This window comes from Rhodococcus sp. BP-349 (assembly GCF_019835845.1).
GTDB lineage: Bacteria > Actinomycetota > Actinomycetes > Mycobacteriales > Mycobacteriaceae > Rhodococcoides.
This window is the reverse complement of record NZ_JABUDR010000003.1, coordinates 286,164-343,834: the sequence shown is the minus strand read 5'-3', so window position 1 is coordinate 343,834 and position 57,671 is coordinate 286,164. Positions and strand designations below refer to the sequence as shown.

General features: G+C 69.8%; 51 protein-coding genes and 1 pseudogene (2 of these 52 cut by a window edge). 12 read left to right on the top strand and 40 right to left on the bottom strand.

All coding sequences use genetic code 11. The features are described from left to right. The 3 genes in view from HQ325_RS18015 to HQ325_RS18005 are tightly spaced (at most 8 nt apart) and all read right to left on the bottom strand, a layout consistent with a single transcriptional unit that may run on beyond the window. Positions 1-447, bottom strand: the 5' portion of a protein-coding gene (locus HQ325_RS18015) for a transglutaminase family protein (protein WP_222631565.1). The gene continues 384 nt to the left of window position 1, outside the view; the window shows 447 of its 831 coding nt (coding positions 1-447); its start codon is at positions 445-447; its stop codon lies beyond the left edge, outside the window. An 8-nt stretch (positions 448-455) separates the two neighbouring features. Next, positions 456-1,427: an alpha-E domain-containing protein gene (locus HQ325_RS18010; RefSeq protein ID WP_222631563.1), complete on the bottom strand. Its 972-nt coding sequence runs from the start codon at positions 1,425-1,427 to the stop codon at positions 456-458. Beyond that, complete coding sequence (locus tag HQ325_RS18005) at positions 1,427-2,965, bottom strand: circularly permuted type 2 ATP-grasp protein (RefSeq protein ID WP_239533048.1); 1,539 nt, start codon at positions 2,963-2,965, stop codon at positions 1,427-1,429. The genes HQ325_RS18010 and HQ325_RS18005 overlap by 1 nt, the downstream gene beginning before the upstream one ends. A gap of 398 nt (positions 2,966-3,363) precedes the next feature. Between HQ325_RS18005 and rpsT the strand changes: the two genes are divergently transcribed. Then, positions 3,364-3,624, top strand: coding sequence for a 30S ribosomal protein S20 (gene rpsT, locus HQ325_RS18000; RefSeq protein ID WP_222631561.1), 261 nt, complete (start codon positions 3,364-3,366; stop codon positions 3,622-3,624). Positions 3,625-3,761: 137 nt separating this feature from the next. Here the strand turns inward: rpsT and holA are convergent, their stop codons facing one another. The 10 genes from holA to HQ325_RS17950 form a co-directional block, all read right to left on the bottom strand. Beyond that, positions 3,762-4,751, bottom strand: coding sequence for a DNA polymerase III subunit delta (gene holA / locus HQ325_RS17995; RefSeq protein WP_027505699.1), 990 nt, complete (start codon positions 4,749-4,751; stop codon positions 3,762-3,764). Then, positions 4,748-6,274, bottom strand: a complete 1,527-nt coding sequence (locus tag HQ325_RS22890; protein WP_222631558.1) for a ComEC/Rec2 family competence protein — start codon at positions 6,272-6,274, stop codon at positions 4,748-4,750. Before HQ325_RS22890 ends, holA begins: the two co-directional genes overlap by 4 nt. Next, positions 6,271-7,011, bottom strand: a complete 741-nt coding sequence (locus tag HQ325_RS17985; RefSeq protein ID WP_222631556.1) for a ComEA family DNA-binding protein — start codon at positions 7,009-7,011, stop codon at positions 6,271-6,273. Before HQ325_RS17985 ends, HQ325_RS22890 begins: the two co-directional genes overlap by 4 nt. A 77-nt stretch (positions 7,012-7,088) precedes the next feature. Continuing rightward, entirely contained in the window at positions 7,089-7,811 is a 723-nt protein-coding gene (gene octT, locus HQ325_RS17980) for a diglucosylglycerate octanoyltransferase (protein WP_222631554.1), read from the bottom strand. Then, positions 7,811-8,452 (bottom strand): histidine phosphatase family protein, encoded by a 642-nt coding sequence (locus HQ325_RS17975; RefSeq protein WP_222631552.1) that lies wholly within the window; start codon positions 8,450-8,452, stop codon positions 7,811-7,813. Before HQ325_RS17975 ends, octT begins: the two co-directional genes overlap by 1 nt. Next, entirely contained in the window at positions 8,449-8,904 is a 456-nt protein-coding gene (gene rsfS, locus HQ325_RS17970) for a ribosome silencing factor (RefSeq protein ID WP_051613344.1), read from the bottom strand. Before rsfS ends, HQ325_RS17975 begins: the two co-directional genes overlap by 4 nt. Further along, positions 8,901-9,647 carry a nicotinate-nucleotide adenylyltransferase gene (gene nadD / locus HQ325_RS17965; RefSeq protein WP_308014716.1) on the bottom strand — a complete coding sequence of 249 codons (747 nt, stop codon included), beginning with the start codon at positions 9,645-9,647 and terminating at the stop codon, positions 8,901-8,903. The genes rsfS and nadD overlap by 4 nt, the downstream gene beginning before the upstream one ends. A gap of 58 nt (positions 9,648-9,705) precedes the next feature. Beyond that, complete coding sequence (locus HQ325_RS17960) at positions 9,706-11,148, bottom strand: VWA domain-containing protein (protein ID WP_222631550.1); 1,443 nt, start codon at positions 11,146-11,148, stop codon at positions 9,706-9,708. Positions 11,149-11,151: 3 nt separating this feature from the next. Next, on the bottom strand, positions 11,152-12,033 hold the full coding sequence (locus tag HQ325_RS17955; RefSeq protein WP_056445834.1) for a MoxR family ATPase: 882 nt from the start codon (positions 12,031-12,033) through the stop codon (positions 11,152-11,154). A gap of 41 nt (positions 12,034-12,074) precedes the next feature. Further along, positions 12,075-13,352 (bottom strand): glutamate-5-semialdehyde dehydrogenase, encoded by a 1,278-nt coding sequence (locus tag HQ325_RS17950; RefSeq protein WP_222631548.1) that lies wholly within the window; start codon positions 13,350-13,352, stop codon positions 12,075-12,077. A 156-nt stretch (positions 13,353-13,508) separates the two neighbouring features. Between HQ325_RS17950 and HQ325_RS17945 the strand changes: the two genes are divergently transcribed. After that, complete coding sequence (locus HQ325_RS17945) at positions 13,509-14,612, top strand: NADH:flavin oxidoreductase/NADH oxidase (RefSeq protein WP_222631547.1); 1,104 nt, start codon at positions 13,509-13,511, stop codon at positions 14,610-14,612. 67 nt (positions 14,613-14,679) lie between these two features. Here HQ325_RS17945 and HQ325_RS17940 read toward each other — a convergent pair whose 3' ends face one another. Next, entirely contained in the window at positions 14,680-15,330 is a 651-nt protein-coding gene (locus HQ325_RS17940; RefSeq protein ID WP_222631545.1) for a TetR/AcrR family transcriptional regulator, read from the bottom strand. A gap of 74 nt (positions 15,331-15,404) precedes the next feature. Here HQ325_RS17940 and HQ325_RS17935 point away from each other — a divergent pair, with 74 nt between their 5' ends. After that, the gene (locus HQ325_RS17935; RefSeq protein WP_222631543.1) at positions 15,405-16,751 is read left to right on the top strand and encodes a DUF3533 domain-containing protein; all 1,347 of its coding nucleotides are present in this window, start codon (positions 15,405-15,407) and stop codon (positions 16,749-16,751) included. On the opposite strand, the gene HQ325_RS17930 is transcribed toward HQ325_RS17935, so the two are convergent. From HQ325_RS17930 to HQ325_RS17885, 10 genes are all read right to left on the bottom strand, one after another. Continuing rightward, positions 16,686-17,672, bottom strand: coding sequence for a D-2-hydroxyacid dehydrogenase (locus HQ325_RS17930; protein ID WP_222631541.1), 987 nt, complete (start codon positions 17,670-17,672; stop codon positions 16,686-16,688). The genes HQ325_RS17935 and HQ325_RS17930 overlap by 66 nt on opposite strands. After that, a complete protein-coding gene (locus tag HQ325_RS17925; RefSeq protein ID WP_222631539.1) occupies positions 17,669-18,931 on the bottom strand; it encodes a M20 family metallopeptidase in 1,263 nt (420 codons plus the stop codon). Before HQ325_RS17925 ends, HQ325_RS17930 begins: the two co-directional genes overlap by 4 nt. Beyond that, the gene (locus HQ325_RS17920; protein WP_261778669.1) at positions 18,928-20,154 is read right to left on the bottom strand and encodes a PLP-dependent aminotransferase family protein; all 1,227 of its coding nucleotides are present in this window, start codon (positions 20,152-20,154) and stop codon (positions 18,928-18,930) included. Before HQ325_RS17920 ends, HQ325_RS17925 begins: the two co-directional genes overlap by 4 nt. 5 nt (positions 20,155-20,159) lie before the next feature. Then, the gene (locus HQ325_RS17915; RefSeq protein ID WP_222631535.1) at positions 20,160-21,344 is read right to left on the bottom strand and encodes a Xaa-Pro peptidase family protein; all 1,185 of its coding nucleotides are present in this window, start codon (positions 21,342-21,344) and stop codon (positions 20,160-20,162) included. 82 nt (positions 21,345-21,426) lie between these two features. Beyond that, positions 21,427-22,113 (bottom strand): GntR family transcriptional regulator, encoded by a 687-nt coding sequence (locus HQ325_RS17910; RefSeq protein WP_308014717.1) that lies wholly within the window; start codon positions 22,111-22,113, stop codon positions 21,427-21,429. Next, positions 22,110-23,588 (bottom strand): NAD-dependent succinate-semialdehyde dehydrogenase, encoded by a 1,479-nt coding sequence (locus HQ325_RS17905; RefSeq protein ID WP_222631533.1) that lies wholly within the window; start codon positions 23,586-23,588, stop codon positions 22,110-22,112. The genes HQ325_RS17910 and HQ325_RS17905 overlap by 4 nt, the downstream gene beginning before the upstream one ends. Then, the gene (locus HQ325_RS17900; RefSeq protein ID WP_222631531.1) at positions 23,585-24,901 is read right to left on the bottom strand and encodes an aspartate aminotransferase family protein; all 1,317 of its coding nucleotides are present in this window, start codon (positions 24,899-24,901) and stop codon (positions 23,585-23,587) included. The genes HQ325_RS17905 and HQ325_RS17900 overlap by 4 nt, the downstream gene beginning before the upstream one ends. 45 nt (positions 24,902-24,946) lie before the next feature. Beyond that, a complete protein-coding gene (gene allB / locus HQ325_RS17895; protein ID WP_222631530.1) occupies positions 24,947-26,296 on the bottom strand; it encodes an allantoinase AllB in 1,350 nt (449 codons plus the stop codon). Further along, a complete protein-coding gene (gene alc, locus HQ325_RS17890; protein WP_222631528.1) occupies positions 26,293-27,354 on the bottom strand; it encodes an allantoicase in 1,062 nt (353 codons plus the stop codon). The genes allB and alc overlap by 4 nt, the downstream gene beginning before the upstream one ends. Positions 27,355-27,357: 3 nt before the next feature. After that, positions 27,358-27,771 (bottom strand): gamma-glutamylcyclotransferase, encoded by a 414-nt coding sequence (locus tag HQ325_RS17885; RefSeq protein WP_027505680.1) that lies wholly within the window; start codon positions 27,769-27,771, stop codon positions 27,358-27,360. A gap of 139 nt (positions 27,772-27,910) precedes the next feature. Between HQ325_RS17885 and HQ325_RS17880 the strand changes: the two genes are divergently transcribed. The 4 genes from HQ325_RS17880 to HQ325_RS17865 all read left to right on the top strand — a co-directional run bounded on the left by HQ325_RS17880 (position 27,911) and on the right by HQ325_RS17865 (position 33,560). Next, positions 27,911-28,663 carry an aspartate/glutamate racemase family protein gene (locus tag HQ325_RS17880; RefSeq protein ID WP_222631525.1) on the top strand — a complete coding sequence of 251 codons (753 nt, stop codon included), beginning with the start codon at positions 27,911-27,913 and terminating at the stop codon, positions 28,661-28,663. 11 nt (positions 28,664-28,674) lie between these two features. Next, positions 28,675-29,565 carry a ribokinase gene (locus HQ325_RS17875; protein ID WP_222631523.1) on the top strand — a complete coding sequence of 297 codons (891 nt, stop codon included), beginning with the start codon at positions 28,675-28,677 and terminating at the stop codon, positions 29,563-29,565. Beyond that, complete coding sequence (locus HQ325_RS17870) at positions 29,562-31,649, top strand: RecQ family ATP-dependent DNA helicase (protein ID WP_222631522.1); 2,088 nt, start codon at positions 29,562-29,564, stop codon at positions 31,647-31,649. Before HQ325_RS17875 ends, HQ325_RS17870 begins: the two co-directional genes overlap by 4 nt. 162 nt (positions 31,650-31,811) lie before the next feature. Beyond that, positions 31,812-33,560, top strand: a complete 1,749-nt coding sequence (locus HQ325_RS17865; RefSeq protein WP_222631520.1) for an ABC transporter ATP-binding protein — start codon at positions 31,812-31,814, stop codon at positions 33,558-33,560. On the opposite strand, the gene HQ325_RS17860 is transcribed toward HQ325_RS17865, so the two are convergent. Together HQ325_RS17860 and HQ325_RS17855 are read right to left on the bottom strand one after the other, a co-directional pair. Then, positions 33,543-34,187 (bottom strand): SDR family NAD(P)-dependent oxidoreductase, encoded by a 645-nt coding sequence (locus HQ325_RS17860; RefSeq protein WP_222631518.1) that lies wholly within the window; start codon positions 34,185-34,187, stop codon positions 33,543-33,545. The genes HQ325_RS17865 and HQ325_RS17860 overlap by 18 nt on opposite strands. Positions 34,188-34,269: 82 nt before the next feature. Then, positions 34,270-35,796, bottom strand: coding sequence for a hypothetical protein (locus HQ325_RS17855; RefSeq protein ID WP_222631516.1), 1,527 nt, complete (start codon positions 35,794-35,796; stop codon positions 34,270-34,272). 272 nt (positions 35,797-36,068) lie between these two features. On the opposite strand from HQ325_RS17855, the pseudogene ectA reads away from it, so the two are divergent. The 5 genes and pseudogenes from ectA to HQ325_RS17835 form a co-directional block, all read left to right on the top strand. Then, positions 36,069-36,572 (top strand): annotated as a pseudogene (gene ectA, locus HQ325_RS22635) (diaminobutyrate acetyltransferase); the annotation flags it as partial. A 60-nt stretch (positions 36,573-36,632) separates the two neighbouring features. After that, positions 36,633-37,910: a diaminobutyrate--2-oxoglutarate transaminase gene (gene ectB, locus HQ325_RS17850; RefSeq protein WP_261778664.1), complete on the top strand. Its 1,278-nt coding sequence runs from the start codon at positions 36,633-36,635 to the stop codon at positions 37,908-37,910. Between the two features lie 43 nt (positions 37,911-37,953). Further along, the gene (locus HQ325_RS17845; RefSeq protein ID WP_204868365.1) at positions 37,954-38,352 is read left to right on the top strand and encodes an ectoine synthase; all 399 of its coding nucleotides are present in this window, start codon (positions 37,954-37,956) and stop codon (positions 38,350-38,352) included. Between the two features lie 209 nt (positions 38,353-38,561). Next, positions 38,562-39,341: a Sir2 family NAD-dependent protein deacetylase gene (locus tag HQ325_RS17840; RefSeq protein WP_027505673.1), complete on the top strand. Its 780-nt coding sequence runs from the start codon at positions 38,562-38,564 to the stop codon at positions 39,339-39,341. Then, positions 39,338-40,516 carry an MFS transporter gene (locus HQ325_RS17835; RefSeq protein ID WP_222631513.1) on the top strand — a complete coding sequence of 393 codons (1,179 nt, stop codon included), beginning with the start codon at positions 39,338-39,340 and terminating at the stop codon, positions 40,514-40,516. The genes HQ325_RS17840 and HQ325_RS17835 overlap by 4 nt, the downstream gene beginning before the upstream one ends. Before the next feature lie 8 nt (positions 40,517-40,524). On the opposite strand, the gene proB is transcribed toward HQ325_RS17835, so the two are convergent. From proB to HQ325_RS17765, 14 genes are all read right to left on the bottom strand, one after another. Beyond that, positions 40,525-41,646 carry a glutamate 5-kinase gene (proB, locus tag HQ325_RS17830; protein ID WP_222631511.1) on the bottom strand — a complete coding sequence of 374 codons (1,122 nt, stop codon included), beginning with the start codon at positions 41,644-41,646 and terminating at the stop codon, positions 40,525-40,527. Beyond that, a complete protein-coding gene (gene obgE, locus HQ325_RS17825; RefSeq protein ID WP_222631509.1) occupies positions 41,643-43,094 on the bottom strand; it encodes a GTPase ObgE in 1,452 nt (483 codons plus the stop codon). Before obgE ends, proB begins: the two co-directional genes overlap by 4 nt. Before the next feature lie 188 nt (positions 43,095-43,282). Continuing rightward, positions 43,283-43,546 carry a 50S ribosomal protein L27 gene (rpmA, locus tag HQ325_RS17820; protein WP_027505670.1) on the bottom strand — a complete coding sequence of 88 codons (264 nt, stop codon included), beginning with the start codon at positions 43,544-43,546 and terminating at the stop codon, positions 43,283-43,285. A gap of 104 nt (positions 43,547-43,650) precedes the next feature. Next, on the bottom strand, positions 43,651-43,962 hold the full coding sequence (gene rplU, locus HQ325_RS17815; RefSeq protein ID WP_222631507.1) for a 50S ribosomal protein L21: 312 nt from the start codon (positions 43,960-43,962) through the stop codon (positions 43,651-43,653). Positions 43,963-44,209: 247 nt separating this feature from the next. Continuing rightward, positions 44,210-47,659 (bottom strand): translation initiation factor IF-2 N-terminal domain-containing protein, encoded by a 3,450-nt coding sequence (locus HQ325_RS17810; RefSeq protein WP_222631505.1) that lies wholly within the window; start codon positions 47,657-47,659, stop codon positions 44,210-44,212. Between the two features lie 431 nt (positions 47,660-48,090). Next, positions 48,091-48,504: a nucleoside-diphosphate kinase gene (gene ndk / locus HQ325_RS17805; protein ID WP_222631504.1), complete on the bottom strand. Its 414-nt coding sequence runs from the start codon at positions 48,502-48,504 to the stop codon at positions 48,091-48,093. A gap of 46 nt (positions 48,505-48,550) precedes the next feature. Beyond that, complete coding sequence (locus HQ325_RS17800) at positions 48,551-48,949, bottom strand: DUF4233 domain-containing protein (protein ID WP_027505665.1); 399 nt, start codon at positions 48,947-48,949, stop codon at positions 48,551-48,553. Continuing rightward, the gene (locus HQ325_RS17795; RefSeq protein WP_374107239.1) at positions 48,946-50,349 is read right to left on the bottom strand and encodes a folylpolyglutamate synthase/dihydrofolate synthase family protein; all 1,404 of its coding nucleotides are present in this window, start codon (positions 50,347-50,349) and stop codon (positions 48,946-48,948) included. Before HQ325_RS17795 ends, HQ325_RS17800 begins: the two co-directional genes overlap by 4 nt. A gap of 29 nt (positions 50,350-50,378) precedes the next feature. Then, positions 50,379-53,030, bottom strand: coding sequence for a valine--tRNA ligase (locus HQ325_RS17790; protein WP_222631500.1), 2,652 nt, complete (start codon positions 53,028-53,030; stop codon positions 50,379-50,381). A 9-nt stretch (positions 53,031-53,039) separates the two neighbouring features. Then, positions 53,040-55,094, bottom strand: coding sequence for an alpha/beta fold hydrolase (locus HQ325_RS17785; protein WP_222631497.1), 2,055 nt, complete (start codon positions 55,092-55,094; stop codon positions 53,040-53,042). 18 nt (positions 55,095-55,112) lie between these two features. Then, positions 55,113-56,084 (bottom strand): DUF3445 domain-containing protein, encoded by a 972-nt coding sequence (locus HQ325_RS17780; protein WP_222631495.1) that lies wholly within the window; start codon positions 56,082-56,084, stop codon positions 55,113-55,115. Beyond that, positions 56,081-56,989, bottom strand: a complete 909-nt coding sequence (locus tag HQ325_RS17775) for a PDR/VanB family oxidoreductase (protein ID WP_222631494.1) — start codon at positions 56,987-56,989, stop codon at positions 56,081-56,083. Before HQ325_RS17775 ends, HQ325_RS17780 begins: the two co-directional genes overlap by 4 nt. Positions 56,990-56,997: 8 nt before the next feature. After that, positions 56,998-57,378 carry a dimethylamine monooxygenase subunit DmmA family protein gene (locus HQ325_RS17770; RefSeq protein ID WP_222631493.1) on the bottom strand — a complete coding sequence of 127 codons (381 nt, stop codon included), beginning with the start codon at positions 57,376-57,378 and terminating at the stop codon, positions 56,998-57,000. Between the two features lie 40 nt (positions 57,379-57,418). Beyond that, positions 57,419-57,671, bottom strand: the final stretch of a protein-coding gene (locus HQ325_RS17765; RefSeq protein ID WP_222632524.1) for an iron-siderophore ABC transporter substrate-binding protein. It continues 737 nt past the right edge of the window; only the last 253 of its 990 coding nucleotides appear in the window; the start codon falls outside the window, past its right edge; it ends in the stop codon at positions 57,419-57,421.

Sequence of the window (57,671 nt, the reverse complement as noted above, 5' to 3'; positions counted from 1 at the left end):
GGACATCTCCTGGTTCACCCAGTCGCAGACGGCCACCACGGCGTCGTACGGCCCCAGATCCTTCGCCAACTTCTTCGCGACGGACGTCAGCTGACGGTTCCGAGGGACGTAGGTGCTGTGGCCGAGCAGCTCGTTGAACCTGTCCACCACGAGGTCTGCGGCCAGGTCCTCCCAGTCGAGGGTCTCCTCCGGCGGGACGAACGCGTCCGTCTCGACGACAGAGGACCCGGCCACCTCCAGGGACGTGTGCGGAGCGTGCAGATCGAACGCCGTGACCGCGGTGCCCCAATAGTCGGTGTACCGGTACGACCTCGTCGCCGGATCGGTCTCGACGCGGTTCAGAATGACGTTCTGCCGGGTGTCGCTCCGCGGCGTCAGTCGCGCCTCGTTGTACGAGGACGTGACCGGTGCGTCGTAGTTGTACCCCGTGGTGTGCACGACGCGCATCCGCCAGCTCACAGTTCACCCTCCAATTGTGCTTCGTCCGTTCGGCTTCCGGCGTCCGTCCAGGCGACCCAGGGCGCTGCGTGGAAGTACTGCTTGGAGATCGCCTCACCCACCTCGCGGCAGGTCTCCTGCAACGACATCAGACGGTCCTGCAGATCCTCCAGCAGAACACCCGGCTGCAGGAACTCGAGTTCACTGCGAGCGCGGCCGAGAAGTCGCTGCGCCTCGGCACGGGATCCGACGCGCATGTCGGGGTGATGGTCGAGGCTGTCGAGCGAGTGCTCCGCCTCGCTCAGTGCGTAGAACACCGAGCGCGGGAACAGCCGATCGAGCAGCATGAACTCCAGGACGCGTTGAGCGTCGAGAGCGCCGCGATAGGTACGCAGATACGTGTCGTGTGCACCGGCCGACCGCAGCACCGTGACCCACGCCGGAGACGACGGTCGATCGCCGGCGCGGGCGAGCAGCAACCGGACGGTCATGTCGACGCGTTCCACGGAGCGACCGAGCAGCAGGAACCGGTAGCCGTCGTCGCGGCTGAGCGTCGAGTCGGCGAGGCCGGCGAACATCGCTGCGCGCTCCTCGATGAACCCGAGGAACTCGTGGGGGCCCAGGCGCTTCGACGCTCGAATACGGTCACCGAGTGCGTTGTACGTCGTGTTGAGGCATTCCCACATCTCGCTCGACGTGACTTCCCGTGCACCGCGGGCGTTCTCGCGGGCACTGGACAACGAGTCGACGATGGAGCCGTTGCCCTCGCGGGAGAACGCGACGAGTTCTGTCAACGACCACACGTCCAGGCGCTCGTCGGGAAGCTCGAATCCCAACACCCGCAGCAACACTCGGGAGGTGTGGTCGGGGTCGACGGTCGCGTCCTCGAGCAGCTGGTGCAGCGTGACGTCGAGGATGCGCGCGGTGTCGTCGGCGCGTTCGACGTAGCGGCCGATCCAGTACAGCGATTCGGCGTTACGAGCCAACATCAGCGGGCACCGTCCTTCGGGGAGTGGGTCAGCTGTTGCTGCTGCTGTTGGATCTGCTGGCTGTTGAGCTCGGGACCTTGCTCTGCGGTCGGTGACGACGGGGGTTCGGACACGATCTCCGCTCCACCGAGCTCACGCTCGTCCTCCTTGGTGGCGCGGCCGGCCAGCACCCAGGTGTCCTTGCTGCCGCCGCCCTGGCTCGAGTTGACCACCAACGACCCTTCGGGGAGCGCCACTCGGGTCAGACCTCCGGGCAACACCCACACGTCGTCGCCGTCGTTCACGGCGAACGGTCGCAGATCGACGTGCCGCGGCGCGAGCTGGTCACCGATCTTGGTGGGCACGGTCGACAGCTGCACCACGGGCTGCGCGATCCACCCGCGCGGATCGGCCCGGATCTTCTTGCTGATCGTGGCCAGTTCCTTGGGTGTCGCGTCCGGACCGAACACGATGCCGTAGCCGCCGGAGCCCTCGACGGGCTTGATCACCAGTTCGTCGACACGGTCGAGCACTTCCTCGCACTCGTCCGGCAGCCAGCAGCGAAAGGTGTCGACGTTGGCGAGCAGCGGCTTCTCGCCGAGGTAGTACTCGATGATGGTCGGCACGTACGTGTAGGTGAGCTTGTCGTCGCCCACACCGTTGCCGATGGCGCTCGAGATGACGACGTTGCCCGCGCGTGCGGCGTTGACCAGCCCGGCCACGCCGAGAACGGAGTCGGGTCGGAACTGCATGGGGTCGAGGTAGTCGTCGTCGATGCGGCGATAGATCACGTCGACCTGGCGCTCGCCCTCGGTGGTGCGCATGTAGACGACGTTGTCGCGGCAGAAGAGGTCGCGGCCCTCGACCAGCTCGACGCCCATCAGGCGGGCGAGGAGGGAGTGCTCGAAGTACGCGGAGTTCGCCACACCGGGCGTGAGGACGACGACGGTGGGGTCCGCCTCGTTGATGGCGGCGGCGGCACGCAGCGCGCGCAGCAGGTGTGTGGCGTAATCGCCGACCGCGCGCACACGGTGGCTGGCGAACAGGTCGGGGAAGACGCGCGCCATGGTGCGGCGGTTCTCCATCACGTACGAGACGCCCGACGGCGACCGCAGGTTGTCCTCGAGGACGCGGAAGGTGCCCTCGGCGTCACGGATCAGGTCGATACCGGCGACGTGGATGCGCACACCATTGGGCGGCACGATGCCGAACGCCTCGCGGTGGAAGTGTTCGCACGACGTCACCAGAGATTTCGGGACCACGCCGTCGCGCAGGATCTCCTGCTCCCCGTAGATGTCCGCCAGGAAGAACTCGAGCGCCTTGACCCGCTGCTTGATGCCGCGCTCGAGCTTGTTCCACTCGGACGCCGCGATGACCCGGGGCACCTGGTCGAGAGGGAACGGACGCTCCTGCCCCTCGAGCGCGAACGTGATGCCCTGATCGACGAAGGCGCGGCCGAGCGCGTCCGAGCGGGCGTCCAGTTCCGCGGCGTCCGACGGCGCGAGCGCCTTGTGGATTCCCTTGTACGGTCCACGCAGCCCGCCGTCGCCGTCGAACATCTCGTCGAACGCCAGTCCGTACTTCCCGATGTCCCGGTAACCGTCGAACACGCTCGGCCCGGACAAGGACTGCGACTGCGACTGCGAACGGCTCTTCTTCGCCTGTGGTGCAGCGCTTGATCGGGGACTCATGGTCGCCATGCTGCCTCACAGGTACCCCTGGAGCACGGTGGACACGTTAATTCCATGCAACCTCACGAGTCACGTGCACACCGACTCCCTGCAGCGAGATCACCGAATTGGGTTACCGGACCGACGCTGGTAGTCTCGTACGTCGGACGTGGGCACGCTCGTGCGCACCCACCGTCACCAGCTTTCACAAGCACTGCACGTACGGCTCGAGAGTGTTCCCCGGAGTCAGCCGTCCCGGACCGAGAAGAGACGAAGGATAACTACGCGTGGCCAACATCAAGTCCCAGGTGAAGCGAATCGCAACCAACGAGCGTCAGCGCCTGCGCAACCAGTCGGTGAAGTCGTCGCTCCGCACCGTGATTCGCTCCTTCCGTGAGGCGACCGAAACCGGCGACAAGGCCAAGGCCGAGGAGATCCTGCTGACTGCGAGCCGCAAGCTCGACAAGGCAGCCAGCAAGGGTGTCATCCACAAGAACCAGGCTGCCAACAAGAAGTCGGCGATGTCGCTGGCCTTCAACAAGCTCTGATCTCTCCCGAGCCCTCGCGGCTCCTCTCGAGAGTCCTTGTGCAGTTCTTCTCGAGAGTTACTGTGCAGTAGCTTGTCAGCACTACGCCCCGGGCGAGCACGATGCCCGGGGCGTAGTCGTGTGCCCGGGCGGCGCTGTCAGCGCGAACTCAGCCCCGCCACCACGTTCACGGCGCGTTCCACCGCGTAGTCCGCGTCGGCGGCCTGGCCCTTGACGTCCGCGTTGAGCGCTGCCACCACCTGCAGTGCCTCGGCGATGCGCTGCGGATCCCACATGCGGGCCTGCGCCTGCGCCTTCTTGATCTTCCACGGCGGCATCCCCAGTTCGGACGCCATCCGGAACGGATCGCCGCGGCCCGCCGAACCGACCCGCGCCACCGTGTGGACGGCCTCGGCCAGTGCGTCCGCGAGCAGCACGTGCGGTGTGCCGCCCAACATCGCCCACCGCAGTGCCTCGAGGGCGCCGGCGCGGTCACCCGACACGGCCTTGTCGGCGATGTCGAAGCCCGTGACCTCCGCACGGCCCGAGTAGTAGCGGCGGACGGCCGCGACATCGACCTTCCCCGCCGTGTCCGACACCAGTTGCGAGCACGCGGCGGCCAGTTCGCGGAGGTCCGACCCCACCGCGTCGACGAGTGCGGCGATGGCATCGGGAGCGACGCGTGTCTCCGAGTGGGAGCGGAACTCGGCCCGCACGAAGTCGACGCGCTCCGACGCCTTGGACAGCTTCGCGCACTCGTGGACCACGGCACCGGACTTCTGCAGCGCCCCCACCATGGCCTTGGCCCGGCCTCCACCGGAGTGCAGAACGACCAGGACCACACCGTCCACCGGCGTCGCCGCGGCGTCGAGAACCAGCGTCATCGCGTCCTTACCGGCCTCCGCGGCCGCCTCGAAGACGACCACGCGATCCTCGGCGAAGAGGGAGGGGCTGAGCAGTTCCGCGAGCTCGGCGACCGTCGTGTCCCCCGCCCGCAGACGGTCGACCGGCACCTCGGCCCCGGCCCCCACCGTTGCCGCGCGCATCGCGGCCACGATGGACGACACCGCACGCTCGACGAGGAGCTCCTCGTCGCCCAGGACGAGGTGCAGGGGCTCGGGACGGGTGCTGCTCGCTGTCGAACTCACCGGTCGATGGTGCCACGGTGCGCCGACAGCCACCGACGCCGGACCAGCACCGCCGCGCCCGCCGCGACGAGGACACATCCCCCGACGACGGCGGCGCCCCGAGGCCCGGTCGGAGTGAGCACCGTCGCACCGGGAGCGTCCGCCGTGTACGCGGCCACGGCCAGCAACCACCGCAGCGGCACCCACGCCACCCCGGCGACGACGGCCCCGGCCTCCACGCTCACGACGGCCACCACGGCCGCCAGCGCTCCGATCACGGTGACCGGCCCGACGACGGGTGCGGCGAGCACGTTCGCCGCCACCGAGTAGACGGAGAACGTTCCGGCCATGGCGGCGACCAGCGGCGCGGTCACCAGGTGCGCCGCCAGTGCCACGGCCACGGCGTCGAGCACCGGACGTCGGCGACCGGGCGGTGCGTCGGCGCGGCTCACCATCGCCGTCAGCACCGGGGCGAGCAGCACGAGAGCGACCGTCGCGGTCACCGACAGCGCGAACCCCCACGACACCGCCAGTCCCGGATCGACGGCCAGCAGCACCAGCACCGCGGTGCACAGGGCCGGCATCACATGGCGACGGCGGCCGGTCATCACCGCCAGCAGACCCAGTACACCCATGACCGCCGCACGCAGGACGCTGGGTGACGGTCTCGCCACCACGACGAACGCGACGAGGACGATTCCCGCGAGCGCCGCGGTGGTTCGAGGGCCGGCCGAGAGCAGCCGAGCGCCGAGGACGACACACCCGATGACGAAGGAAAAATTGGCGCCCGAGACAGCCGTCAAGTGGGACATTCCGGCCGCCGTGAACGAGTCCTGGACGGAGACGTCGAGTCCCGACCTGTCCCCCACCACCATTCCCGGGAGCAGCCCCTCCTCCTCACGTGGCAGAGCGATGGCAGCGGCCTCCGCGAGAGCACGTCGCACCACGCCCGACCACCGGAACAGGGCCGGCGCGCTCCCCACCTCGGGTGGCCCGGTGGCACGTGCGACGGCATCCACCGCGCCCACACGATCGGGAGCCGCGAGCCGCGCCCGGAACGTCACCGACACACCCGGTTCCAGTGCCCGCCACGGATCCGGGGGCGCGAACACGGTGATCCGGGCCGACCCATCGACGACGGTGCCGCGCAGCGTCACTCGGCTCGCTCGTATCGGCACGAGCACCTGATCCGCGAACGAGCCCGTGATCGGACGTGGATCGTCCGTGACGACGCCCTCGACCGTCGCGTACGCACCGCCCAGCGCGCCCTCGCGGACCGGGCCCGTCGTCACCTCGTGCATCCGCAGGGACGACATCGCCGCGAACGCCGCGGTGACGCAGCAGGCCGCCACGACGATCAGCATCACCACCGACCCCGAGCCCTGTCTACGCCTGCACCACCAGGCGACGGCGGCCACGAACACGCACACCGCGCCGAGCACCGCCGCCGGGAACCACCCCGCGCCGACGGCCACCAGGGTCGCGGCCCACGCACCCACCGCACTCGGGGCGAGCCGGAGATCCACGGCCGGTGCGTCGGTCACAGCGTGACCAGAGGCGTCAGCTTCTCGAGCCGAGCGGGGCCGACACCACTCACCTCGGACAGCTGGTCGACGGACGTGAACCCGCCGTTCTCGGTGCGCCACTGCACGATCGCACTCGCGGTCACCGGACCGACACCGGGCAGGGCATCGAGCTCCGCCTCCGTCGCCTCGTTCAGCGACACCAGACCCGCGGCCTTCCCGCTGTCCCCCGACCGGCCTCCGGCCTGCCCGCTGTCCCCCGACCCCTCACCGGCCACGGACACCGATGCCGGAGCGAGCGGCACCGACCCCGTCGTCGACCCCACCACCACCTGGTCACCGTCCGACACCTTCGCCGCCCAGTTGAGCCCGAAGAGGTCCGCGTCGTCCCGGCGCCCACCCGCGGCCGCGACGACGTCGGCGATACGGGACTCGGCGGGAACGGTGACGAGTCCCGGGCGTATCACAGCGCCGAGCACGCTGACCACGACTCCCGCGGATTCCGGTGCCGACATCGTCGGCGTCGGCGTCTCGGACTCGGTGACCAGAGGGGGAAGCGGCGGCACCGCGGTGACCTGCGGAGAATCTCGCATCACCACCGCCCCCACGGCGCCCACGAGAAGGACGGCGGCCACGGCGAGCGCACGGACGCCGCGGGACCCCGGATCGATCCGAAAGCGGCCGACGCCCACGGGGCGCCGCACTTCGAGGCGACGGGCGTCCTCGTCGGTGTCGGGAGCAGCGATCTCGGGTGCCATGCCCGCGACGGTAGGCCCGGGCCAGGACGAGACGAGCCGCCGCCGGGCTCACCTGTGGACGGCCACGACCCTGTGGATCAGATGCGGGCGCAGGCGCGCACGGCAGCGACGACGGACTCGGCCACGCGCACGTGTGCGTCCCAACCCCAGTGAATACCATCGGGATTCGCGTTCCCGGACACGATGTTCTCCTCGACGGCCGCCTTGAGGTCGACGAGCGGGAGATCATGTCCCACCGCCCACGCCGTGGTCGCGCGCACCGCTGGTTCGCGGCCGGTGTGCACTCGTCCGTAGGCGTCGCATCGATGCACCGACGGGAGCGTCGCGATGACGGGTACCTCCGGACGCACTGCCGCGAGTGCGGCGCGGATCTGCTCGAGGTAGTCGACACTCAGATGCGGCGGCAGGGCCACCGGACGGCCCAGGTGCGAGAGCCGCGGCTGCAGCCACCCGTAGGCGGCGCGCACACCGCGCCGCAGGATGGGCGGTCGGACATAGCGGATCTGCTCCCGCAGGGCCGTCGGCAGAGGTGACGGCAACGAGTCCATCCCGCCGGTCGCGAGGACCACCGCCCCGGCACGCGGTATCGACGCCCACACACGCGGATCCTGGGTGAGTGCCCACCAGGCATCGCGGCAGGTCCAGCCGATGCGGCCGACGAGTTCGACGTCCCAGCCCAGTTCGCGCGCGACGAGGGTGGGCCAGATGCGGGGATGATCGGCCGGCAGTCCGCCCTCGGGACCGTAGTACGCGAGCGAGTCCGCGAGGACGAGCAGGACCGGGCGATCCGCCTCGGACATCAGAGAACGTCACCCGCCACGGCGGCCGTCGCGTTCCACACGTCCAGGCGCCAGGAGACGTCGTCCGTTCCGTGCCCCGCGACCTGCACCCAGCTGGCGTTGCCCAGTCCCCCGAGCACCGGCCACCGGTCGACCGGCAGATCGAGCAGTGCGGCCGTGAGCGCGGCGATGGTTCCACCGTGGGCGACGACGACGACCGGCGCCGTGGTCCACTCCGGGTCCTTCAGCAGCTCCTGGATCAGCGGCATCGAGCGCTCGGCGACGTCCACGCGCGACTCGCCGCCCGGCGGACGGAACCCGGCGTCGGCGCGCCACGATTCGCGGACGCCGGGTGAGACGTCGTCGACGTCGAGGTGCGTCAGCCCCTGCCAGTCACCGAGGTGCGTCTCCCGGAGCCGCTCGTCGAGCTCGACGGGAACACCCGTGGCCGCCGACAGCGCGGTCGCCGTGTCGTGTGCCCGTCGCAGATCGGACGAGACGATCCGATGCGGCTGCAGCAGTGCCAACGCTCGAGCGGCGACCTCGGCCTGTGTGCGACCCAGCTCGGTCAGGTCGGTGTCGAGATGACCCTGCATGCGCGAGGCCGCGTTGTACTCGGTCTGACCGTGCCGGAGCAGCACCAACCGACGAACGGACGTCACTCGTCCGGTTCGGTGACGCGATCGACACCGTGGTCGAGGGCGTCGTCGACACCGTGATCGTCGGTGCCGTACTGCGTCGAGGTGTCCGTGGCTCCGAGACCCTCGATCTCGAGGACCGGGCAGTCCTTCCACAAACGCTCGAGGGCGTAGAAGTGACGCTCGTCGTTGTGGAGCACGTGGACGACGACGTCGACGTAGTCGAGCAGTGCCCATCGGCCCTCGCGGGTGCCCTCACGACGAACGGGCTGGCTGCCCGCCTCGCGGAGCTTCTCCTCGATGTTCTCGACGATCGCGTTGACCTGGCGCTCGTTGGGTGCCGACGCGATGACGAAGCAGTCGGTGATGACCAGCTGGTCGGAGACGTCGAGGGCCATGACGTCGGCGGCGAGCTTCTCGTCCGCCGCGAGTGCGGCGATGCTGGCGACCCTGATGGCCTCGGGTGTAGCGCTCACGTGGTGTTCTCTCCTGACAGGGCTGATGCGGTGGTGGCGGAAGTGCCGGTGTGCTGGGGTGCGGGCTCGGAGACGGTCGCGATGCCGTCGTGACGCTCCTCCCCGGCGGGGCGGTACAGGTCCCGCTTAGAGATGTACTGGACGACGCCGTCCGGCACGAGGTACCAGACGGGACGATTCTCGGCGGCACGCCGTCGACATTCCGTGGACGAGATGGCGAGAGCCGGGATCTCCACGAGGGTCAGGACATCCTTCGGCAACCGATCGAGGTACTCGGCCAGATGGTCGGCACCCAGTTCGTACCCGGGGCGGGACACGCCGACGAAGCGGGCCAGCTCGAACAGTTCCTGCCAGTTCTGCCACCCGATGATGCTGCTGAGAGCATCGGCCCCGGTGATGAAGAACAACTGGTCACCGGGATGCTGGTCGGCGAGATCGCGAAGCGTGTCGACGGTGTACGTCGGCTTGGCACGGTCGAGGTCGACGCGGCTGACGGAGAAGCGAGGGTTGGACGCGGTGGCGACGACCGTCATGAGGTAGCGGTCCTCCGCCGGGCTCACCGTCCGGTCCTGCTTCTGCCAGGGCTGGCCGGTGGGGACGAAGACGACCTCGTCGAGCTGGAACCGATCGGCGACCTCACTGGCGGCCACGAGGTGCCCGTGGTGAATGGGGTCGAACGTGCCACCCATGACGCCGAGACGTCGCGGGCGGCGGCCCTCGGGCGGCGTCGTCGGTTCCTGCACGAGTGACGACTCTACGTGGACCTGCCCCGAACAGAGGATTCGGCCGAACCGAGAGACGTCAGGATCCCGTGGGCAGGAGCCGCGACACGACCTCGGCCAGTTGCGCCGCCGACCGGCACTCGTGCATCGAGATCACCCGCCGATAGACGTCGGCGGCCGAGTCACCGGTCCCCCACTGCGCCTTCGGCTCGGGGTTGAGCCAGTGCGCGTGCCGGGCGACGGTGACCATGCGGGCGAGGGACTCGGTGCGCGGATCGCGGTAGTTGGTGCGGGCGTCGCCCAGGATCAACAGCGATGCCCGAGGACCGATGGCATCGAGGTGATGCGCGGTGAAGGTCTCGAAGGAGTGGCCGTAGTCGGAATGGCCGTCGTAGGTGATCAGCTCCGACTCCGCGATCATGCGCGACATCGACTCGGCGAGCGACGCGCGTCCGGCCGAGGCGTCGAAGAACCGGGTCACCTCGTCGGCGGTGTCGATGAACGCGAAGACACGCACTCGGGAGAACTGTTCGCGCAACGTGTGCACGAGCAGCAGGGTGAACTGGCTGAAGCCGGCGACCGATCCCGAGACGTCGCAGAAGATCACCAGTTCGGGCCGCGCGGTGCGGGGCTTGCGGTTGACCAGGTCGATGGGGACGCCCCCCGTGGACAAGGACTTGCGCAGGGTGCGCCGCAGGTCGATCGACCCCGCTCGCGACCGCCGTCGACGGGCCGCCAATCGGCTCGCCAGGAGCCGCGCCAACGGAGCGACGTTCTTGCGGAGGGCCGCCAGTTCCGACTCGGACGCGCGGAGGAAGTCGACGTCCTCGGCCAGGCGCGGGACGCCGTAGGACGCCACCCGTTCCTTGCCCAGCACCTCGGCGGTGCGACGACGGGTCTCCTTCTCGATCATCGACCGAAACTCCGCGATGCGAACCGCGGCCGTCCGACGGGCCAGTTCGGACTCGAACTCGCCGGTCGTGGGTGCACCGGGCCCGGTGGAGCGGCCGATCAGTCCGTCGAGAATCTTCGCCAGCAGCGTCGACGGCTCCACCGTGCGCAGCGTCTGGTACTCCGAGAACGACTCGCCGCGGCTGGAGCTGTACTTGCCGTAGGTCTCGACGATGTCGCCCACCAGTCGCTCGACCTGCGCCATGGCCTCCGCGGAACCGTCCGCGAGCAGCTCCGCCAGCACGTGTTTCAGAGCGTCGAGATCGACGGTGCCGTCCTCGGCGAGAGGCGGGCCGACCGTGTTCTCCTCGTCGGCGGTCCGCGCACCGATCGCGGCGGGGAACCACAGATCGAAGAGCGCATCGAACGCGGGGCGATGGCCGGGTCGGCGCACCAGCGCGCACGCGAGACCCTCCCGCACCACCTCGCGATCGAGAATGTCGAGGACGGCCAACACCGCGCCCGCGTCGACCGTCTCCGACGGGCCGACGTCGATACCGCGGCGACGCAGCGCCTCCACGAAGCCCACCAGGTGTGCGGGGATGCCGGAGATGTCCACCGTCCCGGTCACGGGTCAGCCGAGTCGGAGTTCGGCGACGGCGCGGTCCTGATCGGAGCGGTGCTTGAGGATGACGCCGAGCGTCGACCGCACGGCTGCGTCGCTCACCTCGTCCATGCCCAGTGCCAACAGGGTGCGGCCCCAGTCGATGGTCTCGGCGACCGACGGCAGCTTCTGCAACTGCATGTCCCGCAGCACCTGCACGATGCGCACCATCTGCTCGGCCATCGCCTCCGGCAGTTCCGGGACCCGGCTGGCCAGGATGCGCCGCTCCAGGTCGGCGTCCGGGAAGTCGAGATGCAGGAACAGGCAGCGACGCTTCAGCGCCTCCGACAACTCGCGTGTCGCGTTGGAGGTCAGCACCGTGAACGGCCGTCGGGTCGCCGAGATGGTGCCGAGCTCCGGCACGGTGATCGCGAAGTCGCTGAGCACCTCGAGAAGCAGGCCCTCGATCTCGATGTCCGCCTTGTCGGTCTCGTCGATCAGCAGCACGGTGGGATCCGATCGACGGATCGCCGTGAGCAGGGGCCGCGACAGCAGGAACTCCTCGGAGAACACGTCGTGGCGTGTCTCGTCCCACCCCGCGCCGGAACTCGACTGGATGCGCAGGATCTGCTTCGCGTGGTTCCACTCGTACAGTGCCCGCGCCTCGTCGACGCCCTCGTAGCACTGCAGGCGGACCAGTTCGGCTCCCGCGGCCTGCGAGACGGCGCGAGCCAGCTCCGTCTTGCCGACACCTGCCGGGCCCTCGATGAGCAGCGGCTTGCCCAGACGATCGGCGAGGAACACCGCCGTGGCGGTCGCCTTGTCGGCGAGGTACCCCGTGGCGGCGAGGCGGGTCGCCACGTCGTCGACGTCGGAGAAGAACGGAACGATGTCGGAGTACGTCTGCGTCACGCCGGGCCTTTCGGTTGTTCCAGAGAGGTGGTGGAGGCGGGTCAGGCCGGACGAATGTGCCCGTCGCCCTGCACGATCCACTTGGTCGAGGTGAGTTCCCGCAGCCCCATGGGGCCGCGGGCGTGGAGCTTCTGGGTGGAGATGCCGATCTCGGCCCCGAAGCCGAACTGCTCACCGTCGGTGAACGCGGTGGAGGCGTTGACCATGACGGCCGCTGCGTCCACCCGAGCCGAGAACGCCCGGGTGGCAGCGAGATCCGATGCCACGATCGCCTCGGTGTGTCCCGTGCCGTACCTGTCGATGTGCGCGACGGCGGCATCCAGGTCGTCGACGACGGCGAGGGCGATGTCGTCGGACAGGTACTCGTCGGCCCAGTCGTTCTCGGTGGCCGGCACGAGACCGGGAAGATCGCCGTGGACACGTACGCCGTTGTCCGACAACGCCTGCACCAGACGCGGCACCGCCACGTCGGCCACGGCGGCGTCGATCAGCACCGTCTCCGCGGCGTTGCACACGCTCACTCGACGTGTCTTCGCGTTGAGCAGGATGCGCTCGGCCATGTCGAGGTCCGCGGACGCGTGCACGTAGACGTGGCAGTTGCCGACACCGGTCTCGATGGTGGGCACCGTCGCGTCGCGCACCACCGCGGAGATTAGGCCGGACCCACCGCGCGGGATGACGACGTCGACGAGTCCGCGAGCCCGGATGAGGTGCGTGACCGTCGCGCGATCCTCGCTGGACAGGAGTTGGACGGCGTCGGCCGGAAGGTCCAGCGCCGACAGTGCCGCCCGCAGAACGCCCACCAGCGCGGCGTTCGATCGCGCGGCGGAGGACGACCCCCGCAGGAGGACGGCGTTGCCCGACTTCAGAGTGAGCCCGAACGCGTCGACCGTGACGTTGGGGCGGGCCTCGTAGATCATGCCGACGACGCCGAGCGGCACTGCGAGCTGCCGGATCTCGAGTCCGTTGGGCAGGGTCCGACCCTCGAGGAGCTCCCCCACGGGATCCGGCAGAGACGCCACCTGGCGCAGTCCGGCGGCGATGCCGTCGATGCGGTCGGGGGTCAGCCGCAGTCGGTCGAGCTGCGAGGGCGGAGTGCCGGATGCCTCGGCGAGTGCGAGGTCCTCGCTGTTGGCGGCGAGGATCGCGTCGGCGGAGGCCAGGACGGCGTCCGCCGCGGCGTGCAGCGCGTCGTCCTTGCGCGCGGTCGTCAGCAGAGCGAGCGCGCGCGCGGCGACCCGGGCGCGGGCAGCAGCGGCGTGCACGTCCGCTTCGAGAGCATCGGGGGTGGACACCTCGGCGCTGGTGGTGGCAGTCACGCCGTCCAGGGTAGGTCACGCTCCCACCAGCCCGTACGCCCGAGCGCACCCGGGACGATCCGGCCGACGGGAATGATCGCCCGGCCCGATTGTTCGTTCATCCTGAGCGCTGTCGTCGTGGACGGCGCGCGTGTCGGACGAGACGAGGAGATGACTGTGAGCCTGCTGTTCGAGCCCTTGACCCTGCGTGAGGTCACCTTTCCCAACCGGGTGTGGATGTCGCCGATGTGCCAGTACTCGGCGGACGCGGAGGGACCCTCGACGGGCGCGGTCACACCGTGGCACCGGACTCACCTCGTCTCGCGTGCCGTCGGCGGCGTCGGCCTGGTGATGACCGAGGCGGCGTCGGTGAGCGCGGAGGGCCGCATCACGCCGTGGGACCTCGGCATCTGGAACGACCAGCAGGCGAACGCGTTGGCCGAGGTGGTCACCGAGATCCGGCAGCACGGCAGTGTGCCCGCGATCCAGTTGGCCCACGCCGGTCGCAAGGCGTCCACCGACGCACCGTGGCGTGGCGGAAAGCCGCTGGCGGCGGACGACTCCCTCGCGTGGGAGACGGTCGGACCCAGCGCTGTCGAGTTCGGCCACTACCCGGCTCCGCGCGAGATGACGACCGAGGACATCGACAAGGTCGTCGACGACTTCCGCTCCGCCGCGGTACGCGCGCTGGCCGCCGGCTTCGACGTAGCCGAGGTGCACGCGGCGCACGGTTACCTACTGCACCAGTTCCTGTCCCCGGCCAGCAACCACCGGACCGACGAGTACGGCGGCAGCTTCGAGGGTCGTATCCGCCTGACCCTGCGCGTGGTCGACGCGATCCGCGAGGTGTGGCCGACCGACAAGCCCGTCTTCGTGCGCGTGTCCGCGACCGACTGGACCGGCGAGGAGCGCGGCGTCGACTCCGAGGCCTGGACGCCCGACCAGACCGTTCTGCTCACCCAGCAGCTCGAGGATCACGGTGTCGACCTCGTCGACGTCTCCACGGGTGGCAACGTCGCGAAGGCGTCCATCCCCGTCGAACCCGGCTACCAGGTGCCGTTCGCCCGGCGCATCCAGAGCGAGACGCGCATCCCCGCGGCCGCAGTCGGACTGATCACCGAGCCCAAGCAGGCCGAGGACATCATCGGGTCCGGCGAGGCCGTGGCCGTGTTCCTGGCGCGCGAACTGCTGCGCGACCCCTACTGGGCCCGTCGTGCGGCACGCGAGCTCGGCGCGGACATCACCCCGGCCACACCTCCGCAGTACGAGCGGGCGTTCTGAGTCAGCGCTCGCGCGAGAACGACCATGTGCGGAGTCAGCGCTCGCGCGAGAACGACCATGTGCGGAGTCAGCGCTCGCGCGAGAACGACCATATGACCGCGGCCACGAGCTCCAGGGCGAGTCGCGCGGGTACCGGGTTGGCCGGCTCGATCATCGCCTGGGCCATCGCTCCTTCGTAGGCGGCGACGACACCCCGACCGAGGGTGTCGTCGTCCACCGCCACCTCGCGCCCGTGGATCGCGAGACCGTGAACGATCATGGGACGCAGGGCGTCACGGAGCGCGGCCCGGTGCCCGGTCACCACGGCCGCCAGCCCCGGGTTCCGCGCCGCGTGGGCGCCGAACTCCGCCATGAGTACGTGCCACGACACGTCGCCGACCAGTCCGCTCAGCGCTGCCACGACGATCTCCTCGAATGACCGCCCGTCGGACGCGTCGTACTCCAGGGCGTCGACCACTCCGCGTACCCGCGTGATCAGTCCCGACGCCTGTCGCGTCCACAGTTCGAGGAAGACCTCGTCCATCGACGAGAAGTTCGAGTAGAACGCTCCGCGAGTGAATCCCGCTCGCTCGCAGATCTGTTCCGGGGTCGATCGCCCGAAACCCCGTTCGACGAACACCTCGAGGGCGCCGTCCAGCACGCGCTCGCGAGTCTGTGCTCTGCTGCGAGTGGCGGTCCTGCCTGTTCTCGCGGTCACGTTGCCTGAAGTTGCCGCCATGATGCACTATCGTATCGAACGAGCCAATACAAATGTGTATCGGTCACCGAGAACTTGCCGACGGAAGGCCCGCCATGTCCCCCGAAGCCGCTGCGCCCGCATTCCGGCGCCCCACCACCTGGGTGCTGCCGGTCGTCGCGGTCTCCGTCGTCATGTCGCTGCTCGCGGCGCTGTACCTCGGCGGCATCCTCGACCCGAAGGAGAACCTCCGCCACTTCCCGGTGGCACTGGTGGTCAGCGACGAGGGTGACGTGCTGCCGAACGGCGAGCAGGCGAACCTGGGTCAGCAGATCGGCCAGGGCATCGCGGACGGCATCGACGCGGAGAAGATCGATCTGAAACAGGTCGGTATCGCGGAGGCGCAGAACCTCCTCGCGAACGGCGACGTCTACGGCGCGATCGTCGTGCCGAGCGACTTCACCAAACGGGTGTCGATCCTGACGCAGGCCTCCGTCGTGGCGGGCGACATCGAGCGACCCATCGTGACGATCATGACCAATCCGCGCGCCGGCACTCTCGGATCCTCCCTCATGACCACCATCGGTGACACGGCGCTCGACTCCGCGAACGGCACTCTGGGAGAACGACTCACGACGCAGGTGACCGAGGCACTGCCCGCGGGCGCCACCCTCTCCGGGGCCGCGGCCCTCACGCTGGCCGCGCCGGTCGACATCGTCGTCACTCCCTACGGCCCACTTCCGGACGGCACGGGGCTCGGGCTGTCCGCCTTCTACTACGCCCTGCTCCTCGTGCTCGCCGGCTTCACCGGCGCGATGATCGCCAGCGCTCTCGTCGACGGCGCCCTCGGCTTCGTACCGCTCGAGTTCGGCCCCACCTTCCTGCAGCGTCGCCGATCCACCGACAGTCGCCTGCGCGTGCTCGCCGCGAAGTGGCTCACGATGGTGGTGATCGGGTTCGTGGTGTCCGGTCTCTACGTCGCGATCGCCACCGCACTGGGCATGCCGATCCCGAACGCACTGGGCCTGTGGCTCTTCGGAGTGCTGGCCATCTCGGCCGTCGGGATCACCGCGGTGTCGGTGCTGTCGATCTTCGGCACTCCGGGGCTGATCCTCAACCTCGTCGTCTTCGTGATCCTGGGCCTGCCGTCCGCCGGCGCCACCATCCCGATCCAAGCGTCACCCGCGCTCTTCGGGTGGCTCGCGCAATTCGAGCCGATGCATCAGGTGTATCTCGCGGTGCGCTCGATCCTCTACTTCGACTCACGCTGGAACTCGGGTCTCGCCCACGGACTCGGCATGACGCTGCTCGGGCTCGTCATCGGCCTGGTCCTCGGCGCTCTGGTGATCGCGATCTACGACCGCAAGGGATACGACCGGACGCCCGCGGTCACCGGGTCACCCGGCGACGAACCCGAGGGACTTGTCGACGACGTTGCGCAGCGGTCGGCCGGCCGCGAATAGTTCGGCATTCTCGGCGAAACCGGAGTAGAGCCGGTCGCGCCACCCCACGGTGTCACCGCTCATGTGTGCGGTCAGCAGCACGTGGTCGAGGGTCCACAGCACGTGCTCGGGTGGCAGCGGCTCGGTGTCGAACACGTCGAGGGCAGCTCCCCCGACGTGGCCGCTGCGCAGAGCGTCGACAAGCGCGTCGGTGTCGAGCAGTTCGCCACGACCCACGTTGATCACGCGCACCCCGGGATCGGCCGCCGCGAGCACGTCGCGGCCGACCATGCCCCGTGTCGACGGTGTCAGCGGTGCGATGAGAACGAGGTAGTCGGCGCCGGGTACCACCGACGCGAGATCCGCACTGGCGTGGACGGTTCCGAAATCCGCATCAGCCGTGCGAGCCGTCCGTCCGACCCCGGCGACGTCCATACCGACGGCACGCAACATGCGCGCCGTAGCCCGGCCGATACTGCCCGTGCCGATCACCAGAGCTCGACGCCCCGCGATGTTCTCGGTCTCCCGGCGCAACCATCGCGCCTGTCGGCCGAGTTCGACGGTGCCGCGTACGTCCTTCGCCAGAGCGAGCACGGATGCGAGCACGAACTCGGCGATCGGCACGTCGAACACCCCGCGCGCGTTGGTCACCACGACGTCGGACGCCGCGAGGTCGTCGAACAACAGCTTGTCCACCCCTGCTGCGGCGACGTGCACCCATTCGAGTGCGGAGCAGCGCGACCACTGGTCCCGGAGCGCCGACGAGAAGAAGTCCCACAGCAGGACCGCCTGCGCGCCGTCGACCGCATCGCCGAACGTGTCGGCGGTGGCATGCCGCACCTCGTACGAGGTGTCGAGTTCCTGCACCCTGTCGGGAAGGAGTCCGTCGTGCAGGACGGTGATGATCGGCCTCGCTCCGCCGTTCGTGCGGGAGGGGCTCACGGTCGCTGCTCCGTCATCAGTCGAGCGTAGGCCCGGGAGAGGCGAGCGACCTCGAGCAGGTCCACGGACTCGTCGGGCTGATGGGCCTGAGCCTCGAGATCACCGGGACCCAGCACGATTGTGGGCACTCCGAGGTCACGGGCGACGAACCCCCCGTCGCAGGACGCCGTCCACACCGCGGTCGACGGGTCCGGCGCACCCGTGGAGCGCAGCGCCGCCAGCGCAGACTCGACGAGCGGGCTCGACTCGTCGGTGAGGAATCCCGGCATCTCCATCTCGACGTACGCGTCGACGTCCAGATCCGTGACGAGGCGGGCCCGGCGGAGCAGGTCCGCGACGACGGCGTCCACGTCGTCGTCCGGCAGCAGGCGGCGATCGATCTCCAGCCGGCAGCGGCCCGCGACGATCGACGGTCCGGTCCCACCGTCGATCCGGCCGACGTTCCACGACGCGGCGCCGAGCACCGGGTGCGGCACGGTGGCCAGTTCCGCGTGCAGCCCGTCGATCTGGCCCACGACGCGGGCCGCCGCGACCACGGCACTGCGACCGTTCTCGGGCCGGCCGGCATGCGCGCTCCGACCGGTGACGGTGAGCACGATGTTCGCCGCTCCGCGGCACCCCACGATCACGGTGCCGGCCGTGGGTTCCGCCACGACGCATCCCGTGAAGGCCGGAGGCCGGCCGTCATAGACCCTGAAGGCCGGAGGCCGGCCGTCATAGACCCTGAAGGCCGGAGGCCGGCCGTCATCGACCGTGAAGGCCGGAGGCCGGCCGGTCTGGTCGGTACGGTCGGACACCCATGCCCGGATGCCCAGGCCCGTGTCCTCCTCGTCCACCACGCAGGCGAGTGTCACGGTGTGCGCCGGGACCACACCGCGCCGGGCCAGTGAACCCATCGCGGCGACTACCGCGGCGAGACCACCTTTCATGTCGCAGGCGCCGCGTCCCACGATCCGACCGTCGTGCACCCGCGAGCGGAACGGGTCCCCGGTCCAGCCTTCCCCGGCGGGCACCACGTCCGAGTGCCCGAGGAACAGCAGGCCCGGGCCGGGCTCGCCGGGAAGGACCACCTCGACGTTCGGCCGCCCCGGCGACGCGTCGGTGACGACGGTCTGCAGACCGAGACCCTGTGCGATGCGACAGATCTCGGCCACCACGGCGGACTCGTCGGGACCGGCGTCGATCAGCGCTCTCGTGATCCGCTCGACCGTCGCGACGTCGGTCGACGCGCGATCCTGTTGGAGATCGGCCGCCGTCACAGTTCGGCTCGGGCCGCGTCCAGCGCACCCGCCAACCGCTGCACGCCGACGTCGATGCGCTCGGGCGTCGAGGACGCGAAGCACAGTCGCATCGCATCGCCGAAGAGGCCGTTCGCGGACAGCGCGGGACCCGGGATGAAGGCGACACCGTGCGCGAGTGCGATCTCGAACAGTCGCCGCGTGTCCACGGCAGCGTCGTCACCCACCAGCGTGACCCACAGGAAGAAACCGCCCTCGGGATCGGTGGTGCGCACCCTTCCACCGAGGTGCCGCTCCAGGCTCGTCTGCATCGCGATCTTGCGGGGCAGGTAGATGTCCGCGAGGGACGCCAGGTGCTCGGTGAGCAGTCCCTGTCGCAGGAACTCGGCCACGATCCGCTGGTTCGGCACGTTGGTGCACGTGTCCATCGCCTGCTTCGCGTTGATGATCAACCGGCGAGCGGCGGGGTCCGCGTCCACCCATCCGACACGCAGACCCGGGGCGATGAGCTTCGAGAACGTGCGCACGGAGAACACGAGCGGGTCGTCGGGAGCGAGCGCTCGCAGGCTCGGAACCGGATCTCCCTGGAAGCGGAGGTGGCCGTAGGGGTCGTCGTCGAGCACCACGGCGCCCCACTCGCGGGCGAGTTCCAGGAGCGCCAGTCGGCGCGGCAGCGACATGGTCGTCCCGGACGGATTCTGGAACGTCGGGATGGTGTAGATCATCGTGGGCAGTCGGCCTGCGCGGGCAACCAACTCGGGAAGCGCCTCGACGATCAGCCCGTCGGAATCCATCGGCGCCTCGAGGATGTCGCCACCGTAGCTGAGCACGGTCGCGGTGCCGTTCGTGTAGGTCGGGCTCTCGACGATCACCAGATCGCCGGGGTCGACGAACAGCGTGCACGCGAGATCGAGCCCCTGCATGCCACCCGACGTGATGACCAACCGATCGGGAGCCGTCGGTTCACCGACGGCGTCGCAGAAGGCCACCAGCTGCTCGATCAGAGCCGGATCACCCTCCGTCGCACCGTAGTCGAAGGCATCTGCGGTCAGGACCCGGCCCGCGATCTCCGCCATCGCCGCGTGCGGAACCGCCTCGGCGGCGGGCGATCCCATGGCGAAGCGCACGATGTCGTGCTTCTGCGCGGCGAGCAGCGAGGTCGACGAGTCGATCATCGACCCGACGAGGTGATCGGTGCGCAGCGCCCACGGAAGCGTGGTCGTCTCGTACGTCTGTGCGTGCATGTCCGTCACTCCTTGACTGTCAGGCATCGCGGGTAGGCGGTGAAGGTGTCGATACCGGTGTCGGTGACCACCACGGACTCGGACACCTCGTATCCGTAACCGTCGAGCCACATACCGCCGATGACGTGGAACGTCATGTTGCGCTGCAGGATCGTGGCGTCGTCGCTGCGCAGGCTGATGGTGCGCTCGCCCCAGTCCGGCGCGTACGCGATACCGATCGAGTACCCGATGCGGGAAGGCTTGTGAAATCCAGCCCGGCCCAGTTCACGGTTCCACGTCGCCGCGAGGTCACTGGTCTGCACTCCGGGCCTCATCTCCGCGAGCACGGCTCCGAGTGCGTCGTCGGTGGCGGCGGCGAGACCGGCCATGCGCGGGTCCGGTCGCCCGAGCGAGACCGTCCGCGCCATCGGGACGTGGTAGCGGCGGAACACCCCGGTCAGTTCCACCACGGTCGACTCCCCGTCCCGGAACGGCCGGTCGGTCCAGGTGAGATGCGGGGTGTCTGCACCCTCACCGGTGGGCAGCATCGGAACGATGGCCGGGTGGTCGCCGCCGAAGTCGTCCGTGCCGCGCACCTGCGCCGCGGAGATCGCCGCGGCGGCGTCGCACTGACGCACACCGACGGCGATCGCGTCCATCGCGGTCGCCATGGCACTCTCGCAGATCGCCGCCGCCCCGCGCATCAGCTCGATCTCGGTGTCCGACTTCACCGATCGCACCCAGTTCACCAGTTCCCGCGAATCGACGAACCGGTACTCCGGCAGGCACTTCACGAGTGCCTCGAACGCCTTGGGGCTGAAGTAGTAGGAGTCCATCTCGAGCCCCACCTGGCCGTGCTCGAAGTTCGAGACCAGGCTCAGTCCGCGCAGCGTGTCGGCCACCCACACGAAGGGATGGGTGTCCGGCCGTTGCACCAGGGTCTCCGGATAGCCGAACACCTGGTCTTCGGGCAGCCACGACGTGCGTGAGGCGCCGTGCGCGTCCATGGCGCGGGCGAAGAACAGCATGTCGCCCTCGGCCGGCACGAAGAGCACCTGCGGGGTGTAGAACGACAGGGCGTTGTAGGCCGTCAGATAGTAGATGTTCGACGGATCGGTGACCATGAGCGCCGCGAGACCCCGCTCGGCCATGACGGCACGCACGGCAGCGAGGCGGGAGCTGTGTTCGGCCGTACTGATCGTGTCGATCATGTTGTACCCCTGACGTTTTCGAGGTTCTCCGGGTTCGTAGAGTGAGCGTAGGTGCTCGCACCCGCGGGCGCAGCGCGAGTGACTACGCGGTCTCCGCCGACTCGCGTAGCGACGCCGTCAGATCGTGCACGGCGGTGTCCATGTGTTCGCGCAGAGCGGGTTCGAGTCGGGCCCAGTCCTGCGCTCGCAGCAGATCGACCAGCAGCGTGTGCTCCTCGATCAACGCATCGGGCCGGTGGTACGCGGTCTCGAGGTTGGCCATGCAGATGCGGGCCTCGGCGGCGAGCGTCGCGTACATCCGGCTCATCCGGCTGTTGCCCGTCGCCGCGACCAGGGCGGTGTGGAACGCGAGATCCCGCTCGGCCACCGACCGCCAGTCGCCCCGGTCGATGGCCGGTTGCATCTCGACCACGTTGCGCGACAACGCGTCCGCGACGCGTCCGGAGTCACCACGCTGCAGAACGGTGAACGCGGCACCGATCTCGATGGCCGCGCGCGCCTGGTAGATCTCGGCGACGTCGGACTCACCCAGCTCGACGACGAACACGCCGCGATTGCGGAGGGAGACGAGCAATCCCTCCTGACTCAGCCGCTGCAGCGCCTCGCGAACGGGTCCGCGGGAGACGGCGAGTTCGGTCGCGACCGTCGCCTCGTGCACCTGCTCCCCCGGTGCGAACGATCCGTCGATGATGCGCTCGCGCAACTGGTCCGCGATGACGATCGACGTGGTGCGGGCGTCGAGGGGCGTCAGCCGTCGAGTGGCCGTCACCGCGTCCGCCCCGGCCGACGCGGCACGGCGAAGTACTTCACCTCGAGGAACTCGTCGATGCCGAGACGCCCGCCCTCGCGTCCCAGTCCGGACTGCTTGACCCCGCCGAAGGGTGCCGCGGGGTTGGACACCAGCCCGGTGTTGAGACCGACCATGCCCACCTCGAGACGCTCGCCCAGATCGAAGGCCCGGTCGACGTCGCGAGTGAACACGTAGCCCACGAGACCCCACTCGGTGTCGTTGGCGATGCGCACCACCTCGTCCTCGTCGTCGAAGGTGATGATCGCGGCGACCGGCCCGAAGATCTCGGTGTGCATGATCTCGGCGTCGGGTGGGACGTCCACCAGCACCGTCGGAGGGTAGAAGTATCCCGGCCCCTCCGGCGTGGCACCGCCGGTCAGGATCCGCGCGCCGAGTCTCACCGCGTCGTCGACGAGACGCTGCACCTTCGCGCGGCCCTCCGCATCGATCAGCGGGCCGACCCGGACACCCTCGTGCGCACCGTCTCCCACGGTCAGCTCGGCCATCCGCGCGGTCAGCTGCTCCGCGAAGGTGTCGACGACGGACCGATGGACGAACAAGCGGTTGGCGGCGGTGCAGGCCTCCCCCATGTTGCGCATCTTGGCGATCATGGCTCCGTCGAGCGCCGTCCCCAGATCGGCGTCCGCACAGACGACGAGGGGCGCGTTCCCGCCCAGTTCCATCGACGTCCGCATGACGGTGGACGCCGCCTGGCCGAGCAACAGCCTGCCGACGGCGGTGGAGCCCGTGAAACTCAGCTTCCGAGCCACACCGCTGCGCAACCACGGTTCGACGACGCCACCCGCGTCAGAGGTCGTGACGATGTTGAGGACGCCGTCCGGAAGTCCGGCCTCCTGGAAGATGCGGGCCAGAGCGAGCGAGGTGAGCGGTGTCTGTTCTGCCGGCTTGAACACCATGGTGCATCCGGCGGCCACAGCGGGCCCGATCTTGCGGGCACCCATGGCCAGCGGAAAGTTCCAGGGCGTCACCAGCACACACGGTCCCACCGGTACTCGTGTGACCACCATGCGCGTCGACCCGTCGCCGGTCAGGGTGTGATCGCCGGCGATGCGGACGGCCTCCTCGGAGAACCAGCGAAGGAACTCGGCTGCGTAGGCGACCTCGCCGCGCGCCTCGGCGAGCGGCTTGCCCATCTCGGCGGTCATCACGGCGGCGAGGTCCTCCGTCCGCTCGACCACGAGGTCGAACGCACGGCGCAGCACGACGCTCCGCTCCCGCGGCGACGTCGCCGCCCACGCAGACTGGGCGGCGCTCGCGGCATCGAGCGCCAGAGCGGCGTCGGCGGGCCCCCCGTCGGCGACGCGCGCGATGGTCTCGCCGGTGGCAGGGTTCTCGACGTCGAACGTGCGGCCGTCCACCGCGTCCCGCCATCGACCACCGATCAGAATGCTGCGATCGGCCACCGGCACGGGTCGGTCGACCGTCGTCGTCACGACCGAACTCCCAGCGCCGCGTCGCACGCCTCCGCGATGCGCTCGAGTCCCAGCTCGACCTCGTCCCGCGTCACCACGAGGGGCGGGATGATGCGCACCACGTTGCCCAGCGCACCGCACGTCAACAACAGGAGATCGCGGTCCAGCGCTGCCTTCTGCAGAGCGAGCGCGGCGCCCGGATCGGCGTCCCCGGCGTCGTCGACGAACTCGAATGCCGCCATCAGACCGAGCCCGCGGGCATCTCCGATCTCGTCGTGCCGAGCCGCGATCTCACGCAGTCCACCGAGAAGCTGCTCCCCACGCAGACGGGCGTTCTCCACCAGGCCCTCGTCCTCGACCACGTCGAGCGTGGCGACGGCGGCCGCCGCGGCCACCGCGTTCCCGCCGTAGGTGCCGCCCTGCGATCCCGGCAGGGCGGTACTCATGAGGGCGGTCGAGGCGGCGATCGCGGAGATCGGGAAGCCGCTGGCGAGACCCTTGGCCGTGATGAGAACGTCCGGGGTGGAATCGGAGAACTGGTGACCCCAGAACTTCCCCGTGCGGCCCACTCCCGCCTGGACCTCGTCCACGATGAGCACGATGCCGTGCCGGTCGGCTCGCTCTCGGAGTCCGTCCATGAACGCCGGCGGGGTGGGAAGGTAACCACCGTCGCCCAGGACCGGCTCGATGATGAACGCCGCGGTGTCGGCGACGGCGGACACGGTCTGCAGCAGGTAGTCGAGCTCGCGCAAGGCGAAGGTCACCGCGGTGTCGAGGTCCCAGCCGTACCGGAACGCGTACGGGAACGGTGCGATGTGGACGCCGCCCATCATCGGCGCGAAGCCGGACCGGAACTTGGTCCCGGCAGTGGTGAGGGTCGCCGCGGCGACGGTGCGACCATGGAAGCCGCCGTGGAACGCGATGATGTTCGGGCGGCCGGTGGCCATGCGCGCGAGACGAATCGACGCCTCGACGGCCTCGGACCCCGAGTTGGCGTAGAACACGCTGTCCAGGCCGGCCGGCAACACGGTGCCGAGCTTTTCGGTCAACTCGAGCAGGGGCGTGTGCATGACGGTCGTGTACTGCGCGTGGATGACCTTGCCGACCTGCTCACGCGCCGCCGCGACCACGCGCGGATGGCAGTGCCCGGTGCTGGTCACGCCGATACCCGTGGTGAAGTCGAGGTAGCGGCGCCCGTCGGTCCCGGTGATCCAACTTCCCGACGCGTGATCCACGACGATGGGTGTGGCCTGCTTCAGGGCGGGCGACAGCCGAGCGGTGTGGATACCGGTGGAGTCGTCGGCTGTTCGAGGCACGAATGCTGCTGCAGTCATGCCCTCACTGTCGAGGACGATCGTCTGATTGTCAACAATCTGCAATCAGCCGCGCGTCAGCAGCCTTCCCTGCCGTGGCCCGTCGAGATCGATGCGTCGTCCGGCGAGCCAGGTCGAGCGCACACAGCCCGTCACCGTGCGGTCGTCGTACGCACTCACCGGATTCCTGTGCCTCAGTTCCTCCGCGTGCACCACGAACTCCTGGTCCGGTGCGAACACCGCCAGGTCGGCGTCCTTGCCCACCGCGATCGCGCCCTTGCTCTCCAGTCCGACCTGAGCCGCCGTCGCCGCGGACATCCACCCGACGACGTCGGCGAGAGAGTGCCCACGCCGACGGGCCTCGGACCACACGGCGGCCAAGGACACCTGCAGCGAGGCGATGCCGCCCCACGCGACACCGAAGTCGCCGATGTCGAACCGCTTGAGCTCCGTGGTGCACGGCGAGTGATCGGTGACCACCGTGTCGATCACGCCGTCGGACAACGCCTGCCACAACGCGTCCCGGTTGTCGGCCTCCCTGATGGGCGGGCAGCACTTGAACTGGGTCGCCCCGTCCGCGATCTCCTCCGCCGCGAACGACAGGTAGTGCGGGCAGGTCTCGGCAGTGATCCGCACACCGTCCTTCTTCGCCGCCGCCACGAGCGGCACGGCGTCGGCACTCGACAGGTGCAGGATGTGGACGCGGCATCCCGTCCGCCGCGACGCCGCGATCACGTCGGCGATGGCCGTGTTCTCCGCGGCGCGCGGTCGCGACGCGAGGAAACCTGCGTAGTCCCGGCCGCCGGCGTTCTCGGAGTCGGCGATGATCTGCGCGTCCTCGGCGTGCACGATCAGCAGTCCGTCGAACGAGGCGATCTCCCGCATCGCCTCCTCGAGCTCGTCGGCCGAGAGAGGCGGGAACTCGTCGACACCCGAGTGCAACAGGAAGCACTTGAAGCCGAAGACACCGGCCTCGTGCATCGCGCGCAGGTCCGGGACGTTGCCGGGTACGGCGCCACCCCAGAAGCCGACGTCGATGCGAGCCTCGGGCTCGGCCACCGCTCGTTTGACGTCGAGTGCGTCGGTGGAGACCGTCGACGGAATACTGTTGAGCGGCATGTCGATCAGGGTCGTGATGCCCCCGGCGGCCGCGGCGGCCGTCGCACTCGCGAAACCCTCCCACTCGGTGCGACCGGGCTCGTTCACGTGCACGTGGGTGTCCACCAGGCCCGGGAGCAGTACCTCGTCGTCGGCCAGGTCCACGACGACGTCCGCATCGACGGGATCGTCGTGACCCACGACGGCGACGATGCGGCCGTCCCGCACCCCCACCGTGCACGCCGTCTCGGTACGGGAACCGTCGGCCGCGGTCACGACCGCACGGCGCGCGCGGAACGCGAGATCCCACGCGCTCATGCCGGGGCCTGCTCGGCGAGGAGTGCGCGGTGTTCGGCGGGAAGCCCGTCCCACCAGGCGGCGCGCGCGTCGACGCGGCCACGCTCGTCCGGATCGCCGAACAACCGCAGCCGGGACAGACCCCCGTCCGGGTAGACGTCGAGGCGCAGATGTGTTGCGGCAGGGGCGCCGTCGAGAAGGAACAGGTGCCGCGTGTCGGGCTGGACCGCCGTGCGCGGCAGGACCTCGGCCCACGCGGACCGATCCGCGACGTCGGCGACCCGATCGTCGACGGTGCTCAGTCGCACCCAGCCCGGGGCGTTGCCGACGTAGTACGACGTGTCCACCTCCACGTGCCGCGGCACCCCGGCGACAGCGAGAGCGAACGTCGCGTGGTCGTTTCCGCCGCCTCGCCGACGCGAGTTCTCCCACCCCTCACCCATGTTCCGGGCACGGCCGGGCAGGATGATGTTGGCCGGAGACGCGTAGAACGCGTCCGAGCACTCCACGAGCCGCCCACCGTGTTCCGCCGCCAGCAGATCGACCGTTCCGGTCAGGAACCGCGGGTCGGGCACCACCTCGCCGTGCACCCGCAACCGCGCCACTCCCCCGTCCGGATAGATCGACAACCTGACGTGGGTCCAGCGACGGGTGTCGGTCACGGGATACAGATTCGCCGTGTCACCGTCGGCCGGCGACTTCTCGACGATGGTGTGCCACTGCACCGTCGACAGTTCCTCGGCCGAGGGGTAGCCCTCGACGGACGCGGCCTCGACCGACACGAACGGCGGATAGTTGCCGCGGAAGAACGCGGTGTCCACGACGACGCCGTGCACGATGCCCGCCGCACCCAGCCGCACGAGGGCCCAGTCGTGCCCGTCGTCGCGTCGGCGGCGGGTCTCCCAGCCGTCGTACACCTTGCCCTTGTGGCCGAACTCCGACGGATCGAAGAACGGCGCCGTCGGCTTGATCAGGTTCTCGCGCTGGGCGAACAACTCGTCGTTGGCGGCGCTCACCGACCCGCCCAGAGCGCGCGAGGCGAGATCGGGAAAGAGGAGGAAGTCAGCAGCGGCGGACACGACTCATGCTCCCGCAGAGACGGTCTCGTCCGGATCGGGAAGCCCGCGATAGGCACGCCACCCACCGAGATCCGTGATCTCGGTGAGCTCGGCGGACAGCGAGTCGACCAGGCCCGGTCGCAGCACCACGGCCATCACCGACCGTCCGTCGGCGAGCTCGATGACCGAGAGTTCGAGTTCGACGGGCTCCTCCGGCAAGAAGTCGGTACGGATGTTCTCCATCGGGACGTCGTACAGCTCACCGGCGATGGAGGCGCCACCGGTCTCGGTCAGCAGCAGTCCCGGGAACTCGTCGCGCACCGCGAAGAACCGGTAGTTCGGCGCCGTCCGCACCGAGCCGAGGAAGGTGTGGCTGGAGACGTTGTGGTGCAGGTTGCCGCCACGCATGGCGCCTCCGTTGCAGAACAGTTCGGCCATGGTCTGGGTCCGGTCCTCTCGTTCGCTTCACGCTCGTGCGCTGCCAACGTAACCGAGTTCGCGATATATCTTCCGGCGCGCGAGGCCCGTCTACGCTGAGCGTCGCCGAACCCCGTTCCCGCCGAACTCCGGAGCTGCCGTGCGCATCCTCGTCGTCAACGTCAACACGACGCGATCCATGACCGAGGCCATCGGTGCGCGCGCCCGCGAGATCGCGTCGCCGGGTAACACTGTCGTCGCGCTGACGCCCGCGTTCGGGCCCGAGTCGGTGGAGGGAAACTACGAGTCCTACCTCGCCGCTGTCGCGGTCATGGAGACCGTCCGCGCGTACGCGGAACCGTTCGACGCCGTCGTGCAGGCCGGCTACGGCGAGCACGGCCGCGAAGGCCTGCAGGAGCTGCTCGACGTTCCCGTCGTCGACATCACCGAGGCCGCGGCGAGCACCGCGATGTTTCTCGGTCGGTCGTTCTCGGTGGTGACCACACTGGACCGCACGGTCCCGCTGATCGAGGACCGACTTCTCGTCGCGGGGCTGCACACCCGCTGCGCGTCGGTCCGCGCCAGCGGACTCGGGGTGCTGGATCTCGAGCGCGATCCCGATGCTGCGGTACTCGCCGTCGTCGACGAGGCGGAACGTGCGGTGCGCGACGACCGAGCCGAAGTCATCGTCCTGGGGTGCGGCGGCATGTCCGGTCTCGACGCCGCCGTGCGGGCCAGGGTCGACGTTCCCGTCGTCGACGGGGTGACCGCGGCGATCACCGTCGCCGAGGGGCTGGTCCGGCAGGGTCTTCGCACGTCCAAGGTGCGCACGTTCGCGCCCCCGAGGAGCAAGACGTTCGTGGACTGGCCGCCAGCTCGTCGAGACGGCTCGGGTGTCCGAACCACCCGTTAGTGTCGTGCACCATGGCCGCTCCTGACACCGCACGTCCTCGCATCACCATCGTCGGCAGCATCAACATGGACCTCGTCGCCCGCACGCCCGCGCTGCCCGTCCCGGGTGAGACGGTTCTCGGCAGCGCGTTCCGCACCACCCCCGGAGGAAAGGGCGCCAATCAGGCGGTCGCCGCCGCCCGGGCGGGCGCCGAGGTCGTCTTCGTCGGAGCAGTCGGCTCCGACACGTTCGCGCTCGACCTGCGCGAGACCCTCGTCGGGGCCGAGGTCGACGCGTCGCTGCTGCGTGAGGTCGAGGGCGCGAGCGGCGTCGCGGTCATCACGGTCGACGACGCCGCGGAGAACTCCATCGTCGTCGTGGGCGGCGCCAACGAGACACTGACCGAGCTCACGGCGGAGGAACTGGCTGCCGTCGCCGAGGCCGACGTCCTGCTGTGCCAGCTCGAGATTCCCGTCGCCACCGTCGTCGCGGCGGCGCGGCACGCTCGGGCCCATGACACTCTCGTGTTCCTCAACCCCTCACCCGTACAACCGCTCTCCGACGACCTGGTAGGGCTCGTCGACGTCGCGATCGTCAACCGCGACGAGGAGAGTGCGCTCGGTGATGCACTGGGTCGCATTCCGCACGTGGTCACCACCCTCGGTGCGGACGGTGCTCGCCATCGCGGTGTCGACGGCGTCGTCACCACCCATACGTCCCCCGTCGTCGACGCCGTCGACACCACGGGTGCCGGCGATGTCTTCGCCGGCACGCTCGCGGCCGCATGGCGCGACGGTCCCGCCGCCTCGGTGCGGCGCGCGTGCGCGGCCGGTGCCGTGGCCACCACGCGCGACGGCGCGGGCTCCTCGGCTCCCACCGCCGCCGAGGTCGACCGGGCGCTCGCCGGAACGCAGGACGCATGAGTACGCGTGAACGCGCACAGGAGTTGCTGACCGACCTCGCCGGCCCCGACGCCGTTCTCCGCGAGGATCAGTGGACGGCCATCGAGGCGCTCGTCGTCCATCACCGACGGGCACTAGTGGTGCAGCGCACCGGGTGGGGAAAGTCGGCCGTGTACTTCATCGCCGCACGCCTGCTGCGCGAGCAGGGGCTCGGACCGACCGTCATCGTGTCGCCTCTGCTCGCGCTCATGCGCAACCAGGTCGCGGCGGCCGAGCGCGCCGGGGTCACCGCCGCCACCATCAACTCGGGCAACGTCACCGAGTGGGACGACGTCCACGCACGCGTCGCGGCCGGACAGCTGGACGTGTTGCTCGTGAGCCCGGAGCGGTTGAACAATCCGGACTTCCGCGATCAGGTACTGCCCTCGCTGTCTGCGGACGCGGGGCTCGTCGTGGTGGACGAGGCGCACTGCGTCTCCGACTGGGGCCACGACTTCCGGCCGGACTATCGCCGCATCAGGTCGCTCATAGCCGAGCTGCGCGACGGCGTTCCCGTTCTCGCCACCACGGCCACCGCGAACGACCGGGTGGTCGAGGACGTCGCCGCACAGCTCGGCGTCGGCGGTGCCGACACCACCGTCCTGCGTGGCGGTCTCCAGCGCGAGTCGCTGCACCTGTCCGTGGTCACCATCCCCGATCCGACGGCGCGCATCGCCTGGCTCGCCGACCATCTCGAGACCCTGCCCGGCTCGGGCATCGTCTACTCGCTGACGGTCGCGGGAGCGAACGACCTCGCGGCGCTGCTGCGCGACCGGGGAATGGAGGTGGCCGCCTACACCGGCCAGACCGATCCGACGGAACGCGAAGCGGCGGAACAGGATCTGCTGCAGAACCGCGTGAAGGCGCTCATCGCGACCTCGGCGTTGGGGATGGGTTTCGACAAACCCGATCTGGGGTTCGTCGTGCACGTGGGTGCACCGTCGTCCCCCATCTCCTACTACCAGCAGGTGGGCCGCGCGGGACGCGCCACCGAGCGCGCCGACGTCGTCCTCCTGCCGGGTCCCGAGGACCGGGAGATCTGGAGCTACTTCGCGTCCGTCGCCTTCCCCCGCGAGCACGTCGTGCGTCGGGTGCTGGAGGTGCTGGACACCGAGCGCGCCCAGTCGACCCAGGCACTGGAACCACTCGTCGAACTCGGACGCACCCGCCTCGAGATGGTGCTCAAAGTCCTCGATGTCGACGGCGCCGTCCGACGGGTCAAGGGCGGCTGGCTCGGCACCGGGGAGCACTGGCACTACGACCGCGAGCGGTACGAACGACTCGACGAGGCGCGGCTGTCCGAACAGCGCGCGATGATCGAGTACCAGAGCACCGACGAGTGTCGGATGGCGTTCCTGCGGCGGCAACTCGACGATCCGTCCCTCACCGGGGAGGCGGAGGCGGACCGATGTGGGCGCTGCGACAACTGCACCGGGCAGCACCTCTCCGCGGACGTGTCGGCCGATCACGTGGAGTCGACCCGTCGCCGTCTCGATCGACCCGGGCTGGACCTCGCCATCCGCAAGCAGTGGCCGACAGGACTGAAGAAGGTCGGCGTCGAGCTGTCGGGGAAGATCACCGACGGCCCGGAGACCGGCCGCATCCTGGGCCGCCTCACCGACCCGGTGTGGGGACCACGCCTGCGCGCGCTGACGGACGGCGAGGACGGTCCGGCACCCGACGGGCTCGAGGCCGCGTGCATCAAGGTCCTCGCGGAGTGGACGTGGAACGAGCGGCCCACCGGGCTGATGGTCGTGGAGAGCGACTCTCGACCGGCGCTGTTGAACGACCTCGGGGAGCGTCTGGCGAGGGTCGGCAGGCTGGAGCCACTGGGCGTCCTGCACCGCAGGCCCGATGCCCGGCCCGTCTCGGGCGCGAACTCCGCGTTCCGCGTCGCCTCGTTGGTGGACGCCTTCGAGGCTCCCGATCTGACAGCACACCACGGACCGGTCCTCCTGCTCGATCTCTCCACGGACACCGGCTGGACGCTCACCATGGCGGCGCGGGCGCTCCGGCAGGCAGGGGCCGATGCGGTCCTGCCGTTCGCGTTGATCGGTCGCGGGTAGGCCGGAGGCCGGTCGGGTAGGCGGGTAGGCCGGAGGCCGGTCGGGTAGGCGGGTAGGCGGGAGGCCGGTCGGGTAGGCGGGGTAGGCGGGAGGCCGGTCGCTGGTCAGCCGGAGGTCGCTCTACAACAGGTGTGACGGCCGGCGCGCGACTAGTGTGACGAGGTGACGACAGCTACTCCCGACGCACCCGGTCGGCTTCCGAATCTCCGCCTGCTCTGGACGTTCATCCGCCCGCATCGCCGGTTGTTCCGCGTCGGCCTGCTCCTCGGTCTGCTGGTCACCGCGTCGTCCCTGGCCACTCCGCTGGTCACCAAGCGCCTGCTGGACTCCTTCGACGTTCCGGGCGCCACGCGGTCGGCCATCGTGCTGTTGGTAGGGCTCCTCGTCGTGGGCATCATCGTGGGCCTGGCGCAACGCCTGCTGCTGGGAACCATGGCCGAACGCGTCGTGCTCGAGGCTCGGTCGTCGATGGTGCGGCGCTTCTTCGGCGCCACCATCCCGGCGGTCACCGCTCGTCCCGCCGGGGAGATGCTCACGCGGGTCACGTCCGACACGATGCTGCTGCGTGAGGCGTCGTCCTGGGCGCTGGTCGAGATCGTCAACGGCAGCATCGCGATCGTGGGTGTCATCGTGCTCATGGCGACGCTCGACCTCCCGCTGCTCGGGACGGCTCTGCTCGGCATCGGTCTCATCGGTGTCGCAGCCGGGTTCCTCATGCCGAAGGTGGCTCTCGCTCAACGCAATGCGCAAGAGGCGATGGGTCGGCTCGGCGGGATTCTGGAGGGTGCGTTGCGCGCCGTCCGCACGGTCAAGGCCAGTCGGGCGGAGAACCGTTCGAGCGAACTCGTCATCGAGGAGGCTCGCGTCTCGGCGTCCTACGGTATCCGCGCGGTGCGTCTCGAGGCCTGGGCGTGGACCATCACCGGGTCCGGGATCCAACTCACCATCATCGCGGTGCTCGGGGTGGGTGCCTACCGGGTGAGCTCGGGTGCCCTGGCCGTCTCCAGCCTGGTCGCGTTCCTGCTCTACGCATTCCAGTTGGTGGGGCCGGTCGCGCAGCTCACGCTCTACGTGTCGCAGCTGCAGCGTGGCATCGCCGCGGCCGCCCGCATTCGCGAGGTGCAGGTGATGGACCTCGAGCTCGAGGCACCCACCGCGGTGACGGACCTGCCCGCGAGTGCGGAGATCTCGGCGCTCACCCTCACCGGCGTCACGGCCGGATACGGCGACGAGGGTGCTGCGGTGAATGCGATCGACATGAGCATTCCGTCGCGCGGCCACACCGCCGTCGTCGGGCCGTCGGGTGCCGGCAAGACGACTCTGTTCTCGTTGATTCTGCGCTTCCTCGAACCGAGGGACGGCGAACTTGCACTGAACGGAGTTCCGTACTCCGCGCTGTCGCACGGCCAGATCCGCGCACGCATCGGCTACGTCGAACAGGCCACGCCCACGCTGCCGGGCACGATCGCCGACAATCTCCGGCTCACCCACCCGGACGCCACCGACGCCGAGCTGTGGGCGGCGCTCGAAAGGGTGCGACTGGCGGAGAAGATCGAGCTGCTCCCGGCCGGCCTCGGCACGGAATTGCGCGACTCGGCCGTGTCGGGCGGCGAGCGTCAGCGCATCGCGCTGGCCCGTGCCATCGTCCGCCCGCCGGACATCCTGCTGTTGGACGAGGCCACCGCGCAGGTGGACGGCATCACCGAGGCCGCGATCCACGACGCCATCCGCGACCTCTCGGTCCACGGCGCCGTCGTGACCATCGCGCACCGCCTGTCGACGGTCATCGACGCGGACACCATCTTCGTGCTCGAGCGCGGACGAGTCCGGTCGAAGGGAACGCACCGCGAGCTGCTCGACACCGACACTCTGTACCGGGACCTCGTCGAGGCGCTACGTATCGCCGTCTGACGCCGCGGCCACCAGCCGTCGGGCCGTCTCGTCGGCCGACGTCGGATCGGTGTCCACGGCGGTGACGCGCACCCCGGTGCTGACCAGGTCGCCGGCCAGTTGCGCGGCGAGCCGATCGATGACGACGGAGGCCAGCGACGACGCGTCCAGCCCGGTCGAGCCTGCGGCCGACAGGCAGCGCGGAACGAGAATGAGCCCGGAATGCTGGCACACCATGTGCCGTGCGGCCGCGCGCGCGGTGATGAAGTGGGCACGCAGCGCGTCCAGGACCGGACGTTCGAGATCCGCGACCTCGGTGCGATCGAGCCGACGTGACGACGCTTCCGGGTGGATCACGCGCGACACCCGGCCGGGGACGATGACGTCGATCGACACGTCGATGCTTCCGGAACAGGCGGCGACGACGTCCACGTACTCGTCGACGTCGACCTCGTCCAGCACGTCGATGACGGCCGCCTCGGCGTGGCCACCGTCCGCGCGGATGCTGTCGACGACGTGCTGCATCTTTGTCCGGGAGCGGCCGGCGAGGTGCACGCGTGCTCCGTCTCGGGCCAGGGCGACGGCCAGACGGCTCCCGACGACACCTCCTCCGCCGTAGATCAGTGCGTTGGCTCCGTCGAGCAGCACGTCACTCTCCTCCGCCCACCCGGCGCCGACACGATTTGCGGCCGCGGGATCGTCCCACCGGTGGTCCCAGCGTCCGGTGGTCCTAGCGTACGGACGGCGAGACGCTGTCGTCCTCGGTTCGGACGTCATCGTGCTCGGCCGGCGCGTTCGGGTCGTGGTCCATGGCCGAGTCGGCGGTCTCGGTCGTGCGATGCGCGGCCAGGACGGCCGTCGACACCGCAGCCGTGACCAGTGCGGCGATCACCGACACGAGCGAGGTGACGATGCTTCCGCCCGCGGCGGCGTTCTCCAACGACCGGACCAGTTGGCCGAGGGGGGTGAAGAGTCCGACCGTGTCGGGCAGACCACCGACCCCGCGCAGGACCAGCCCGCCGAGCACCACCTGGACGAGCCCGAGGACCCCGAGCACCACTCCGGCACGGACGGCTCCGAGTGCGGTGCGCAGTGCACGCGCCGCAGTGGCCACCGCGGCGACCCAGACTCCGATCAGGACGGTCGAGACCATCGAGCCCGAGAGGCTCGCGCCGGTGTCGGCGAACGTCAGGGCCAGCACCATCGTCGACGCGGTGGCCACCGCCCCCAGGACCGCGGCGCGGGCGCGCGGGACGAAGAATCCGACGAGCGCTGCTGCGACGAGCGCGAACGCCGCCGCGAGGTACGGCCACGCGTCCGAGGCGGACCGCACCACGTACGAGGTACCGCCGCCGGCCGGGTCGGGTTCGATCCGCTCTGCTGCCGGCAGCGAGGTGGACGCTTTCTCCACGTTGGTGCGCAGGGTGGAGAACATGGTCTCCATCGGGCCGACTCCCCCGACCAGGCGCGTGGTGCCGTCGACGAGGCGTACCCCGCCGTCGTCGAGCAGGACGAGGCCGTCGCGCAGCTGCGCGGATCCGTCGGTGGCACGCACCATGCCGTCGACGAACTCCGAGGACGGGTCGTCGAGTTGGTACGCCACGGTGCGCGCACCGTCGCGCAGCGTCTCCAGGTCGGTCATCACGCCGGCGTTCAGCCCCTGGGTGCGCAGCAGATCGAGGACCGGCCGCAGCTGATCCGCGGACGCCGCGGCACCCGGATCGGTGGACGCGGCGAGTGAGTCGAGAGTCTGCTGCACGATCAGTTCGATCTGACCCTGTGCGGCTCCGACGCCGGTGAGCGCAGCCACCACGCGATCGACTCCCCCACTCACCTGCGACGAGCCGTCACCGAGCTGCCAGAGACCGGCGCGGAGCTGGGTCATGCCGTCGGCGAGTTCGGCCGACCCGTCGCGGGCCTGGTGCAGGCCGTCGGACATCTGATGTGCGCCGTCGTCCAGTTCCACGCTGCCGTCGGACAGCTCGGACATACCGCCGCTCAGGATCTGCAGCGGCAGGACCGTGTTGGTCAGGGCGGCCCGACTCGACCCGAGCGGGTCGGTCGCCGACCCGCCCGCGGTGGAGGCGACGGTTACGGTTCCGGTGGTGACGGGCCGATCGGTCTGCGAGACCCAGAACACTCCGGCCGCCAGGGTGGGGAGCAGAACGGCGAGCACCATCGCGACGGGGGTCGAGCCGGCTGCACCGACACGTGCGGCGACGCCTCGCAGTCGGGCGGGCCGGGGAAGTCTGACCATGGGAGTCATAGTGAGGCGGACATTAGCCACCGCCGAAGGGGAACGGTGGATGCCTCGCCGGGCTCTGACCATTTATTTCGTCGTGTCCGAGACCGTTCGGTCTTGATCACCCTGTCCACACTGGTCACATCAGCCCCATCTCGCGACTGCGTCTTCACATCTGTGACCACACTCACAAGGGGCGAACGTACTGGCGATAGGCGGGCCATTTCCGCGCCTGACGACGAGGGCGCCTGACATGTCCGGTCAGTCTTGTTACGTTCGATTGCAATATGACGCCAGTGTTACAGAGAGCCGCCCCGACAGACGACATCGATTTCTCGTTCCGCCCACCGCGCGTGGCCGACGGGACGCGATTGTGGGAGATCGCGAGGGACTCACGAGTACTGGACGTGAATTCCAGTTACTCCTACGTGTTGTGGTGCCGAGATTTCGCCGACACCTCGATCGTGGCAGTGGACGCCGATGACCGTCCGGTCGGCTTCGTCACCGGATACATCCGGCCGGGCGCCGACGACACCCTGTTCGTCTGGCAGGTGGCGGTCGACTCCGACCAGCGTGGACACGGCCTCGCCGTGCGCATGCTGCAGGGTCTCGTGGACCGCACCACCCCGAGCGGCGCACGCCTCCTCGAGACCACCATCAGCCCCGACAACGACGCGTCGATCGCCCTCTTCACCTCGCTCGCGCGACGACGCGACACCACCATCACCCGACGAGATCTGTTCGCAGCGGCGGATTTTCCCGACAGCCACGAGCCTGAAGACCTGTACACGGTCGGCCCGTTCGACGGCACGCTCGCAGACACGTCCGACGACCACACCCGAAGGAACTCGATGACCACCAGCATCACCCCGACCGACGCCACCACCGACATCTTCGAGGCCCGCGAGTCGCAGGTCCGTAGTTACAGCCGACAGTGGCCCGCGGTGTTCGACACCGCGCAGGGCTCGTGGATCACCGACGAGAACGGTCGTCGCTACCTCGACTTCTTCGCCGGCGCCGGTGCGCTGAATTACGGCCACAACAATCCCGTGCTCAAGCAGGCACTGGTCGACTACATCATGCGCGACGGCATCACACACGGTCTCGACATGTCCACCGTCGCGAAACGCGAATTCCTCGAGTCGTTCACCACGCGCATTCTCGAGCCGCGCGGGCTCGACTACAAGGTGCAATTCCCCGGCCCCACCGGAACGAACACCGTGGAAGCCGCGCTCAAATTGGCGCGAAAGGTCACCGGCCGTTCTTCGGTCATCAACTTCACGAACGCGTTCCACGGCATGACCCTCGGTGCACTCTCCGTCACCGGCAACTCCATGAAGCGCGCCGGAGCCGGCATCCCGCTCGTCCACGCCACCCCGATGCCGTTCGACAACTACTTCGGCGGTGCCACGGACGACTTCCAGTGGATGGAGCGGGTGCTGGACGACTCGGGGAGCGGCATCAACCGCCCTGCCGCCGTCATCGTCGAGACGGTCCAGGGTGAGGGCGGCGTCAACGTCGCCCGTGCCGAGTGGCTGCGCGGACTCGCGGACCTGCTGAAGCGCCGCGACATCCTGCTGATCGTCGACGACGTGCAGATGGGTGTCGGCCGCACCGGCCCGTTCTTCTCCTTCGAGGACGCGGGCATCGTGCCGGACATCGTCACGCTGTCGAAGTCGATCGGCGGTTACGGCATGCCGATGGCGCTGACGCTCATGCGCCCGGAACTCGACGTCTGGGGTCCCGGCGAGCACAACGGCACGTTCCGCGGCAACAGCCCGGCCTTCGTCACCAGCAAGGCCGCGCTCGACCACTACTGGTCGGACGGCGCGTTCGAGGCGTCGATCCTGGCCAAGGGCGAGCGCATCCAGGACGCGTTCATCGATCTCTCGGCCCGCTTCGAGGGCCTCAGCACCCGCGGGCGCGGCATGGTCCAGGGTCTCGTCTTCGAGGATGCCGAGAAGGCGTCGAAGGTGACCTCGATCGCCTACGACAAGGGTCTGCTCGCCGAGACGTCCGGTCCCTCGGACGAGGTGGTCAAGCTGCTTCCGCCGCTCACCATCACCGAGGAGGATCTCGATCACGGTCTCGGCATCCTGGCCGACGCCACCGCGACCGTCTGCTCCTGACCGAGTCGCGTTCCGCACGTCTGCACAGCACGAGGAGGACCACATGATCGTTCGCACCACCGAGGCCATCACCGGAACCGAGCGCGACATCGCGAGCGAGGACGGCCAGTGGCGGTCCAAGCGGATCGTCCTGGGCGGCGACCGGGTCGGGTTCTCGTTCCACGAGACCACCATCGAGCCGAACACCGTCAACAACTTCCACTACGCCAACCATGTCGAGGCCGTCTGGCTCATCGAGGGCGAGGGCACGCTCACCGACCGCGAGACCGGCGAGACGTACGACCTGGGTCCGGGATCGATGTATCTGCTGAACGGGCACGAGCGTCACACGGTGGAGACGCGGACCCGCATGCGCATGCTGTGCGTGTTCAACCCGCCCGTCGTCGGCAACGAGCGCCACGACGAGAACGGCGTCTACCCGTTGATCGAAGTGCCTGCCTGAAGCACCGGTCCGACCGAACACACCCTGCCGCGAGCGAACACACCCTTCAGCACGCTGCGGGGTGTGTTCGCTGTGTGGCAGGTGTGTACACATCCCACCCCGCCGCCCCGACCCCAGCCGACGCGGCGACCTACTCTGGAGACGTGACCTCGGTTTCCCCACGCTCTCTCGATCGGTCGCCGCGCAGCGCCCTCTCTCTGCAGGACGCGATGGCCGACGGCCGCGTCGTCGCGCTGACCGGCGCCGGGATGTCCACGGACTCGGGAATTCCCGACTATCGGGGCCCGGACTCTCCGCCGCGCAACCCGATGACGTTCCAGCAGTTCATCGGCGACGACGATTTCCGACGTCACTACTGGGCTCGCAACCACGTCGGCTGGCGCCACATGGACGCCACCCGCCCCAACGCCGGGCACCGCGCCCTCGCCGAGCTCGAGCGCGTGGGTACCGTCTCCGGCGTCATCACGCAGAACGTCGACATGCTGCACACCAAGGCCGGCTCCCGCTCGGTGATCGACCTGCACGGCGTGTACGGCCGGGTTCGCTGCCTCGACTGCGATCGTCTCGTCTCCCGCGTCGCTCTCGACGAACGTCTGACCGCTGCCAATCCCGGGTTCATCGAGTCCGTGGTCGGTGCCGACGGCGTCGAGATCGCCCCGGACGCCGACGCGATCATCGAGAGCACGGCCCACTTCCGCATGGTCGGCTGCGAGGTGTGCGGCGGCATCCTCAAGCCCGACATCGTCTACTTCGGTGAGAGCGTGCCCAAGCCGCGCGTCCGGAGCGCGTACGACATGGTCGACGCCGCGCGCTCGCTCGTGGTGCTGGGGTCCTCGCTCACCGTCATGTCCGGACTGCGCTTCGTCCGACACGCGTGGAAGAACGACATCCCGGTGTTCATCGTCAACCGAGGACGCACCCGCGGGGACGAGTTCGCCGCCCAGAAGATCGAGGCCGGCTGCTCCGAGGTCCTGGCGTCCTTTCTGTGACGGACGGCAGGACCGTCGGCGGTGCCCCGTGGGCCGTCGCGGCGATCTTCTTCGTCAACGGCGCGGTACTCGGTAACTGGGCGCCGCGCCTGCCCGCGATCCGCGACGCCCTCGAACTCGACGCGTCGGTGCTCGGCCTGGCGCTCGCGGGGGTCGGCACCGGCGGCCTCCTCGCCACTCCCCTGGCCGCCGTCGGTATCCGGCGGCTCGGCAGTCGCCGGGTCGTCCTGCTCTCCGCGACCGTGCTGTGCCTGGCGTTCGTGCTCCCGGCACTCGCCGGGACGTGGTGGGCACTGGCACTCGCTCTCGCCGTCCTGGGCGGGGCCGACGCCGTCATGGACGTGGCGATGAACGCGCAGGGGGTGATCGTCGAGAAGCACCGGCGGCGTTCGCTGCTCAACCGATTCCACGCGGCGTGGAGCGCGGGTGCCGTCACCGGCGGCCTCACGGGCGCCGCCGCAGCCGGAATCGGTCTCGCCGTGCTCGTCCACTTCGCTCTCGTCGGTGGCGTCCTGCTGGCGCTCGCGCTGGTGGCTCACCGCTCACTGGTTCCCGACGGGCCCGCCGTGCCCGACACCGCCCACCGGCCGTCCGGCCCGGGTCCGCGGCGTGTGTTCTCCGGCGCCCTGGCGTTGCTCGGAGGGCTCGTGCTGGTGTGCGCCCTGGTCGAGGATGTGCCGCAGTCCTGGGGTGCGATCTACTCCACCGATCTCGGTGCCGGGCCGGGACTGGCGGGACTCACCGTCGTGGCCTTCTCGTCCGCGATGTTCGTGGGGCGCCTCGTCGGTGACGCCGTGGTGGACCGCGTCGGACGCCACGCCGTGTTGATGGGCGGCGCACTGCTCATCGCGGCCGCGTTCCTGGCGGCACCCGTGGTGAGCTCGCCCGTGATCGCCCCGGTGATGTTCGCCGTCGCGGGATTCGGTGCGGCACCGATCTTTCCGGCTGCGTTCGGGTTGGCCGGCCGACTCCCCGGCATCACCGCGGGCACGGCCCTCACAGTGGTGTCGCTGATCGCCCGGATAGGTGTGCTGCTGGCACCCGTCGCGTTCGGCTCTCTCGCAGAGCTGACCGGCTTCGGCCGGGCGTTGTGGTCGATGGTCGCGGCCGGTGTCGCGGTGGCGCTGCTGGCCGTCGCACTCCGGCGCGTGCTCGCCGCATCGGCTCCGGCCTGACCGGTCGCTCAGCCCGGGACGAGGTCGTCCGCGTGCACCACGGGGCGTCGGGCCTCGGGGGCGAGATCGCCCGTCGAGCGACCGATCATGCCGGCGAGCTCCGCCGCGTCGTACGCGACGACCCCGCGCGCGACCACGGTGCCGTCGACGCCGTGCAGGGTCACCACGTCGCCGGCGTCGAACGAGCCACTGACCGAGACAATTCCTGCCGACAGCAGCGAGCGTCGTCGGCCGATCACCGCGGTGAGGGCGCCGTCGTCGAGCGTGAGGGCGCCGGCAGTGTCCGCGGCGTGACGGACCCAGAATCGGCGGGCCGACAACCTGTTCGGGCGCGCGGTGAACGTGGTACCCACCGGTCCACCACCGAGGGCGGAGGCCGCCTCGGACGCCGCCGCCAGCAGGACGGGAACACCCGCGTCCGCTGCCAGCCGGGCCGCGGACAACTTGGACGCCATGCCGCCGGTTCCGAGGGAACCGCCCGATCCGGCGACGACGCCGTCGAGATCCTCGGGACTCGCGACCTCGCGGACGAAGGTCGCGTCCGGGTCCTTGCGGGGGTCGCCGTCGTAGAGGCCGTCGACGTCGGAGAGCAGCACCAACGCATCCGCCCCGACGAGGTGCGCGACCAGGGCTGCGAGGCGGTCGTTGTCGCCGAAGCGGATCTCGGCCGTCGCGACGGTGTCGTTCTCGTTGACGACGGCCACGGCACCGAGCGAGCGCAGTCGGTCGAACGTGCGCTGAGCGTTGCGGTGGTTCGACCGACGCGCGATGTCGTCCGCCGTCAGCAGGACCTGCCCGACGGTGCGACCGTAGCGGCCGAAGGAGGTGCCCCATGCGTGCGCCAGCGCCAACTGGCCGACACTGGCCGCGGCCTGCTTCGTCGCGAGGTCACGGGGCCGTTGCTTGAGACCCAGCGGTGCCATACCGGCACCGATCGCGCCGGACGACACGACGACGACGTCGGACCCGGCACGCATCCGCGCCTCGATCGCATCCGCCAACGCGTCCAGCCGGGCGAGGTCGAGCCCGGCCTCCATGCTGGTGAGGGCCGACGACCCGATCTTCACGACGATGCTGCGAGCCGACGCGATGATCTCCCGCGTACTCCCGTGCGGCTGCGTCGCGGTCACTGCTCGTCGCTCTCCAGCCCTCGACGGACACGGCGGGCGTGCTTGCGCTCGGGTGCACCGATGCGCTCGACCTGGTCGATGCGCGAGTCGGTACCGCGACCGGTCATCGTGACGTCGACACCGGCGGGGGTCTGCGGCTCCCACTCGAAACTGACGTCGCCGATGGTCACGGAGGCTCCGGGCTGTGCGCCCTGCTTGACCAGTTCCGCCTCGACGCCGAGACGAGCGAGCCGGTCGGCGAGGTAGCCGACGGCCTCGTCGTTGTCGAAAGCCGTCTGCATGACCCACCGCTCCGGGCGCTCACCGCGCACGATGAAGCCGCCCGGCTCGTCGGGGTCGGAGATGACGCTGAAACCGGCCTTGTCGGTGGCGACGGGCCGGATGACCTGCCGACGCGGGACGGCCTTGGGATGATCGATGCGGTACTGTGCGACCAGCTCCGCGAGGGCGAAGGTCAACGGACGCAAGCCTTCCCGGCTCACCGCGGAGATGGCGAAGACGGGCCAGCCGCGGGCCTCGAAGTCCTCGCGCACCATGTCGGCCAGTTCCTGCGCCTCGGGAACGTCCACCTTGTTGAGCACGACGATGCGCGGTCGATCGGCCAACTCACCCAGGCCCGCGTCGCTCGAGAGAGCGGGCGTGTACGCGGCCAGTTCCGCCTCGAGAGCGTCGACGTCGGACACCGGATCACGACCCGGATCGAGGGTCGCACAGTCGACGACGTGGGCGAGGACGGCGCAGCGCTCGAGGTGACGCAGGAAGTCCAGGCCCAGCCCCTTGCCCTGGCTGGCGCCGGGGATGAGGCCGGGGACATCGGCGACGGTGAACGTGGTGTCGCCGCTCGAGACGACGCCGAGGTTCGGGACCAGCGTCGTGAACGGGTAGTCGGCGATCTTCGGCTTGGCGGCCGAGAGCACGGAGACGAGAGACGACTTCCCGGCACTCGGGAAGCCGACCAGACCGACGTCGGCCACGGACTTGAGCTCCAGGACCAGGTCGCGCTCGATCCCGTCCTCGCCGAGCAGCGCGAAGCCGGGCGCCTTGCGTGCTCGCGATGCGAGGGCGGCGTTGCCCAGACCGCCGCGACCGCCTGCCGCCGCGTCGAAACGCGTGCCCTCGCCCACCAGGTCGGCCAGGATCCGGCCGTCGCCGTCGAGAACCATGGTGCCGTCCGGGACACCCAGGATCAGGTCCTCGCCGACGGCGCCGTCGCGATTGCTGCCGGCTCCCTGCGTGCCGTTTCCTGCCTTCGCATGGGAGTGGAAGTGGAAGTCGAGAAGGGTGTGCACGCTCGGATCCACCACGAGGACCACGTCGCCGCCGCGGCCGCCGTTGCCGCCGTCCGGACCACCGAGGGGCTTGAACTTCTCCCGGTGGACGGAGGAGCACCCGTTACCGCCCTTTCCCGCACTGACGTGCAGGGTGACACGGTCGACGAATCGCGACATGGGTGGAGGGTCCTTCCGAAAGGCAGATGATGCTGAACTGCTGAGAGATCGGCGGCCGACAGGGCGCCGAGGGGTGAAACGCCGTCAGGGGCGGACGGAGGACGAGCCCTCCGAACCGCCCCTGACGGGAACGTGCACTGACGTCGCGCGAACGGCCGAAGCCGGACCTCGCGGGCGCCGCAGGAGAATCAGGCCTCCGCGGCGGCCGGGACGATGTTGACGGTCTTGCGGCCACGCTTGGTGCCGAAGAGAACTGCACCCGCCGAGAGGGCGAAGAGCGTGTCGTCGCCGCCACGGCCGACGTTCACACCCGGGTGGAAGTGAGTGCCACGCTGACGGACGAGGATCTCGCCCGCGCTGACCGACTGTCCGCCGAAGCGCTTGACGCCGAGACGCTGAGCATTGGAATCGCGACCGTTGCGTGAGCTGGACGCGCCCTTCTTGTGTGCCATGAGAAACCCTCCCGGGGTTGGTGGAGCCGGTGCCGTGATGGACGAGCCCTGGTGGAACGAGCCGTGGTGGCGCAGAGACGCCGGATGGAGACCGGTATCAGGACTTACTTGATGCCGGTGACCTTCAGGACGGTCAGCTTCTGCCGGTGCCCCTGACGCTTGTGGTACCCGGTCTTGTTCTTGAACTTGTGGATGCGGATCTTCGGGCCCTTGGTGTGCTCGACGACCTCACCGGTGACGGTGATGCCGGCCAGCTTGTCGGCCGCGGTGGTCAGCTCGGACCCGTCGACGACGAGAACAGGAGCAAGCGAGACAGCCGTTCCGGGCGCTCCCTCGATCTTCTCGACCTTGACGAGGTCACCTACAGCGACCTTGTACTGCTTTCCGCCGGTCTTGACGATCGCGTACGTTGCCATCGGAGGGCTACCCCTTGCTTCTTTGATGCGTTCTCACGTCCCTGGTCGGGGACGCGACTGGTCTCGTGGCTGCGGTTCCGCAGCCCCTACTGGTCACACTCTTGCGCCGGCGAACCGAAGTTCGGGCGGCTGCGTCCGCACACCTCGCGGTGGACAGGACAGAGCCACGTCGCCGGCAGCGACTGTCCAAGATTACGGTAGAGCGCGTGGCCCGGTCAAACCGCCGGACCCGGTGCTCGACCGCAGCTCAGGCCTCGTCGTCCACCGGCGGTCCGGCCGGCCGGCCGGCTGCCCGACGGCGCGGACGCCGGACCGGTGCGACGGGCTCCACGGAGGCGCCGCCCCCGACGGTCACCGCAACGGGTTCGGCAGCGCCGCCCTCGTCGCCGCTGTCGGAAGCCGGTGTCGCCGTGGACGTCTCGGGCGCCGAGGGCACCACGATGACCGTGCCGGCGGAGTCCCCGGCCGGCGCGGACGCCGCTCGGGACACCCGACGACTGCGGCGCGGACGCGTCGCGGCGGTGGGCTCGGGAGTGACCGGTTCCGACGCCGCGGGTTCGGGAGTGACGGGCTCGGGTGTGACGGACTCGGGTGTCGACGGCGTGTCCGACGTCTCGGTCCCCTCGGCGGCCGAGTCCGATCGGCCGTTGCGGCCGGCGGCGTCGCGCACCGCTGCCACGGCGGCCGTCGCGTCCTCGATCGGATCCGACACGGTGTCCGCCACCTCGGCGACATCGTCCGGATGCAGGTGCGCCGCCATGGCCAGAGCGACCGGATGCGCACGACGCGGAGCCGTGTCGCTTCCCGACTCGGACTCGGTGGTCTCGGCCGTCGTCGTGTCGTCGACTCGATTCTCCGACCGGTCGCGGCCGCCGCGCTTGCGACGCGAGCCGCCCTCGGAGCCCTGGTTGTTGTCGGAACGGGAGTTCTCGGAGCGCGAGGTGGTGTCCGAACGGGAGTTGTCGGAACGCGACCGATCGGAGCGGGAGGAGCGCCCACCCTCGTCCTTGGCCGGCTCGACGGGGAACTGATGCATGATCAGCCCACGTCCGTGGCAGTGCTCGCAGGTCGTGGAGAACGCCTCGATGAGACCGGTACCCATGCGCTTGCGCGTCATCTGGACCAATCCGAGCGACGTCACCTCGGACACCTGATGCCGCGTGCGATCGCGGCCGAGGGCCTCGGTCAGACGACGGAGCACCAGGTCGCGGTTGGACTCGAGCACCATGTCGATGAAGTCGACGACGATCATGCCGCCGATGTCGCGCAGGCGCATCTGCCGCACGACCTCCTCGGCCGCCTCGAGGTTGTTCCGGGTGACGGTCTCCTCGAGGTTGCCGCCCTCACCGGTGAACTTGCCGGTGTTGACGTCGACCACGGTCATGGCCTCGGTGCGGTCGATCACCAGCGTGCCGCCGGACGGCAGCCACACCTTGCGGTCGAGCGCCTTGGCCAGCTGCTCGTCGATGCGGAAGGCACCGAAGACGTCGACGTCCTTGGACGACGAGGTGTACCGCTCGACGCGGGGCAGCATGTCGGGGGCGACTGTCTCGATGTAGTTCTGCACGGTCGACCAGGCACGGTCGCCTTCGATGACCAGCTTGGAGAAGTCCTCGTTGAAGAGGTCGCGGACCACCTTGACCAGAAGGTCGGGCTCCTCGTACAGCGTGACCGGAGCAGACGACTTGGACGCCTCGGCACCCGTCGAGCGCTCCGAGACGGTCGCCCACTGCGCCTGCAGTCGCGTGACGTCGCGCTCGAGTTCCTCGGCGCTGACGCCCTCCGACGCGGTCCGGATGATGACCCCGGCCTCGGACGGGACGATGTCGCGCAGGATGTCCTTGAGACGCTTGCGCTCGTTGTCGGGCAGCTTGCGGCTGATGCCCGTGGACGAGCCACCGGGCACGTAGACCAGGAACCGGCCGGCGAGCGAGATCTGCGTCGTCAACCGTGCACCCTTGTGCCCGACCGGGTCCTTGCTGACCTGCACGAGCACCTGGTCGCCGGGCCTGAGGGCCTGCTCGATCTTGCGGCTGTTGCCGCCCAGACCGGCGGCGTCCCAGTCGACCTCGCCGGCGTAGAGCACACCGTTGCGGCCCTTGCCGATGTCGATGAACGCGGCTTCCATGCTGGGCAGCACGTTCTGCACGCGGCCGAGGTACACGTTGCCCACGATGGAGCCCGAGGCCGTGCTGGTGACGAAGTGTTCGACGAGAACGCCGTCCTCGAGCACCGCGACCTGAGTCAGGTCCGGGTGCCCGGCCAGCGTCTTCTCGCGCACGACCATCGTCCGGTCCACCGACTCGCGGCGCGCGAGGAATTCCGACTCGGTCAGGATGGGCGGACGGCGACGGCCCGCGTCACGGCCGTCGCGGCGACGCTGACGCTTCGCCTCGAGGCGGGTCGACCCGGTGATGCCCTGGACCTCGTCCTTGGACTTCGCCGAGCGCTGACGCGGCTCACGCTCGTGCACCACCGTGTTGGGCGGATCGTCGTCGGTCGTGGTCTCGGCGTCGGCGCTCTCGCCACCGCTCTTCCGGCGACGACGGCGGCGCCGGCGGCGGCTCGCGCTGTCCCCGGTCGAGTCGTCGTCGCTGTCCCCGGAGGCACTGTCGTTGTCCCCGGAGGCACCGTCGGTGTCCTCGGCGGACGGCTCCGTCTCGCCGGCCGTGGTGTCGGTCGTGCTCGACGCGTCGGTCGAATCGGTGGTCTCGGGCGCGTCCGAGTCGGCGGACGTGTCCGCCCGAGACCCACGACGGCTGCGTGAGCGGCGGCTCGAGGAGCGCTTCGGCGCGTCGTCGCCCTCCGCGGCGTCGTCCGTGTCCGTGGTCTCCGGTTCCGCCGTCGCGTCCTCGGCGGCAGGCGCGTCGGAGCGATCCGCGGCGGACTCGTCCGACTCGTCGTCGTCGCTCTGATCGTCGTTCTGGTTGTCGTCGTTCTGGTTGTCGCCGCGTCCACGACCACGGCCACGACGGCCACGGCGGCGGCGGCGAGGACCGGACGATCCGTCCTGCTCGTTCGCGTCGTCGTCGGTGCCCTCGTCGGACGCGGAGGCATCGGACTCGGAGGTGTCGGACTCGGTCGCCGTCTCGACTGCGGGGGTGCTCTCGGCGGGGGCGGACACCTCGACAGGGGTGGACACATCGGCAGGGGTGGACACGTGTGCAGTGCCCTCGGCCTCGGGTGCGTCCGCTGTCGTGGTCTCGTCGACCTCCGCCTTCTTCGGCGCGGATCGAGCGCGACGTGCCCGCGTCCGGGGAGCCTTCGGCGTCTCGGTGACCTCGGGCTGCAGGAACAGCGGCGCGGTGGCGGGGTCGGCGGACGACGGGGCCGTCGCCTCGGCCGTCTCGATGTTCGTGAAGAGGTCCGGCTCGGTGGGAGACGCCGGACTCTCGTCGGCCGTGGACGCCGAACTGGTCTCCTCGGCGGCGGGAGGTGCGCTCTCCGCAGCGGGCAGATCTGCCACGTCGTCGGCGTCGAGGGCCGGAGCACCCAGTGCGGAGGCGACGGTCTGCGCGTCGTCACGAACGACGCTGGACTGGACGCTGCGGACGTCGACGCCCATCTCGGCCAGCTGGGCGACGACCTGCTTGCTGGTCACTCCCAGCAGCTTGGCGAGCGCGTGAACGCGGATGCGCTCGGGGAAGGCGGGGGCGCCCTGATCGAGCGGCTCCTGGGGCGGCACGGTGTCGGCCACGTGTTCTCCTCGGGCTCCCGGGCGCGAACATCCACGGTCGAGGTGCCCGATCGGGCGTCGTCCGTCGAATGGCACGCGGCCACGCGGGAGTCATGGTTCGTTCGCGGGATCGGACGATCCGACGAAAAAGCGGGTTCGCACTGCGTCAGGTCGTCGACCGGAACGGTCGGTGACTGTCACCGCACTGCCTGGGCGGATGGCCGATCCGAGCACCTGATCTTCAGCGGGACGCGTCGGCGGTGCGAGAAGGAGACTCGCATCGATGCCTGCGCGTTCGCGATGACGGGCTTCGGTCCGTGATTGTCATCCGGTCACGTTCGCGTGGTGCGCGCCGCGACCTAGGCCAGTATCCCACACTCCCCGACCGCCGCGTGCCAATGCGGGGTTCGCGGTGCGGCCCGGCGGTCGGGGGTGGGACTCGAGGTGGAGCGTCAGCCGAGCTCGGGGAACCAGAGGGCGATCTCACGAGCCGCGGACTCGGGCGAGTCGGAGCCGTGGACCAGGTTCTTCTGTCCGTCCAGCGCGAGGTCGGCGCGGATGGTGCCGGGCGTCGCCTTGGCCACGGGGTCGGTGCCACCGGCGATCTGACGGAAGGCCTCGATGGAACGAGGACCCTCCAGCACGGCCGCGACGAGCGGTCCCGAGGTGATGAACTCGATGAGGTCGGGGAAGAACGGCCGCTCGGCGTGCTCGGCGTAGTGCTTCTCCGCCACCTCGCGGTCCACCGTCACCAGCTTCAGGGCGACGAGGTCGAGCCCCTTGCGCTCGATACGGCCGAGGATGTCGCCGACGTAGCGACGTTCGACGCCGTCCGGCTTGATCAGTACGAGAGTGCGTTCGGTCACGAGCGCTGAGCCTAGAGGACCCTCGATCGGCCCCGAAGCACCGGCGTCATTCTCGCTGGCTCGGCAACCTGCCCTCGGCGATGCGCTTGCGGAGATCGCGGCGCAGATACAGCAGGTACACCCACACGGCGAGGAACAGCACGCCCACGACGGCGATCGACGGGTGCGCGAAGAAGCCGAGGATCACCAGAACCTGCAGCGCGAGATCGAAGGACAGAGCCCACGACCGACCCTGCAGTCCCGCACCGAGCAGCATGACCACGCCCAGCGCGATGATGTACGTCCCACTGATCCACGTGAGTCCGCCGCCGACGGTCGCGACGACCGGGAGCGACAGGAAGACGACGATCGCCTCGAGGACGAGGGTGCCGGCGCAGACGCCGCGGAACCCCTTCCACGGATCGCGTGCGGGCGGCGGGACCTGGCCCGCCTCGGGGACTGTCATACCGGGTCCTTCCCGAAAAGGGTGCGTGCCGCACCAGCGGTCACCACGGATCCCGTGACGACGACGCCCGCACCGGAGACGGCCTCGCCCTCGTCCGCCACGTCCTCCGCGATGCCGATCGCGATCTCGAGTGCGTCCGGGAGCGTCTCCGCGACGACGACACGCTCGTCGCCGAACTTGGCGACGGCGGCGTCGGCGAGTGCCTCGACGTCGAGCCCGCGTGGGGAGCCGTTGTGGGTCACGACGATCTCGTCGAGCACGGGTTCGAGTGCCTGCAGGATGCCGTCGACGTCCTTGTCCTTCATGACGGCCACCACGCCGACGAGCTTGCGGAAGTCGAACTCGGCCGTCAGCGTCGCGGCGAGTGCGGCGGCGCCGTGCGGGTTGTGCGCGGCGTCGACGAAGACCGTCGGTGCGTTGCGCACCCGCTCGAGTCGGCCCGGGTTCACCACCGAGGCGAAACCCTCGCGCACCGTCTCGACGTCGAGTCCGTGGTCGGCACCCGCGCCGAAGAACGCCTCGACCGCCGCGAGGGCCAGCGAGGCGTTTCGCGCCTGGTGTTCACCGTGGAGCGGAAGGAAGATGTCGTCGTACACGCCGCCGAGGCCGCGGAGCTCGAGCTGTTGACCGCCGACGGCGACACGACGGGCCAGGACCACGAACTCGGACCCGGCGCGGGCCACCGCCGCGTCCATCTCCACGGCACGCCGCAACAGGACGTCGGTGACCTCGGGTTGCTGCTCGTCGAGAACCGCCACCGTGTCGACCGGATCGAGCCGTTCGGGGGCCTTCTTGATGATGCCGGCCTTCTCCGCGGCGATACCGGCCAGATCGGTACCGAGGTACTCGACGTGGTCGATGCCGATCGGGGTGATGACGGAGACCTGCGCGTCCACCACGTTGGTGGCGTCCCACCGCCCGCCGAGACCCACCTCGACGACGGCGACGTCGACCGGGGCCTCCGCGAACGCCGCGAACGCCATCGCCGTCACCACCTCGAACTTGCTCATTCTGGGCCCGCCCGCGGCCTCCGACTGCGCGTCGATCATCTCGACGTACGGCAGGATGTCGCGGTACGTGTCGACGTACTGGCGAGGGGTCAGCGGCACCCCGTCGACGGCGATCCGCTCGGTGGCCAACTGCAGGTGGGGGCTGGTGGTGCGACCGGTGCGCCGGTGGAACGCCCGCAGCAGCGACTCGATCATCCGGGTGACCGACGTCTTGCCGTTGGTGCCCGCGACGTGGATGGACGGGTAGCTCGCCTGCGGGGACCCGAGCAGGTCCATCAGCGCACTGATGCGCGTGAGCGACGGCTCGATCGTCGTCTCGCCCCAGCGCTGGTCCAGTTCGGACTCCACCAGTGTGAACTCGGCGAGATCGACCGGCGAGGGTCCCGTCACCCCCTCCGGCCCGGAGTTGCCCGGATAGCTCACGCCGGCCCCATCTCACGCAGGCGTGCGGTGATGCGCTCGACGTCCTCGCGGGCGATCTGCTGCCGTGCGCGGATCTTGTCCACGACCGCCTCGGGGGCCTTGCCGATGAAGGCCTCGTTGCCCAGCTTGGCCGTGGTGGCGGCAAGTTCCTTCTCCGCGGCCGCGAGTTCCTTCTCGGCGCGCTTGCGCTCGGCCGCCACGTCGACGGTGCCGGACGTGTCGACGGAGACGACGACGGTGCCGAGCGAGAGCCGGACCTCGATGGACGCCGTCTCGGCGAAGTCCTCCTCCGGCTCCGTCAGGAAGGCGAGCGCACGGGTCGCGGGGATCTGCGCCGTGAGGTCCGCCTCGTCGACCCCGAGCAACCGCGCCGGGACCTTCTGCTTCGGCTTCACGCCCTGGTCGCTGCGGAAGCGGCGCACCTCGGTGATGAGCTTCTGCATGTCGGACACGCGTTGCAACGCGACGGGATCGGCTCCGACCCCGGTCTCCTTCGGCCACGGTGCGACCACGACGCTCTCGCCGCCCGTGAGGGCCTTCCAGAGCGTCTCGGTGACGAACGGGATCACCGGATGCAGCAGTCGCAGAATCGAATCGAGCACGACACCGAGGACGATGCGGGTGGGTTCCGCCGCGCTCTCCGACGAGAACTGCACCTTGGCCAGTTCGAGGTACCAGTCGCAGACCTCGTCCCAGGCGAAGTGGTACAGCGCCTCGCACGCCTTGCCGAACTCGTAGCGATCCAGCGCGTCGTCCACCTCGGCGCGCACGGTCGCCAGCCGGTCGAGGATCCAGCGGTCGGCGTCCGTGAGCGTCTCGCGGACCGGGAGATCCTGCACGACAGCGCCGTTCATCAACGCGAACTTGGTGGCGTTGAACAGCTTGGTGGCGAAGTTGCGCGAACTCTGCGCGTTGTCCTCGCCGACCGAGAGGTCACCGCCGGGATGGGCTCCGCGCGCCAGCGTGAAACGCAGTGCATCCGCACCGAATCGGTCGACCCAGTCGAGAGGGTCGATGCCGTTGCCCTTCGACTTCGACATCTTGCGGCCGAACTCGTCGCGCACCAGCCCGTGCAGGAATACGTCGCGGAACGGCACCGGACCGGGCAGCTCGTCGCCGACGGTGGTGCCGAACATCATCATGCGGGCGACCCAGAAGAACAGGATGTCGTAACCCGTGACGAGAACGCTGGTGGGATAGAACTTCTCGAGGTCGGGAGTGCGGTCGGGCCAGCCCATCGTCGAGAAGGGCCACAGGCCGGACGAGAACCACGTGTCCAACACGTCCGGGTCCTGCACCCAGCCCTCGGGCGCCGTCTCGTCGGGGCCGAGGCAGACCGTCTCACCGTCGGGTCCGTACCAGATGGGGATGCGGTGCCCCCACCACAGCTGGCGCGAGATGCACCAGTCGTGCATGTCGTCGACCCAGGCGAACCACCGCGGTTCCTGACTCTTCGGGTGCACCACGGTGCGCCCGTCGCGCACGGCGTCGCCGGCGGATGCCGCCAACGTGGAGACGTTCACCCACCACTGGAGGGACAACCGCGGCTCGATGGGCTCGCCGCTGCGCTCGGAGTGGCCGACACTGTGGACGTACGGACGCTTCTCGGCGACGACGCGGCCCTGCTCCGCGAGTGCCTCGCGTACGGCGACACGAGCCTCGAAGCGGTCCATACCGTCGAACTGCGTTCCGGTGTCGGCGATCCGGCCCGAGGTGTCCATGATCGACGGCATCGGCAAGCTGTGCCGGAGACCCATCTCGAAGTCGTTGGGGTCGTGTGCCGGCGTGATCTTCACGGCGCCGGTGCCGAACTCGGGGTCGACGTAGTCGTCGGCGACGACCGGGATCTCACGGTCGAGGAACGGGTGCGGAAGCGTCGTTCCCACCAGGTCCCGGTAGCGCTCGTCGTCGGGGTGAACGGCGACAGCGGTGTCGCCGAGCATCGTCTCGACACGGGTGGTGGCGACCACCACGTGCGGTTCGTCGTCGTTCAACGATCCGTAGCGCAGCGAGACCAGTTCGCCCTCGACGTCCTCGTACTTGACCTCGATGTCGGAGATCGCCGTCTTCAGCACCGGCGACCAGTTGACGAGCCGCTCGGCGCGGTAGATCAGGCCACGATCGTGGAGCAGCTTGAACATGGTCTGGACGGCACGCGAGAGGCCCTCGTCCATCGTGAATCGCTCGCGGCTCCAGTCGACGCCGTCACCGATCCGGCGCATCTGCTCGCCGATGGTGCCGCCGGACTCACGCTTCCACTCCCACACCTTCTCGATGAAGGCGTCCCGACCGAGCTCGTCCTTGGACGTTCCCTCGGCGACGAGTTGCTTCTCCACGAGCGACTGCGTGGCGATGCCCGCGTGGTCCATGCCGGGAAGCCACAACACCTCGTAGCCCTGCATCCGCTTGCGACGGGACAGGACGTCCATCAGTGTGTGGTCGAGGGCATGGCCCATGTGCAGGCTGCCGGTGACGTTGGGCGGCGGGAGCACGATCGAGTACCCCGGCTTCGCGCTGTCCGGATCGGCGACGAAGTACCCGGAATCGACCCATCCCTGGTAGAGGCCTGCTTCCACGTCACCGGGATTCCAGGCCTTGGGCAGGCGGTCGGCAGGGTTCTCGTCGGGCGCTGTCGTCGATCTGGTCACCGGGTGATTCTAGTGCGCGTCGGGATCGACGGTCCGGCCCGGTCGCGCCGCGAGGATCTCGGGCATCGGAGTGGATTGTCCGAGTACGTGCTCGGACAGAAAGGCGTGCACGGCGCCGTACCAGACCGCGGTGTGCTGCGGCGAGAGGATCCAGTGGTTCTCGTCGGGGAAGTACAGGAACCGGTGCACGGTCTCCCCGTTCTCGTCGGCGGGAGAACCGGACTCGGACAGCAGCTCCCACCACAACCGCAGCGCTTCGCCCACGGGCACGCGATAGTCCTTGTCGCCGTGGATCACCAGCATCGGGGTGACGATGTCCGCGACGGCCAGGTGCGGCGAGTTCTCGAACGCCATCTCCGGCGTCATCTCGTGCGCCCAGTACGACGCCTCGTCGGTGGTGGGACCGAACTGGTCCAGCGCCCACAGACCGGCGTGCGAGACGATCGCCCGGAAACGGTCGGTGTGACCTGCGACCCAGTTGGCCATGTAGCCGCCGAACGAGCCGCCCATCATCGCCGTGCGCGTGGAGTCGATGTCCTCGCGTTGCTCGACGGCGTCGGTGACGGCCATCAGGTCCGTGTAGGGCTCCGTCCCCCATCGGCCCCAGCCGCGCTGCACGAACGCCTGTCCGTACCCGGTGGACAGTGCCGGATCGGGAAGCAGGACGGCGAATCCCTGCGCCACCAGCATCCACGGATTCCAGCGCCACGACCAGGCGTTCCACGATCCGAGCGGTCCGCCGTGCGCCCACAGCACCAGCGGCGCGGGCCAGTCGGCGGACGTGCCCGTGGGCAGAGCCAACCAGGCGCGCACCCGCACCCCGTCCTCGGCGGTGGTCTCGACGTCCTCGAGGGTGCCCGGCAGCGTCGGCGTGGCGGCCGGTGACCGCAGCTCGGTCACTGCACCGTCGGCGAGCGTGATCCGGACCGGATGCGGCGGAACGAGATACGACGAGCGCAGCGCATGGACGACATCACCGTCCGGAGCCGGGCGCAGGTCGGTGTAGGCGTGGTCGTCCTGCGTCAGGCGGCGGGCCGCGTCGGGCGTCACGACGAAGATCGGTGCCCGGCCGTCGTCGTCCGCCGTCACCAGGATGCTGCGCCCGTCGGCGGACCACACCGGCGACGACGGCCACCGGTCCCACCCGGCCGCCCACTGCTCCGGCAGCCCGGTCGTCAGGTCGAGGACGTGCAGCGTGGTCCGCGGCGCCGCATCCGGTGCCGGATGCGTCTCGCGCACATAGGCGACGCGCGTTCCGTCCGGCGAGACGGCAGGGGCACCGACGTCGGCCACCGGGTCGTCGACCAGCACGGCGTCGGCACCGTCCGAGGTGTCGATCCGGACGAGCACGTGCCGTGTGGTGGCGTCGGCTCCCGCGACCCTGCGTGTGGCCACCAGCCACGAGCCGTCGGGAGCCACCGCGACGGAGGTGTCGCGGTACGCGCCGCCGCCCGCCGAACCGCCGGGTCGCGGCGTCACCGTCCGCAGTGCGACGTCGGTGTCCTCGGTGTCGCCGAGGGTCCCCACGAAGACGTGCGTGGACGCCGGACCGAGGTCGCTGTCCCAGTGCCGCATCGGATATCCGCTGTGCAGGATCGCGGAGACGGCCTTGTCCTTCCGCAGCGCGCGCAGCGTCTCGTCACGGTCGACGTCGCCCAGAACCTCACCGGCGACGGCGAACACCGGCGCCTCGGACGCGGCCACGACTCCCCCGACCCCTCCGCCGCGGTGCGCGACCCTGCGGGCCTCTCCACCCCGCGCGGACAGCGCCCACACCGCGGACGGTGCGTCGTCGTCACCGGACGCCGCTCGCACGAAGAGCAGGTCGCCGTTCGCGGCGAAGGTCGGTGCGGAGTCTCCGGTGGCGGACCGGGTGAGCCTGCGCGGCGCCGACGTGCCGTCCGTCGCGACGGACCACAGACTCGAGACGTACTTCGTCCGTGCGGCATTCAGCTCGGACATCGTGGTGACGAGCGACTCTCCGTCGACGGAGAGCGCGAGGCCCGCGATGCGGGGAAGGTCGAGGTAGGCGTCGGGAGTCCGGAAAGCGCTCGCGTCGGTCATGCACCCGAACCTAGGCGATCACCCGAGCACCGCGCGACGTCTGCTCCGCCACCAGCGGTCGATCGCCGGTCGCAGCGCGGTCAGCCCCTTGTAGTCGGCCATGTCCCGCGGCAGCTCCGCGGTGACCGCGACGACGCGCTCCGCCCAGCCGGGCACCGCGGCGAGTTCGTCGAGCGACGCGTGATGAGTGCGGATGAGGAAGAGGATCGCACCGGACGGAGCGAGGCGCGTCAGGTGCTGCACCTCGACCCGCAGGCAGAGGCGCCGGCCGACCTCGTCGACGGACGCGGTCTCGAGGTGCCGTCGCGCGCGTGCCCACTCCCCGCGCGTCTCCAGAGAGGCGTCGAGCCGATGATCGACCCCGAGCGACCAGTTGGTGCGCCGCACGATCGCTCCCGCACCCAGCCCGAGGAGGAACCCGCGCGCCCGCGCCACGACCCCCTCGTCCCGCACACGCGGGACGGGACCGTGGATGTCCTCGAAGCTCGCACCCAGAGCGAAGTTCATGGACCACCCCGACGCGAACGTCACCACGCCCGCGTCGGCGAACAGCTCACCCCCGCGGGTGTCCAGCAGGACGAGATCGTCCGGCGTCTCGCCCGCCGCCAGCAGCAGTGGATCGACGCTCGGGTCTCCTCTGGCGACGTCGATGCTTGTGCCGGACAACGTGTTCGAGAATCGGACACGCCCGTCGTCGAGGTCGAGCGTCGTCTCGTCGGGCACGCTGCGGTGCAGTTCGGTCAGCACCGTCTCGAGCGCGTCCCACCCGGCCGGTGCCATGTGTGGCAACGACACCGCTCGCCGCGGGTCCCGCGCGAGGATGGTGGCGCGTTCGGCCAGGGCGTCCCGATAGTCGGCGCCCGGTTCGACGACGTGCTCACCCCAGCCGCCCGCGGCGGTCCGATGAGCCGTGCGCGCCGGTTCGAGATTCGTGCTGTACCGGTACGTGTCACCGTCGAAGGGGAACGGGAAGGCCCGTAGGTCGGTCACAGGTCCACCACCAGACGGTCCCCCGCGGCGCGGGACACGCAGACCATCATCGAATCCGACCGGGTGCGTTCGTCGTCGGACAGGAACAGGTCGCGATGATCGACGGCGCCCGCGAGCACGGGCGTCCGACACCGACCGCAGACACCGTGACGACACTGCCGGTCGACGGACACGGCGGCAGTGTCGAGGACGTCCAGCACCGACTCGTCGGCCGACACCGGCAGGGTGCGACCGCTGCGCGCGAGTTCGAGCACGAACGACCGGCGAGGAGTATCGGGGCGGATGAACGCCTCGGTGTGCAGACGGCTCTCCGGCCAGCCCACCGCACGCGCGGCAGTCAGCGTCGCCTCGACGAGAGAGGGTGGCCCGCAGACGAACAGGTGAGTTCCCAGTGGCTGCCGGGTGAGCGCGCCCGCCAGTCCGCTCGTGAAGTCCTCGCGGGCGGTGCTGATCCGCGCATCGCACGACGTGGCCACGTCCTCGGCGAACGCGCCGTGTTCCGGCCGGTGGACGTAGTGCACCTCGGCGGTCGACCCGAGCCACCGCGCCAGGGACAGGATCGGCGTGATGCCGATCCCGCCGGCCACCAGCAGGTGCCTCCGCGCACGGAGAACCGGAGCGAAGGTGCTGCGCAGAGTGTCGACCTCGACGAGGTCACCCGGGCGCCGGCTCTGCAGCCATCGCGACCCCGCGCCGACGGCGAGTACCGCGAACGAGTAGAGGGACGGGGCGTGCGGCGGCCCGATCAGGGAGTACGCGTTGTACGGGGCGGACGCGTCGTCGCCGCAGCGCACCACCACGTGGCTTCCGGGGACGAACGACGGCAGCGCATCCCCCGACCGCAGCGGCGCGAGGTCGATGCGCCGCACCGAACCGTCCGGAGCGACCGCTGTCGAGTGCACCACCCACATCCTCACGGCGCGGCGTCCGGAACGCCCAGGCGAGCAGCGAGACGGCTCGAGACATGGTCGGTCACCACGAGATCCGCACCGCAGGACCCACAGGGCGGTGCCGGTCCGACTGTTCCGCACACCGGGCAGTAGACGTCGAGATCGCCGTCCGGCGTGACGCCGACGGAGATCTCGTCGGGTTCTGCGCCCGCCCGCAGCGCCCGCTCGCGGTAGACCGCGACATCGGCTGCGGAACCGATCAGCACACAGCGCCAGCCGACCACCGCACGTTCCGTCTCGGCGTCGAACCACGCGTCCGACTCCGGACCTCGCGCCGCGAATCGGCCCGGGCGCTCACCGGCCGAGTCCGGACGGTCGGCGTCGCCGATGATCAGCACGGTCACGCGGCCGACAGTACCGCCGGCCGATCCGCCGTCGGGCGTGTCAGCGCACGAGAGGTGCCAGCCGGCCGGGGATCTCCTGCAACGCGAACGGCAGGCTGAGCACGGTGCTCCACGCCATGGCCTCGGCGGCCTCGTCCTCGAGAATGATCACGCGATTCTCCTGGACGGCGGACAGCTGCTGGTAGACGGGAGTGGCCGCCAGCTCGGCACGGAGCTTGTCACCGAAGCCGCCACCGGCGTACCAGACGAGCACGTCGACGTCGGCGAGAGACAACTGCTCGGTGCTCACGGTG

Bases quoted from the DNA above. Each gene is read 5' to 3' on its own strand.
- HQ325_RS18010 (WP_222631563.1), bottom strand. From the start codon at position 1,427: ATGTTGGCTCGTAACGCCGAATCGCTGTACTGGATCGGCCGCTACGTC.
- HQ325_RS18005 (WP_239533048.1), bottom strand. From the start codon at position 2,965: ATGTTCGACGGCGACGGCGGGCTGCGTGGACCGTACAAGGGAATCCAC.
- HQ325_RS17985 (WP_222631556.1), bottom strand. From the start codon at position 7,011: ATGGCACCCGAGATCGCTGCTCCCGACACCGACGAGGACGCCCGTCGC.
- octT (WP_222631554.1), bottom strand. From the start codon at position 7,811: ATGTCCGAGGCGGATCGCCCGGTCCTGCTCGTCCTCGCGGACTCGCTC.
- HQ325_RS17940 (WP_222631545.1), bottom strand. From the start codon at position 15,330: ATGGCGGCAACTTCAGGCAACGTGACCGCGAGAACAGGCAGGACCGCC.
- HQ325_RS17935 (WP_222631543.1), top strand. From the start codon at position 15,405: ATGTCCCCCGAAGCCGCTGCGCCCGCATTCCGGCGCCCCACCACCTGG.
- HQ325_RS17920 (WP_261778669.1), bottom strand. From the start codon at position 20,154: ATGCACGCACAGACGTACGAGACGACCACGCTTCCGTGGGCGCTGCGC.
- HQ325_RS17915 (WP_222631535.1), bottom strand. From the start codon at position 21,344: ATGATCGACACGATCAGTACGGCCGAACACAGCTCCCGCCTCGCTGCC.
- HQ325_RS17900 (WP_222631531.1), bottom strand. From the start codon at position 24,901: ATGACTGCAGCAGCATTCGTGCCTCGAACAGCCGACGACTCCACCGGT.
- allB (WP_222631530.1), bottom strand. From the start codon at position 26,296: ATGAGCGCGTGGGATCTCGCGTTCCGCGCGCGCCGTGCGGTCGTGACC.
- HQ325_RS17885 (WP_027505680.1), bottom strand. From the start codon at position 27,771: ATGGCCGAACTGTTCTGCAACGGAGGCGCCATGCGTGGCGGCAACCTG.
- HQ325_RS17875 (WP_222631523.1), top strand. From the start codon at position 28,675: ATGGCCGCTCCTGACACCGCACGTCCTCGCATCACCATCGTCGGCAGC.
- HQ325_RS17870 (WP_222631522.1), top strand. From the start codon at position 29,562: ATGAGTACGCGTGAACGCGCACAGGAGTTGCTGACCGACCTCGCCGGC.
- HQ325_RS17855 (WP_222631516.1), bottom strand. From the start codon at position 35,796: ATGGTCAGACTTCCCCGGCCCGCCCGACTGCGAGGCGTCGCCGCACGT.
- ectB (WP_261778664.1), top strand. From the start codon at position 36,633: ATGACCACCAGCATCACCCCGACCGACGCCACCACCGACATCTTCGAG.
- HQ325_RS17845 (WP_204868365.1), top strand. From the start codon at position 37,954: ATGATCGTTCGCACCACCGAGGCCATCACCGGAACCGAGCGCGACATC.
- HQ325_RS17840 (WP_027505673.1), top strand. From the start codon at position 38,562: ATGGCCGACGGCCGCGTCGTCGCGCTGACCGGCGCCGGGATGTCCACG.
- obgE (WP_222631509.1), bottom strand. From the start codon at position 43,094: ATGTCGCGATTCGTCGACCGTGTCACCCTGCACGTCAGTGCGGGAAAG.
- rpmA (WP_027505670.1), bottom strand. From the start codon at position 43,546: ATGGCACACAAGAAGGGCGCGTCCAGCTCACGCAACGGTCGCGATTCC.
- rplU (WP_222631507.1), bottom strand. From the start codon at position 43,962: ATGGCAACGTACGCGATCGTCAAGACCGGCGGAAAGCAGTACAAGGTC.
- HQ325_RS17800 (WP_027505665.1), bottom strand. From the start codon at position 48,949: ATGACAGTCCCCGAGGCGGGCCAGGTCCCGCCGCCCGCACGCGATCCG.
- HQ325_RS17785 (WP_222631497.1), bottom strand. From the start codon at position 55,094: ATGACCGACGCGAGCGCTTTCCGGACTCCCGACGCCTACCTCGACCTT.